This window comes from Actinacidiphila sp. DG2A-62 (assembly GCF_035825295.1).
Lineage (GTDB): Bacteria > Actinomycetota > Actinomycetes > Streptomycetales > Streptomycetaceae > Actinacidiphila.
In genome coordinates, this window is sequence record NZ_JAYMGI010000002.1 from 2337471 (window position 1) to 2394215 (window position 56745).

The window sequence follows — 56745 nt, forward strand, 5'->3', positions numbered from 1 at the left end:
CTCCGTCGGCAGCCTGATGGCCAACCCCGAACTGCCCGCGTACGGCGCGATGAAGCGGGCGCTCAACAGCCTGACCGAGTCGGCCGCGGTGACGTACGGCCCGGAGGGCATCCGCGTCAACGCCATCGCGCCGGGCAACACCGCGACGCGGATGATCCGGGACTGGGAGGCCGACTCGCCCGGCCTGGTCGAGCGGCTGGTCGCGCACACGCCGCTGCGGCGCTCGGCGGACCCGTCGGAGATCGCCGAGGCGGCGGCGTGGCTGCTCAGCGACCGCGCGTCGTTCGTGACCGGCGTGGTCCTGCGGGTGGACGGCGGCGCGCGGGCGTGACGCGCGGGGCGTGACGCGCGGGGCCTGACGCGCGGGCATGCGGGCGGGTACGTACCGCGGGTCCTCGGGGAACCGCCGCGTGCGGCAGGCTCAGCGGCGCAGCAGGTCCTCGACCTCGGCGGTGTAGAACAGCTCGGGGTCGATCGCCATCCCGTCGAACTGGCCGGCGAGTTCGAGGGAGAGCAGGCCGTGCAGACGGGTCCAGAGGCTGAGCGCGCGGTGCAGCGCGGCGGGCGGCGCGGGGTGGCCGCCCGCCCACTGCCGGTGGTCCCGGAGGTGGGCGTCGAAGGCGGTCGCGGCGGGGGCGTCGGGCGCGGGCGGCGGCAGTCGCGCGCAGACGTCCAGCATGACGCCCATGACCTCGACGGCGATCGCGGTGGTGTCCTCCGGCGCGTGGTAGCCGGGGACGGGCGTGCCGAAGAGGAGGAAGTAGCGCTGCGGGTCCTCCAGCGCCCAGCGGCGCATCGTCCGGGCCAGCCGGACCGCGGCGGCCGTCCCGCTGTCGGTTCCGGCGTCGGCTTCCGCGCCGGGCCCGTTGTCCGCCTCCGTGCCGTGGCCGGCCGCCGCGCCCTCCTCGCCCGGCGCCGTGGCCGGACCCGCCGCCGGATGCGCGGCCGCGTGAAAGGCGTCGGCCAGGCTTCGGTACGCGTCCCTGATCAGTGCGGTGATCAGCTCGTCGCGGCCGGCGAAGTAGCGGTAGAGCGCGGGACCGCTCATGCCCATCTGGCGGGCGATCGCGTTGAGGGAGAGCGCCGACGCGCCGGCCTCGGCGACCTGCGCCCAGGCGCGTTCCTTGACCTCGGCGCGCACCTGGGCGCGGTAGCGCTCCCGGGGGCTCGCGGGATCGGTCCCGCTTGCCGTACCTGTCGCGCCCGCCGCGCCGGTCGTGTCCGCCGCCATGCTCGCCCCGCCTCTCCTCGCCACCCCGTGTTCGTACATGCCGCACCGCAACGCTTTAGTTAGAGGCTATCACTAACGCGATTGACACTCGCACACGATCGAAGTTACAACTTCTCACAGAAGCGACGTGCACTAACGGATCAGCGGAGGACGCCATGAACGCGCAACGGAGCACCGAGGCGAGCGCCGGGACGGCCGGCACGGAAGCCGGGACGGAGACCGGGGCAAAGGAGGGGGCGAAGGACGCGGCGAAGGACGGGGCGCAAGCCGCCGCCGCGGGCGTCGAGCGGCTGGTCGAGATCGTGCTGCCGGGCAAGGTCGAGCCCGAGGGACTGTTGGTGCGCGAGGGCGCGGTGCCGGCGGCCGGACCGGGGAAGCTGGTGATCGCGATGGAGGCGACGGGCGTGTCGTTCGCCGAGCAGCAGATGCGCCGCGGAAAGTACTTCGACCAGCCGCCGTTCCCGTTCGTGCCCGGCTACGACCTGGTCGGCACGGTGGCCGCGACCGGCGAGGGGGTCGACCCGGGGCTGGTCGGCCGCCGGGTGGCCGCGCTGGTCAAGACCGGCGGCTGGGCCACGCACGTGGTGGTCGACGCGGCCGACGCGGTGCCGGTGCCCGACGGCGTCGGCGCGGACGAGGCCGAGACGGTGGTGGTCAGCGGCATCACCGCGTGGCAGATGCTGCACCGCAAGGCGCGGGTCCGGGCCGGGCAGACCGTCCTGGTGCACGGCGCGAACGGCAGCGTCGGCTCGGTGCTGGTGCAACTCGCCCTCGCCGCGGGCGTGAAGGTGATCGGCACCGCATCGGCGCGTCACCACGACGGCCTGCGGGCGCGCGGTGTCGTCCCGGTCGACTACCGCACCGAGGACGTGCCCGCGCGGGTCCGCGAGCTGGCGCCCGGCGGCGTCGACGCGGTCTTCGACCACGTCGGCGGGCGTAGCGTCGTCGACTCCTGGGGCCTGCTGGCGCCCGGCGGCACGCTCGTCGCCTACGGCAGCGCGTCCACCCGCGACGACGAGGGCTCCAAGCAGTGGCCGGTGCTCAAGGTGCTCGGCCGGGTGTGGCTGTGGAACGCGCTGCCGAACCGGCGCCGCGCCTTCTTCTACAACGTCTGGGCCGGCCGCTCGCTGTCCAGGTCCCGGTTCCGCGCCCGGCTGCGCGCCGACCTCGGCCGGGTCTTCGCCGCGGTGCGGCGCGGCGAGGTCAGCGCGCCGATCGCCGCGCGGCTGCCGCTCACGGACGCCGCGGGCGCGCTGCGGCTGGCCGAGTCGGGGACCGTCGCGGGGAAGGTGCTGCTGGTGCCGTGAGGCGGTGGCGCGGGCGGGTCGGGCCCGGAGGGCGTCGGGCCGGACCCGGAGGGCGGCGGCTCGGGGCCAGGTCAGCATCGGGTCGGCGCCGGGTCAGCGCCCGGTCAGCCGAAGACCTTCAGCTCGTAGATGCGGGTCGCCGGGTCGGTGGTCTGCGTGGGCGTGGTGACCGTCAGCCGCACGTAGCGGGCGGAGACCCCGGAGAGCGTGTGGCTGGTGACCGACGCGGTGTTGGCGGTGGCCTGCGCCGCGGTGGTCCAGGTGGAGCCGTCGCCGGAGACCTGGACGGTGTAGGCGCGGGTGTTCCAGTCGGTGGACTCGCCGCCGGCGCCCGCGTGGTCGATCTCGACGCCGCTGAGCGCGTGCGGGGCGCCGAGGTCGACGGTCAGCTGCGCGGGCGAGGCCAGCGAGCAGAACTTGTCGCTGTTGCCGCCGGAGACGCTGCCGTTGACGGCCTTGGCCGGGGTCTCGTTGGCATTGCAGGGGGTGGAGCCGGTCGCGCTCTTGCCCTGCGCGAGGTCGGTGGCGCCGCTGTTGCCGTTGTTCATCGCGGCGCTGACGGAGGCGGCCCACTGCCAGGGCGCGGCGGTGCCGCCGGGCTCGGAGTTGAAGTACTCCCAGCCCGCGACGCCGCCGAAGGAGGGGTACTTGGCGGCGAGCGAGGCGAGCGTGCCGTCGAGGGTGGTCGGATCGACGTAGCCGCTGCCGCAGTTGGCCGGATTGGTGAGGGTGCCGGCCACGACCTTGTCGGCCGGGACGACGCCGTGGTTGACGATCGCGTCGTAGCCGCTGGTCGAACTCAGCGAGCCCCAGCCGCAGTAGAACTGCGCGTTGAACCAGGCGATGGAGCTCGCCCGGTCGCGGTAGAGCTGGTCGTAGCTGAAGCCGGAGAGGTTGCCGCCGCCGCTGAGCGCGGTGGCGACGGGCGCGAGGGTGACGAGGAAGCCCGAGCCGAAGTCGGTGTGCAGCTGGTCGATGAGGCGCTCGACGCCGCCCAGTGACATGGACTCCTCGACGTCCAGGTCCAGGCCGTCGAGGTGGTACGTGCTGACGACGTTCTTCAACAGCGGGTAGTACGTGTCGAACTGGGTGTCCAGCCGCTGGAAGCTGCCCTGGGCGGCGCCGCCGACCATGCCCAGCGCGTGCACGCCCTTGGCCCGCATGGCGGCGACGTCCGACCACATCTGGCTGAACTTCGGGTCCCCCGGCGGGTCGTCGTTGAGGTGCACCGAGCCGTCGCCGTTGAGGTGGAACGCGCCGATCAACAGGTCGGTGACGCCCGTGTCGTGATCGGTGAGCCCGAGCGGCGAGACGTAACTCCCATTGGAGTACTGCGTCTGGTAGTACACCACCACCCGCTTGCTGCTCGCCGCCTGCGCGGTCCCACCGCCGCCCAGCAGCACCCCCGCGGCGACCACCACTCCGGCGACCGCCCCGGCCACCACCCGCCGCACGCCCCAGCCCCGCATGCCGGACGTCCTCATCCCCAGAGCACGCCATGCCCTGACGTGCCCACGACAGCCGTACCCACGATGACAATGTTGTCATCGATACGCCTGTTTCCATAGGGGCCCGCAGTGCCCATGGGGCTGCGTGTGCGCTGCTCGGTTTTCGGCGCGCCGGGTGCCGGGTGCCGAGGCCGAGTCCCACGCACCGCCAGTGCCGGTGCCGGTCAGGCGGGGAGGGTGAGGAGGTGTTCGGCGACGTCGGCGTCGCGGGCGGGGGCGTAGGAGTGCTCGGTGGACACCGTGCGGAAGCCGCAGCGGGTGAGGACGCGGAGGGACGCCGCGTTGTCGGCGACGACGCGGGCGTGCAGGGGGCGGTCGGGGGTGGCGGCGAGCAGGGACCGCAGGGCCGCGGTGGCGACGCCCCGGCCCCAGTGGCGGCGGCCGATCCAGTACGTCACCTCGCGCTCCTCCGGCGGTCCGAACACCCCGACGTGGCCCAGGACCTCGCCCTGCGCGTCGACCACGGCGCGCACCGTGACCCGCGGGTCGTGGCGTATGCGCTGCCAGTGCGCGTCGAACGCCGCGCGGTCCGACGGGTCCCGCGCGGTGAACGCGGCCATCCGGACACCCTCCGGCTCCTTCATCTGCGCGTAGATGACCGGCAGGTCGGCGTCGGTCACCTCGCGGAGCGTCACCTCGGGCAGTGGCGCGGCCATGCTTCCTCCCTCGTCGTCGGCGACGGCGCGGGACCGGTCGGGAGCCGCGCGCCTGGTCCGGACGCTACCGCGGGGGTCTGACAACGGGCCCGGACCGCCTCGGTGGAGTCGCCCGGCGCCGGGGGCGGCGCGGGGGCGAGGTCACTCGTCGCGGACCGGGCCGGTGATGTCCCAGCCGGGCGCGGTCATCTCGCGGCGGATGTCCGCGCTCTCCACCTGCTCGCCGCAACTCGCGCAGACGACGCGCGTGTGCAGTTCGTGCTCGCCGGCGGCGTGTCCGTGCGGGTGGTGCCACATCCGCGTGGGGGGTTCGGTGACCACCCAGCGGTCGCCCCACTGGAGCAACTCGCGGATCGCCGGGCCGAGATCGCGGCCCGCGGGGGTGAGGTAGTAGCCGGGGTACCGGGGGTGGTCCGGGCTGGGGCGGCGCTCCAGGACGCCGGCCGCGACGAGGGCCTTCAGACGCGCCGCCAGACGGTCGGTCGGCGCACCGGTGTTGCGCGCGATCTGGCTGAACTGGTGATTGCCGAAGCCGACTTCGCGGATCGCCTGCAACGCCCAGCGGTCGCCCACCAGTTGCAGCGCGGAGGCGAGCGAGCACGGCCGTCCCGGCAGCGTCGTGGGGTCGATCCGCGGGCCGCCCCCGTGCGCGTCCCCGCCCGGGTCCCCCGCCCCGCCCGCACGCGGACCCGCGGCGCCCGCGCCCGCGCCACCCGCCGCGCCCGCAGCCCCCGCCCCCGCGCCGCGCGCCCCGCGCGGGCCGCCCGCATCCACCCCGTCCCTGCCGCCCGTCGCGCCCGTCGCGCCCACCGTGCCGTTCATGCCTCCACCGTCGCACACCCGGAGTTTGATTTCCAAAGTGCGCTGTGCTTTCGTTGAGCCATGCCCAGCGCACTTGGATTTTCAAAGCAGGCCCGCGCGCCGCGGACGACGACCGCGGCGGCCTCGCGAGCGGCCTCACTGGTCGTCGTGCTCGCGGTGTTCATGACCAACCTCGACCTGTGGATCGTGAACGTCGCGCTGCCCGCGATGGGCCGCGACTTCGCCTCCGGGGGGCGCGCGGCGACGCTCGGCGACCTGTCGTGGGTGCTCAACGCCTACGCGATCACGCTCGCCGCGCTGCTGGTGGTGCTCGGCCGGATCGGCGACCGGATCGGCCAGCGGCCGGTGTTCCTCGCGGGCGTGGCCGTGTTCACGCTGGCCTCGCTGGGGTGCGCGCTCGCGCCGTCGCTGTGGGTGCTGGTGGTCGCGCGGGTGGTGCAGGCGGTCGGCGCGGCGGCCCAGCTGCCGACCTCGCTGGCGCTGCTGCTCGCGGCCGTGCCGGCCGAGCGCAGGACCCGGGCGACGCGCGGCTGGGCGGCGGTCGGCGGGTTGGCCGCGGCGGCCGGACCGGTGGTCGGCGGGCTGCTGGTGCAGGCGGACTGGCGCTGGGTGTTCGTGGTGAACCTGCCGATCGGCGCGGCGACGTTCGCCGCCGGTCTCGCCGTGCTGCCCAGGCCCGCCGCGCGGGAGAGCGGCCCGCTGCCGGACGCGTGGGGCGCGGCCTTGGTGACCGCGGCGGTCGCGGCGCTGTCCGGGGCGCTGGTGCAGGCGCCGGACTGGGGCTGGGGCGCGCCGCGCACGCTCGGGCTGCTGGCCGTGGCGGTGGCGTCCGGGGCCTGGTTCTGGCGGCGCTCGGCGCGGCACCACGCGCCGCTGCTGGAGCTGGGGCTGCTCCGGCTGCCGCGGTTCGGCGCGGCGAACGCCGGCACGTTCGTCTACGGCACCGCGTTCGCGATCATGCTGCTGTCGAACGTCCTGTGGTGCCAGGACGTGTGGCACTGGAGCGCCCTGCGGACCGGGTTCGCGCTGGTGCCGGGGCCCGCGCTGGTGCCCGTGGTCACCGTGCTGACCGCGCGGGCCGTGCACCGCTTCGGGCACGGGCCGCTGATCACGGTGGGCGCGGTGCTGTTCGGGGCGGGCATGGCGTGGCGGGCGGTGTTCGTGTCCGTCACCCCGGACTACGTCGGGGACCTGCTGCCCAGCATGGTGCTCGGCGGTACGGGGGTGGGCTTCGCGCTCGGCACGCTGGTGGCGGCCGGTGTCCAGTCGCTGCCGGCCGAACGCGCCGCGACGGGCTCCGCGCTGGTCAACTCGGTCCGCCAGATCTCCTCCACGGTCGGCGTGGCCGTCCTGGTCACCGTCGTCGGGTCCCACGTGGGGGCGGCGTCCCGGTCCGACTTCCGCACCGCCTGGACGCTGGCGGCGGCGCTCAGCCTCGCCACCGCCCTGCTGTCCGCGCTGACGCTGGGCGCCGGCCCGAAGACCCCCGGCGTGGCGCCGGCGCCCGACGCGGTGCGCGCGCCGAGTGCCTAGCCCCCAACCCCTGGCGCGAGACGTCTAGTGGGAGATGTCGCTCAGCGAGGGGACCTTGTCCTTGACGTCCGCCCCCGCGCCGCTGCCCGCCGACTTGACCTTGCCGAGCACCGAGTCGAAGCCGGCCACCGCCGCGCCCGGGTCCTCGCCCTTGCGGAGCTTGGCCGGCAGGTCCTTGAGCGAGTCGATGCCGGCGGTCACCGGGGCCATCAGCTTCGAGAGCGTCGGATCGCCCTTCGCGTCGGCCGAGGCCGCCTTGAGCCTGTTGTACGCGAACGCGCCCGCCAGCCCCGCCTTGACCAGGGTGAACGTGCGGCCGCTCGACCCCTTCTTGAACTTCCCGGCGCGGTACGGCTTGACGATCCACTGGTACGTCGCGCCCGCCGCCAGTCCCGCGTTGGCCACGAACCGGGTCTTGGCCAGCTTCTGCTTCTGCGCGGTGGTCGTCGGGCTCGCGCTCGTGGTGCCGCTGCCGCTCCCGGAGGTGTCCGACGAGGAGCTGCCGCACGCCGGCAGGACCAGCAGCGCCAGGGCCAGCAGGACGGCCGGCAGCAGGCGGCGCCGCGGAATTCGGGACGTCGAGGCGGTTCGGGACGTCGGGGCGGTTCGGGACGTCATGGGCACCTCCGGAGCGGGCCGGCCCGAGGCCGCGGGCCCTGTCGAGGGACGCACTCCCCCGAGGATCACCCGGCCCGGGACGCCGCGCCACCCGGAGCGGCCGGGGGCGTCCGGCCCGTCCCCGCGGCAGACCCGGCACGTCGTACGGCGGAGGGCGTCAGCGCAGGTGGGACGTCATGTTGAGCATCCGCAGCGACGCGTTGCCGTCGGCGTAGTGGGCGACCTCGGAGAGCGAGGCGGGCGCGAGGTCCATCCGGAACAGCGCCTGCGCGGGCGCGCCGAGCGCGAGCCGGGCGAGCGTCTTGAGCGGCGTCACGTGCGAGACCACCAGGACCGTACGCTCCGGCGCCGCGGCCAGCAGCGCGTCCCGCCACGGCACCACCCGCCGCTCGACCTCGGCGATGCTCTCCCCGCCGGGCGGCGCGGCATCCGGCGACCGCAGCCAGGCGGTCAGCTCGTCGGGAAAGCGCTCCCGCACCTCGGCGAAGGTCAGGCCCTCCCAGGCGCCGAAGTCCGTCTCGCGCAGCGCGGGTTCGACCTCGACGGGGACGCCGAGCCGCTCGGCGGCGATCTCGGCGGTGCGACGGCAGCGCGCCAGCGGCGAGCTGACCACCGCCTGCACACCGCCGCGCACGGCCAGCTCCGCGGCGGCCTGCGCGGCCTGCCGCAGACCGCGCTCGGACAGCGGCGGATCGACCGCGGCGCCGCTGCCGGAGAACCGCTTCTGCGCGGTCAGCGCGCTCTCGCCGTGCCGCAGCAGCACCAGCACGGCGGGCCGCGGGAAGGACGCCGGGAGAACGCTCTCCGGAGTCCGCGCCGAGCTCCCGGCGGCTACGCCCCGGCCGCCGCTCCCGCGCCCGGCCGCCGACTCGGGGCTGGGACCGCCCGCCGGACCGGGGCCGGGACCGCCCGCCGGACCGGAGTCGCGACCGTCCGCCGGCCCGCGCCCGTCCGCCGACCCCGGACCCGTACCGCTCACAGCCCCGAGTCGGCGGTCCGGACCAGGATCCTGCGGCAGTTCTCGCAGCGCACCACCGTGTCGGGCGCGGCGGCCCGCATCTCGTTCAGCTCGGTGATGTTCAGCTCCAGCCGGCAGCCCTCGCAGCGCTTCTGGTAGAGCCGGGCCGCGCCGACGCCGCCCTGCTGGGCGCGCAGCTTGTCGTAGAGGGCGAGCAGGTCGCCCGGGACGGTCGCGGCGAGCTCTTCGCGCTCCTTGGCGACGGTGAACCCCTCCGCGTCGATCGCCTGGAGCGCCTCGGTCTTGCGCTGCTCGGCCTCGGCGGTCTTCGCCTCCAGCGACTCGACCCGCCCGGCCAGCTCCGCGGCCCGCTCCTGCGCCGCCTCGCGCCGCTCCATCACCTCCAGGACGATGTCCTCCAGGTCGGACTGGCGCTTGGCGAGCGAGGCGAGTTCGCGCTGGAGGTTTTCCAGGTCCTTCGGCGAGGTGACCACGCCGGAGTCCAGCCGCTGCTGGTCGCGGGCGGCGCGCTGGCGGACCTGGTCGACGTCCTGCTCGGCCTTGGTCTGTTCGCGGGCGGTGTCGCCGTCCTCGGTGCGCGCGGCGACCAACAGGTCGCGCAGCTGGGCGAGATCGGCGTTCAGGCGCTCCAACTCCGCGTGCTCGGGCAGGTTCTTGCGCCGGTGGTCCAGCTGCGCGATGCGCGAGTCGAGGGCCTGGACGTCGAGGAGTCGGATCTGGTCGGCGGGCGCGGCGTTCAGCGGGGGGCTCCTGAGGAAGACGAAGGGGACGAGGAAGCGGAGGGCGGCGCGGAGGACGACGCGGACGCCGCCGGGGACCCGGCGCCGGACCCCGTGGGCGTCGTCGAGGGCGCGTGCAGCGTCCAGGGGTCGGTGACCGCGCGCGAGACATGGGTGCGCAGCGCCCACCCGTGCCGGTCGGAGATCTCGTCGAGCTGGCCGGCCGCCTGCTCGCACCACGGCCACTCGGTGGCCCAGTGCGCGGCGTCGACCAGGGCGAGCGCGCCCGCCTCGCGGGCCTCGGAGGCCGGGTGGTGCCGCAGGTCCGCGGTCAGGAACACATCGGCGCCGGCCGCCCTGACCTGGTCGAAGAGGCTGTCGCCCGAGCCGCCGCAGACGGCGACGGTACGGACCGGGGCGTCCGGGTCGCCGGCCACCCGCAGGCCCGCCGCGGTCGCGGGCAGGCCGTGCGCGGCCCGCGCGGCGAACTGCGCGAGGGTCAGCGGCGCGAGCGGCTCGCAGAGCCGGCCGAGGCCCCGGCGCCCGGCGGGGTCCGCGGGGTCCGGCACCAGCGGCCCGGTGACCCGCAGGTCGACGGCGGCGGCGAGGGCGTCGGAGACCCCGGGGTCGGCGCGGTCGGCGTTGGTGTGCGCGACCAGCAGCGCGACGCCGCCGCGGATCAGGTCGTGCACCACCTGGCCCTTGAAGCCGGCCCGGCCGACCGGCGCGACCGTCGTGGTCCCGCGCAGGTAGAGGGGGTGGTGGGTGACGAGCAGGTCGGCGCCCAGGCGCAGCGCCTCGTCGGCGACCTCCTGCACCGGGTCGACGGCGAACAGCACCCGGGAGACCTCGGCGGACGGGTCCCCGCACACCAGGCCGACCGCGTCCCAGGACTCGGCCAGCTCCGGCGGCCAGAGGGCGTCGAGGGCGGCGATGACGTCGGACACAGTGGGCACGGAAGGAAGGTTACCTGGCCGCGCCCGGCCGCCGTCGGGCCACCGGGAAGCCGGGGCCGGGGCGGGGGACAGCCGGAGCCGGACCGCCGGGAAGCCAGGGCCGGGGCGGAGGGAAGCCGGGGCCGGGGCGGGGGGAAGCGGGGTCCGCGCCCGGCGCGGTCCGGCGGGCGCCCGCCGGCGCGCGGAGCACACCCGCGGGGCGTGCGCAGGCGGTTCCGGACAACCCGCACTCTTACGTGTGAACCGCCCGGCCTCGCGCTGACCGCCCGGAAGGACGAAAAGTACGTTCCTGTGCCGGAGGTGGACGACTCACATGACTGCCAGTGCCGGAATCGCGGACGTGCCCTTCGACCCGTCCCACCCGCGCGATCCGTTCGATCCGTCCGATCCGTTCGGCCCGTCCGCGGCGCCCGACGCGCCCGACGCGCCCAATACGTCCGACCCGTCCGACCGACCCGACGGGTCGGACCGGCCCGGCGGGTTCGGCCCGATCCAGCCCGAGCGGGCCCCGGACCTGCCCGGTGACCTGTCCGAGGACCTGTCCCTGGGACTGTCGCGGGGGCTGTCGCCCGGGCCGTCCCCCTCCCCCCGCGGGCCCTCCCCCGCTGTGCCGCCCGCGCTCCCGCCGGGCTTCGCGCCCGCGGGGGACGCGTCGCGCGGCGCCGGAAAGTCCGGGGACGCCGGGGGTTCCGGGGACGGCGGGGACGGCCGGCGCCGGGTGGTGCGCAGGACCGGCTTCACCATCACCGCGGACGGCTCCTACGCGGCCTGCCTCGCGCTCGCGCACCCCTCGGGCGACGCGTGGTTCGCCGAGCGCTGGACGCTGGCCGGACCGGAGTCGTACGCCGTGCCACTGCCGGGGACGCAGCCCGAGGAGGAGGGGACGCGCGTGATGCCGCTCAGCGACGGCCGGGTGCTGGTCGCGCGCCGCGTCGCCGACCGGTACGACCTCGCGCTGCTCCACCCCAGCGGCAGCGGCACCGCCGAGGTCGCGGTCGGCTCGCTGCCCGGCCCCGAGGTGCGGATGCTCCCGCCGTCGCCCGCCCGGTCCGCGGCGTTCGCGCTCGGCTACGAGGGTGCGGGCGCCTCCGCCCCCGGCGGCGCGGCGGCGGGCGTCGGCGTCCGTACGGTCGTGTGGCGGGTGCACGGCACCGCCGCCGGCGCGCCCGAACGCGTCATGACGATCGACGGCCGCTGCACCGGCGGGGTCTGGCTGGACCGCTCCGGCCGGCTGCTCGCGCTGGACCGCGCGCTCGACGGCCGGGCGAAGGCGGTCGCCGTCGACCTGCACACCGGCACGGTCAGCCCGCTGCTGCAGCTCACCGAGGACAGCGACGACCGGCTGCTGCTGGCCGAGCCGGACAGCGGGCTGCTGGTGCTGCGCAGCGACGCGGCCGGGGAGGCGCGGCTCGGCTGGGGCGTGCTGGGCAGTCGTCGGCCGGTGCGGTTCCCGGACACGCTGTGCGTGCGCGGGACGCAGTTGACGCCGGTGGCCGCGCAGCCGGGGCAGATGCTGTCGCCGGAGTCGACGGTCGTGGCGCTGCGCGCGGAAGTGCCGGGCGGGGCGGAGTCGTTGGGGCTGTGGCGGCCGGGCGAGCGCCGGGTGCACTGGCGGGCGTCGCCGCCCGGGTGGCTGGGCGCGGCGGGGATCTGGCTGCCCGGCGGCGATCTGCGGCTGCCCTACGCGGACCCGGCGGCCCGCGAGTGCGGCATGCTCGCCTACGACGTGCCGCCGCAGCCGCTCCCGGCTCCGGTCGCGCTCCCGGCCGCGCCGGCCCGGCTCCAACTCCCGCGGCGCGCCGAGCGTGTGGTCAAGGAGCCCCGCACGCTCCCCCCGGCCCGCAGGACCCCGGCGGTCCTCCCCCTCCAGCAGGCCCTCCTCCCCGCATGACGCCGCGCTGAGCTCGACCTCCCGTCCCGGCCCGCCCGGGCTGTCCCCTGGCGGGGCAACGCTTGTCGCCCGGCGCGGGCGGGTCTCCCCGAGAGTGCGTCGCCGTTCGGAAAGGGTCATCCGGTCGGGTCGTCGGTGCGGTGCCGGGCGGCCCAGTCCTCGCGGGCGGCGGCGAGTTCCGGTGCGACGGCGTCGGTCAGCCGGTCGGCCAGGGCCCGTAACCGCCGGCCGAGGTCGGTGACGCCCGCCGGGTCCAGGTCGGTGATCCACCAGTCGTCCACGACCTGGACGTTGACCACCGGCAGCTCCGGATCGCCGTCCTCGCCGAACGGCCGGCAGTCGATGGTGACGACGAGCACCCCCGCGTCCGTCGCCGGATCCACGCCCTGGGTCACCGGGACGATCAGACCACCCCGGTTGGCCTGATGCCCGATGGCGGCCAGCTCCAGGTGCAGCCGGTCCGGACGCACACCCGTCCTGCTCGGATCGTCCTCGGCCCACCACGGCAGATAACCGCGCACCACCTCACCACTGGTGGTCGACACCGCCCACGTACGGGCGACCCGCGCGCCCGGCCCGCCTCCGCGCCCGTCGTCCTTGGAGGACTTCACAAGCGCACCCCGCTCTGATCGCCGGTGCAGACGGCCCAGACCAGCTTGCCCGGCCCGTCCCGATCACTCACGCCCCACGCCCCGCCGGTCAGCGCGTCCACCAGCCCCAGCCCGCGCCCCGACTCCTCCTCCGCCCGCGCGTCGCGGACCTCGGGCTTGCCCTCACCGGCGTCGTGCACCTCGATCCGCACCCCGTCCGCCAACCGCTCGAACCGCGTCGCGATCAACCGACCATACGGCGGACGCGCATGCGTGATCGCGTTCGTCACCAACTCCGAGAGGATCAACCCGGCCTCGTCCAGGACGTGCGACAGGCCCCAGGCGACAAGATGCTCAGCGAGCAACCGCCGCGCCCTGCCCACCGAACGAGGAGTGGGGGGCCAGGTCTTCAGTACAGACGGCCGCTCGTAGGCCAGAGCCTGCTTCACCACGACTCACCCGGCAGTTCCAGTGTCGGGGCAGCCTGCGGGCAGACAAGCTTGTGCCCGGCGCAGGAGCGGGCTCCCACGTGTGCGTCGGGTCCTGCCGGACGCGTCCTGCCTCCCAGACCGTGCCTGGCCCGATCGGGGCTCCGCCCGAGTAACACAGCCAAAGCGCAGGCCAGTCGGGCGATACGATTTCTCATGTCAGCGCTCCTTGCACGCGTTGACCATGCCCCGGGGCCGCTAGCACGGTCGCCGGGGTCTTGCTCTCCGGCGACGCTTGAGGCGACAGGGGCTCGGTCCTGGATGCGCCGCTAGCACGACGCATTGCGACTCCTACGCTCCAGCGAATGCCGCCCCGTGCGTAGCGGCCCGTTGTAGGCCAGCTGTAGGCCAGAACGGGACACACCCGGCTTGTTGTAGGCCAGACTGGAAACATGCGCGGTGAGACGGTGGGACAGATGATCAAGCGCCTTCGGCAGGCCAAAGGCTGGAGCCAAGGGAAGCTCGCCGCTGAGACATGCCTGGCGGCCGGTATGGACGTCAACTCGCTGGGCCTGGCAAGATGTCTACCGATGGGAAAAGGGGAAGCGCACGCCGCGCGAGTGGCTTCCTTTCATCGCCGCTGCCCTCGGCGCGCCTTTGGCGGAAATGCAGATCGCGGCCACCGTGGGCGAAAGCGGCCATACTCCCGCCACTATTGCCGACTTCCTGCCGGAAACCGACCCGCTGCGCCCCCTGAGCGTCCGGCTGGGACGCCGGATCGGGGCAACTGACGTCAAGGATCTTGCGGGCCGCGTGCACGCGCTGCGATTGGCCGACGACGTATTGGCCGGCAGGGATCTCATCGGCCCGGCGCTGCGTGAACTACGCTCCGCGGTGAAGCTGTACCGTGAGGCCAGTTACACAGCCGAGGTAGGGCGTTCCATGCTCCTTCAGATCGGCGAGCTGGCCCAGATCTCCGGATGGATCGCCAGCGACGCGGGGCGCCATGACGAGGCTGACCGGATCTACCGGCTCGGAATCAGCGCTGCCGCACAAGCGGAAGATCCGGCCCTGATCGGGAACCTCGCCGGTTCCCTCGCCTACCAGTACAGCAACACGGGCAGAGAGGCGGACGGAGTCCTCTTGGCGCGCGCGGCGTGGGACAGCGTAAGCAGGGAGGCTCCCGCCGCAGTCCAGGCTCTGACGTTGGACCGCCTGGCTTGGGCCCACACCAAGGCACATGAGAACCAAGACGCGATGAGAAACCTGGGACTGGCATCCGAGGCTCTGGCCGATGAGACCAACAGGATTCCCTCGCCCAATTATCTCTACTGGGTGAATCAAGGCGAGCTGCAAGTCATGGAAGCGCGCGTTTACACAGAACTACACAGGCCGTTGCGCGCCGTCCCACAGCTCAAGGATGTCCTGAAACGCTACGACTCGGCGCATGTCCGCGAGACAGCTCTCTATCTCTCCTGGCTCGCTGTCGCTTTGGCGGACGCCAATGAACCCGAGGAGTCGGCTCAGACGGCGGCAAGGGTCATTTCGCTGTCTTCCGACGTGGCAAGTGATCGCACCGCCGAGCGCGTGCGCGTGGTGGTGAACCGCCTGGAGCAGTATCGGGACGTGCCAGAAGTCCGGTACGTTCTCGACAACGTCGCGTAGTCTCTCCCTCCATCGTCCGCATGTGGAATCCACAGAAGCTTGCACGGTTGTGCCGAGCGGTCTGCGCCTGAACTCATCCCCGGCCTTCCCGAACTCGCTGACGGCAGCGAGATCCTCGTGAACCTCGCCGACAAGGTGATCGCCGTCTGGGACGGACAGCTCGCCCGCGGACACGGCGGCACGGGGGAGCCGCTGCCCGCGACGCTGGTGGGGCGGCGCCCCGCGGATTCGGCCACCGGGCGGGTGGGAGGAGGTCAGCGGCCGGCGTCAGAGCGGTCGGCGTCCGTGCGGGGGAGGCGCCAGGCGCGGGCGGCGGTGTGGGCGCGCCAGAGGTCGGCGTAACGGCCGCCGGCCGCGAGGAGTGCCTCGTGGGAGCCGAGGTCCGCGATCCGACCGCCGTCGAGGACGGCGATCCGGTCCGCGGCGGCGATCGTGGACAGCCGGTGCGCGATCACCAGCAGCGTCCTGCCCGCCCCCAGCTCGCGCAGCGCCTCGTGCACCGCCGCCTCGTTCTCCGCGTCCAGCGCGGACGTCGCCTCGTCCAGCAGCACGACCGGCGTGTCCTTCAGCAGCGCCCGCGCGATCGCGACCCGCTGCCGCTCCCCGCCGGACAGCAGCGACCCGCCCTCGCCGACGCGGCTGCCGAGCCCCGCGGGGAGCCGCTCGGCGATGACGTCCACGCGCGCCCTGCGGGCCGCCTCGCGCACCTCCGCGTCGGACGCGCCCGGCCGGCCCAGCCGGATGTTCTCCTCGATCGTGCCGTCCAGCAGCCGGACGTCCTGGAACACCAGCGCCACCGTCGCCATCAGGTCCGCCGTGGCCAGCTCGCGGACGTCGACGCCGCCGACCCGTACCGCGCCCGCCTCCACGTCGGCGAACCGCGCGATCAGCTTGGTGACGGTGGTCTTGCCCGCGCCCGAGGGCCCGACGAGCGCGGTGGTCGAGCCGGCCGGCACCTCCAGGTCGAGTCCGTCGAGCACCGGTCCGGGTGCGCCGGGGTAGCCGAAGCGGACGCCCTCCAGCGTCACCGAGGGCGCGCGGCCGGCGACGGACGCCGGCGCGGCGGGCTCGGGCAGCGGCTCGGTGTCCAGCACCGCGCCGATCCGCGCCACCGCCGCGCGGGTCGCGCGCAGCGCCGCGGCCGCCCCCGCGACGTCGGCCAGCGGCCGGATGACGTGCACGCCGAGCACCAGCAGCGCGACGACCCGGGCGGGGCCGGCCTCGTGGTGGGTGGCGAGCAGCAGACCGACCACCAGGACGGCGGTGAAGGCGAGTTGGACGGCGAGCTGGCCGAGGTTGAGGCCGGGCACGGCGCCCAGCACCTGGCGGCGGGCGGAGCGGTGCTGGCGGTCCAGTGCCCGCGCCAGCTCCCGGTGGCCGCTGTCGGCCCGCCCGCTCGCGCGCAGCACGGGCTGCGCGCCCGCGAACTCCACCAGGCGCGCGCTCGCTTCGGCCGCCGCCCGGTCCGACTCCGCCTCGGTGCGGTCGGTCAGCCGCCCGGACAGCGCGAACACCAGCAGCACCACGGGCACGGCGACCAGTGCGGCCGCCGCGATCCGCCAGTCGTAGCAGAGCAGGAACACCGCGATCGTCGCCGGCGTGAGCACCGCGCCGAGCAGCGCCTGCGCCAGGTGCGCGACCTGCGCGACGGTCTGCACGTCGCGGCCCAGCAGGCGTTCCAGCCGCGCGCCGCGGGCCTCGTCGAACCAGCCCAGCGGCAGGCGCACCACGTGCGCGCCGATCCGCCCGTACAGCTCGCGGCGCCACGCCGAGGACAGCCGCAGCGCGCGCACCTCCTTGTCGTAGTGGGCGAACCAGCCGGCCACGACCGCCGCGGCCAGCGGCAGCAGCCACCATGCCGCGTCGCCGCTGCGGCCTTGGAGCAGCGCGGTCAGCAGCGGGACCAGCAGGCCGAACGCCACGCCCTCGCTGACGGCGTAGACCGCGGTGGAGACCAGGAAGCGGACCAGCAGCGGGCGTCCGGCGTCGCCGACGACGCGCAACAGCGAGGTGGTCATGCGGGGTTGCTCCCGTGCTGGGCGCGCCACATGCGCGCGTACGGTCCGCCGGCGGCCAACAGGTCGTCATGCCGCCCGCGTTCGGTGATCCGGCCGTCGTCGAGCACCAGGATCTGGTCGGCCGCGGCGATGGTGCGCAGCCGGTGGGCGATGACCAACAGGGTGCGGTCGCCGACGAGTTCGGCCAGCCCCTGCTGCACGGCGGCCTCGGACTCGGGGTCGGCGAAGGCCGTCGCCTCGTCCAGCACCACGACCGGCGTGCCGGCCAGCAGCGTCCTGGCGACGGCGACGCGCTGCGCCTCGCCGCCGGACAGCCGCGCGTCCTCGCCCACCACCGAGTCGTAGCCGCGCGGCAGCGCGGTGATCCGGTCGTGGATCGCGGCGGCTTTCGCCGCGGCCCGCACCTGCGCGTCGTCGGCGTCGGGCCGCGACAGCGTGATGTTGTCGCGCACCGAGCGCCGCAGCAGCGTCGCGTCCTGGAAGAGGAAGCCGACGTGCCGGTACAACTCGGCGCGGTCCAGGTCGCGCAGGTCGACGCCGTCCAGCCGGATCGCTCCGGCGGTGACGTCGTGGAAGCGGGCGAGCAGCAGCCCGAGCGTGGACTTGCCCGCGCCCGAGGGGCCGACCAGCGCGGTGACCGTCCCCGGCGCCAACTCCGCGTCCAGGCCGTGCAGCACCTCGCGCGGGCTGTCCTGCGGCGTCGCGCCGGGGTAGCCGAAGCGGACCCCTTCCAGCCGGACGGCCAGCGGCCTGCCGGGGGCGCGGGCCGGCAGCGGGACCGGCCGGGCCGGTGCGGTCTGCGGCGGCTCGCGCAGCAGACCGGCCACGCGCTGTGCGGCCGAGCGGGCGGTGGCGCGCACGCCGCGGGCCGCGTAGACCGGGGTGATCAGCTCGAACAGGCCGAGGCCCAGCAGCGTGAAGGCGACGATGTCGACCGGGTGCGTCCAGCCGAGCGCGACCAGGCCGATGCCGCAGCCGGTGATCAGCAGCAGGATCGTGGGCGGGGCGACGGTCGCCCGGGTGAGGCTGCGCTGCGTGACGAAGACGCGCTGCGCCTCCTCGCTGACGTCCGCGAAGGCGGTCGCGGCCCGCTGGAACCGGCGCGGCGCGCCGCCGTCGCCGAACGCCTTGACGATGTCGATGCCGCGTACCAACTCGATGGAGGCAGCGGACAGTTCGCGTCCGGCGGCGGCGATGCGCCCGACCGGCTCGGCCGACCGCGCCGCCATCCGCGTCCGCACGTTCTGGGCCGCGGCGACCACCGCGAAGGTGAGCAGCGCGAGCCGCCAGTCCGCCAGCAGCAGGTATCCGCAGACGACCGCGGGTCCCGCCACGGCGGCGGCGAGGTCGCCGCGGGCGTGCGCGACGGCGTGGTGCAGCGCGCCCACGTCGTCCTGCACGGTGGTCTTGACCTTCGCCGAGACGCCGCCGGCGAACCAGCTCAGCGGCAGCGCCGCCAGGTGGTCGGCGAGCCGGCGACGCAGGTCCGCGGCCAGGTCGGCGTCCACGAGATGGCTGAGGACGCCGGCGAGCAGGTGGAGCAGCAGGCGCGCGGCCAGCAGCGCCACGGCGGTCCAGGCGATGGCCCACACGTGGTCGTAGCGACCGTCGCCGCCGACGCCGGCGTCGCCGCCCACGCCGGCGTCGCGGCCGTCGCCGCCGTCGAGCAACCGCCGGCCGATCTCGACGACGGCGACCATCGGGGCGACCGACAGCACGGTGGTGAGCGCTTGGAGCACGGCCGCGGCGGTGACCCGGCCGGCCACCGGGGCCTGCAGCTCGGCGAGGTCACGCGCGGGGTCCGGGGTGCGCGGCGTGTGCGGGGCGTCCGGCGCGTGCGGGGCGTCCGGCGCGTCCGGCGCGTCCGGCCGCGTGCCGGCTCGGCTGCCCGGCGCCGGGGGCCGGTCGGTCTGCGCGTCCGGCGCGAGAGGCCGGTCGGTCTGCGCGTCCGGCGACGCGCCGTTCCGCTCAGGCACCGCGCCCGGCCGCCGCGGCCAGCTTGGGCACCACCGCGTCCAGCCCGTACGGCAGGCTCAGCACCGAGGGGAAGGCCACGGCGATGGCGGTCGGCATGTCCAGCGCGAGGTACGAGCCGCGCCGCACCGCCTTCAGCTTCCTGAACAGCGGCTGCGCCTCGAAGCTTTTGCGCTCCGGCTCGGTGGCGAAGGTGAGGATGACCACGTCGGCGTCCAACAGGTCCAGCCGCTCCCGGGAGATGGCGGCGCGGCCGGGCGTCGCCGAGTCCGGCAGCGAGGTGACCTGCGGCGCGAGGGTCATGCCGAGCTGGCTGAAGAACACCGCGCTCGCGTCGGTGGGGCTCTTGATGGTGAACGCCTCGCCGCCGGAGACCGGGCCGAATGTGAAGGTCTTGCCCTGGAGTTCGGGGTGCTGGGCGTGCACCGCGGCGATCTTCGCCTGCACGCGGGCGACCAGCGCTTCGGCTTGGGCGCGCTTGCCGAGGACCTGGCCGGTCCGGGCGGCCATGTCCTGCCAGCTGTCCTGGCCGACTCCCCTGCGGTAGCTGAGCGTCGGCGCGAGGTGGCTCAACGTGGCGTAGTCGTCGGCGAGTTGGTAGTCGTCGGCGGCCAGGATCAGGTCCGGCGCGGCGGCGGCGATCTTCTCGAACGGCAGTCCCTTGGTGCTGTCGACCAGCTCCGGGTCGGTGGTCGGCTTCTGCCAGGGCGCCAACCCGCTGGGGAACACGGCGTTCTTGGTGGCGAGGACGAGGGGGGCGCCGAGCGCGAGCGCGAGGTCGGTGTCGCGCAGGTAGCCGCAGGCCGCGACGCGCTTGGGCGCCGATGTCACCTTGACCGTTCCCTCCTTGCCCGCGACGGTGACCGGGAAGGCGGCGGCGTCCGTGCTCGCGGTGGCTCCCGCGGAGGCGGTGGCGCCGCCCTCGGCGTTCTTCGTACCGTCTTCGGCGCCGCCCTTGCCGTCGTCGTCCGAGGAGCAGCCGGTCAGGGCGAGGGCGGCGCCGGCGGCCCCGAGCAGGAAGCCGCGCCGGCCCAGCCGCGCGCGGTCGAAGGCGACGACGGGCGAGGCGCCGCGGGCGGGAGCGGCGGGGGGAACGGCGGCGGGAGGAACGGAAGGAAGCGGCTGTCTGGTCACGGTGCGGGCCTCTCCGAACAGGGGATCTTGGACGAACAGGGGCGCGGGGGGGTTGGGGCGGGGCTGGGCACGGGCGCTCGGGCGCGCGTGGCAGGGGGCGGGTGCAGCAGGGGACGGGAGCGGGTGCGGCGCGGCGTGGGGGCGGGCCGGATCAGGGCAGGTGAGAGCGGATCAGGGCAGGGCGGGGTGACGTGGACGGGCCCGGCCGTAGTACGGTCAGCCCGTGCAAGTTAGGCAAGGCTAACCGAACCTACGGGGGGTTCGTACAGAGGGTGCGTCCGGCGCATCCCGGCCCGGCGCCCGCGCAGCCCGCCCGGTGGCGAGGGCCAGCGGACGCCGCCACCGCGAGGAGAGGGAGGGACCCATGCGGGCGCTGACCCGAGCACGGCGCGACGCCCGGACGGCGGGCGACTCGGCGCACCGTTTGCGGACGCGCGACGCCCGGACGGCGGGCGACTCGACGCACCATTCGCGGACGCGCGACGCCCGCGCCCGCGCGCTCGTCCGCCGCGCGCTGGCCGAGCGCCGCGGCACCCTCCTGCTCGCCTGCGCGCTGTGCGTGGTCCACCAAGCCGCCGAAGCCGCCGTCCCGTTGGCGATCGGCCTGATCGTCGACCGAGCGGTGAGGACCGGCAGCGGGCACGCCATGGTGTGGTCCGTCGTCGGGCTCGCGCTGCTCTTCCTGGTCCTGTCCGGCTCGATGCGGATCGGCGGACGGCTGGCCAAGGGCGCCGCCGAGGCCGCCGAGCACGACCTGCGGCTCGCCGTCACCGCCCGCGTGCTCGCCCCCGGCGGACTGCCCGGCCGCGCGGGCGCCTCCGGCGAACTGCTGTCCACCGCCACCTCCGACGCCGGCCGCGTGAGCATGATGAACGCGGCGGTGTGGTTCGCCGCCGGCGCGCTGGGCGCGATCGTCGCCGCCGCCGTGATCCTCTTCCTCACCTCCGTCGCCCTCGGCCTGCTCGTCATCGCCGGCCTGGTCCCCGTCGTCCTGGTCAGCCGCGCCGTGGCCGCGCCGCTGATCCGCCGCAGCGGCGCGGAACAGGCCGCCGCCGCCCGCGCCGCGGGCACCGCGGCCGACCTGATGGCCGGGCTGCGGGTGCTGCGCGGCATCGGCGCCGAGCGGGTGGCCGCCGCCCGCTACCGGCGCGCCAGCGACGCCTCGCGCGACGCCGCGGTCCGCGCCGCCCGGCTGAACGCCCTGCGCGCCGCCGCCGTGCTCGCCGTGACCGGCGTCTTCGTCGCGCTGGTCGCGCTGGTCGCCGGCCGCATGGCGCTGCACGGCAGCATCACCGTCGGGCAGTTCGTCACCGCCGTCACCATGACGCAGTTCCTCGTCGGGCCGTTCAACGTGATCACCCACGCCACTGCGATGGCCGCGCGCGCCCGCGCCTCCGCGCGCCGGCTCGCGGACGTCCTGGACGCGCCGCCGCTGGTCGCCGGCGGCGGCCCCGCCCCGGCCCGCGACCGGGAGGCGGCCCCCGCGCTCGACGTCACGGGGCTGCGCATCGGCGGTCTCGGCCCGGTGGACCTGCGGGTGGCGCCCGGCGAACTCGTCGGCCTGGTCCTCGCCGACGAGCCCGCGACCGCCGACCTGTTGGACTACCTCGGCCGCCGCGCCGACCCGCCCGAGGGACGCATCGCGCTGGACGGCGTCCCGCTCACCGCCGTCGAGCCGGCCGCGGTACGCGCCGCGATCCTCGTCGCCGAGCACGACGGCGTGCTCTTCAGCGGCTCCCTGCGGGACAACGTCACCGCCGCCGCCCGCGACGAGGCGGCGGTGGCCGCCGCGATGGACGCCGCCGCGGCCGACGAGGTCGCCGCCTCGCTGCCGGACGGCGCGGACTCGCCGGTCGGCGAGGCGGGCGCGCTGCTCTCCGGCGGTCAGCGCCAACGGGTCGCGCTGGCCCGCGCGTTGGCCGCCGACCCGCCCGTCCTGGTGCTGCACGAGCCGACCACCGCGGTGGACTCCGTCACCGAGGCCCGCATCGCCGAACGCCTCGCCGCGCTGCGGGCCGGCCGCACCACGCTGCTGGTCACCGGCAGCCCCGCGCTGCTCGCGGTCACCGACCGCGTCGTCGTCATCGGCCCCGAGGGCGTCGAGGGCGCCGGCCCCCACCACCGCCTCCTGCACACCCACGACGGCTACCGCGCGGCGATGCTCGCATGAGGGCTCGCATGAGGGCTCGCATGAGGGCTCGTATGAGGGGGCCGCGCGCGGCGCGCCACGCGGACGGCGTCGGTGTGCGCGTCCCCGCACGCCGGCCGGGTGGACGCCGGCGGCCCCCGCCCCGTGCGGAACCGCTGCCCCGCCGAGCGCCGACCGCCGTCCGTACGGCGGAGATCCACCGCGCGGCCCCACGCCGGCGGACGACCACGACCCAGCAGACGAGGAGAGGGCGGCCCCGGATGACCGACCCCATCACCGACGGCGACGCCTCCCGGAACTCCCGACCCCCCGAGGCCCCGCCCTCCGCCGTCGGCCCGAACCCGGCTGTGGACGACGGCAGTTCGGCCGGGGGAAACGAGACGATCGCGAACCCGCCGGCCACCGCGGGCGGTCCACGCGACCCCGCGGTCTCGGCCGCCGACCGCGACGTGGACTCGGCCGCCGAGGACGAGGGCACGGCGCTCGGGAGGACGCGCGAGGGCCGACCGGGCGCGGGCAGCGAATCCGCCGCCGACGCGGGCGTCGGGCTGCCGGGCGTCGGGGTGCCCGGCGTCGGGCTGCCGCTCGCGGGTGGGCGGGAGGCGCGGGCGGCGCTTCGGCGGGCTCTGCGGCCGTACCGGGCGCGGGCGTGGGCCGCCGGGGCGCTGCTGCTGGCCGCCGCGGTGGTCGGGCTGAGCGTCCCGTGGCTCGCCGGCCGCGTCGTGGACCTGGTGCTCGACCGCGGCTCCGCCGCCACGCTCGGCCGGCTCTGCCTCGCGGTCGCCGCGGCCGCGGTCGGCCAGGCGGCGTGCAACGGCGCGGGCACCGCACTGGTCGCGCAGGTCGCGCAGTCGACGCTGGCGGCGATCCGCGCCCAGGTGCTCGGCCGGGCGCTGACCGCGCCGGCCCGGCAGGTGGACGACGCGGGCACCGGCGACCTGGTGGCGCGGGCCACCGGCGACGTCGAGGTGGTCAACGAGGCCGCGAGCGACGTGCTGCCCCCGCTGCTGGAAGCCGCGCTCACCATCGCCCTGACGCTCGTCGCGCTCGGCCTGCTCGACTGGCGGTTCGCCGTCGCCGCCGCGCTGGCCGGACCGCTCCAGGCGCTCGCGGTGCGCTGGTACGCACGGGTCGTCGTCCCGGTCGCCCGCGCGGAGCGCGCCGCCGAGGGCCGCCGCGCCCAACAGCTGCTGGACTCGGTCAGCGGCGCCTCGACCGTACGGGCGCTGGGCGTCGAGGCCGCGCACCAGGAAGCGGTACGGGCCCGGTCGGACGCCGCGCGCCTGCTGGCCGTCCGCCTCTTCGGCCTGCAACGCCGCTTCTACGGCAAGCTCAACGGCGGCGAACTCGTCGGCATGACAGCGGTGTTGGCCACCGGTTACTGGCTGGTCGACGCCGGCGCGGCGAGCGTCGGCGCGGCCTCCGCGGCGGCGCTGTACTTCCACCGGCTGTTCAACCAGTTCAACACCGTGCTGGCCGCCTTCGACCAGGCGCAGACCGCGGGCGCCGCGTTCTCCCGCATGGTTGGCGTGACGCTCCTGGACGAGGGGGACGGCGGGTCCCGCGCAGTCGCGGCGACGGAAGGTGCCGTCCCGGTCGGCGGCGCGCCCGCGACCGGGCGGGACGTCACGCCGCGACTGCCCGCGCCGCGCGGCGGGTTCGCGGCGACCGTCACCCCGAGCCCGTCGCCGGGCGCCGCCCTGGCCGTACAGGTGGAGGGGCTCGGCTACGCGTACCGGCCCGGCCGTCCGGTGCTGCACGGCATCGACCTCGCGGTCGCGCCCGGCGAACGGGTCGCGATCGTCGGGCCGTCCGGCTCGGGAAAGACGACGCTGGCCGAACTCATCGCCGGACGCGTGGCGCCCGACACCGGCACGGTCCGGCTCGGCGGTAGGGACTGCCGCGACCTCGGTCCGCGCGGGGTGCGCGAGCGGTGCGTGCTGCTGTCGCAGGAGACCCACGTGTTCGCCGGCCCGCTGGCGGACGGCCTGCGCCTGGCCAGGCCCGACGCGACGGACGAGGAGGTGCGGCAGGCGCTGGAACATGTGGGCGCGGCCGGCTGGGTGGCCGCGCTGCCCGACGGGCCGGACACGGTCGTGGGCCGCGGCGGACACCGGCTGACCGCGGCCCGCGCCCAGGAACTCGCCCTGGCCCGGCTGGTGCTGGCCGACCCGCCGATCGCGGTCCTGGACGAGGCGACCGCGGACGCCGGCAGCGCCGGTGCGCGCGCCCTGGAACGCGCCGCCGACCGGGCGCTGCGCGGACGCACCGCGGTCCTCGTCGCGCACCGCCTGACCCAGGCGGTCGACGCCGACCGGATCGTGGTGCTGGTCGCGGGACGTGTCGCCGAATCCGGTACGCACACGCAACTCGCCGCGGCGGACGGCCCGTACGCCCGGCTGTGGAACGCCTGGTCGCGGGCCCGCGCGGGCGCCCCCACGCGCCGGTGAGCCGTGGTCCGGGCGGCGAGCCCGGCGACACCCTCGGCGAAAAGACGGATGAGGCGCGGCCGTTGCGACGGCCGCGCCTCATCTGCGCTGACGAAACCGGGCTGTTCGCCCGGCGCGGTTCAGGATTCCTCGGGACGCCGGTGGCGCCCGTGGGGCGCGACGTTTTCGGACTCCTCCGTGGGCGCCGCGGCACCGCGGTGGCGCCCGCCGACCTCTTCCTCCGCGCGCTGCGACATCGAATTCTCGGACATGAGGTGCTCTCCCCGTGGATGTACCGGTGGCAGACGGAAACGGACAACGACGCACCGGCGTACGCCGTATCAACGCGCGCGGGAGTGGGGTCGGCCCGTACCGTGACCAGGCCGCACCGGGCCTCGGTCACACCGGGTGCCCGGATGCGCGACCACGGCGAGTCTAACGAAGCGGCCGTCGGCGTGATCACCCGGTCGGCCCGGCGTGTCGCCGCTGATACGAAGCTGAGACATTTCCCGTAAGCCGCCTCGCCCCTGACTCCCCCCTGGCCGTACGCCACCGGACCGTCCCGCTGCCCTCGGGGCAGGAAGTGACGTGTCGGCATCCGGCACCGACCAACCGCGATGCCTGCCGTACTACGCAGCGCGGCGCCCCCGCTCGGGTTGGATCAGTCCGAGCGGGGGCGCGGCGAGATGCGGCGCGGGCGTACCCGCTAGTGCGTTCGGTGGTTGCGCTGCCAGTCGTCGCGGGCGGCGACCAGCGCGGGACGCACCTGCTGTTCGAGCCGGTCGGCCTGGGCCCGCAGCAGCGCGGCAACCACGCTCACACCCTCGGGGTCGAGGTCCCTGAACCAGAAGTCGTCCACGATCTGCACGTCGACGACCGGCACCCGCGACTGATCCTCCTCGGCGAACGGCCGGCAGTCGACGGTCACCCCGAAGACGACCATCGGCCCCGGCGGGTCACTGGCGAAGGCGACCACCGCCGACTCCCCGCCGAAGTCCCGGCGGTGGTGCACGTCCGCCAGCAGCTTGCCGAGCAACTGCGGCGCGACACCCGTCCTACTCGGGTCCTCCTCCGCCCAGCCAGGCAGATAGCCGCGGACCGCCACATCCCCGTCGCTCGTCGCGATGCACCAGTCACCACCGCCGCCAACCGCCGTTGGCGGTACGGAGATCGCCGTCACCATGGTCTCGGTCATCGGGCCCCACCAGTCCTCACGTTGTGCACGGTCGCCGTGACGACGCCGCTGCGCCGGGCGATCTCTCGATTCACCACGGCCTGCGCCAGCTCCGACATGCCCTGTTCCTCGTCGTCCACCGGCGGCAGCCGGTCGCCGCGACTGGCGGCGATTCGCAACGCGTCCTCCAGCGAGCCGATCAGGCAGGTGATCACGTGCCTCAGCTCACGTTCGGGAGCGTCGGTGTTCTCCAGCGTCGCCTTCGCGTAGCCGACCAACTCCTGACCCATCCCGAGTTGCACGGCCTCCAAGTTGTCGGCCATTCGCGAGATCAGCGACGCCCGACCGCTGTCGTCCACCAGGTACGCCGGCTTGCCGTCCTCGCCGGTCCACGGCAGCAACCTGGCGTTCACCGCGCGACCTTCCCGACGCCCACCCGCTCCGCGCCGGCGTCCGACGTGCGAGCGTCGCAGTCGACCCTCACCCGCCCCGCACAGCGCCCGTTACGCTCACCCATGTCAGCCTGCCCTTTCAGGTTGTCCACGCCCCCGGGCCGTTCACGCGGTCGCGGGGGTCTGATGCAGTTTCGTCAGGGCGGTACTACGCAAGCCCCGACACAGGTAGCGTTCCTCGTGAGACAGACCCGGTGTAGTGGTGAGGCGTCCGCACGTGTCCGCTGCGCTGCGGACACAGCGGACAACGGAGGACTCATGGCCGAGTCGTTCGGGCAAGCGCTCAAGCGCTTACGCGGCGGTCGATCCCTGCGTGACGTTGCACAATTGGCGAATTGCAGCAAGAGCTACGTCTCCGACCTGGAGAACGGAAGACGGAAGCCCAGCCCGGACATCGTGGCGGCGATCGACCGTGCGCTCAGCGCGAAAGGCGCGCTGGTCGCGCTGGCCGAGTCCGAAGCCGGCCCCTCCCGCTCGAACGGGCTGACGCGCTCCAACGCGGCCTTCAAGAGTCGCTCGTAGCAGGCCCTTTGTCGGGCGTGGGCCTGGACGAGGTGGAATGGGCGGTGGAACGCCACGGCCGGGCAACCCGTTATCGGCCGGAAGCCGAGCTTCTCCCTGAGCTGTTGGCCGACTTCGGCGATCTCCGACTGCTGATGAGCGGGCGGCAGTCCGAACCCGTGCGCCGCAGGCTGGCCGTCGCTGCTGCACGCATGTCCGGCCTGGTGGCCCTGACGCTGCTCAAGCTCGGCGACGAGCGGTCCAGGAGCTGGTGGCGGACCGGCCGGGCCGTAGCCGCCTCCGCGGAGGACCGCGCCACCCTGTCATGGATGTACGCGCAGGAGGCGTACCAGCTCTACTACAGCGGCGATCTCTACGGCGCGGTCGAGTTGGCGTTGCGTGCGCAGCACTGGGCCGACGCACTGCCCTGCGTGGGGCCCGCTCTGGCCGCGCCGCTGGAGGCACGCGCCCACGCGTTGCTCCACGACGCCGACGCGGCCACCGATGCCCTGGCCGGCGGCAGAACCGCGTTGGACAGGCTCCCGGAAGCGGAACGGACGGAATCCGCGTTCGGATACTCGGAGGCGCAGTTCGCCTTTCACTCCGGCAACGCTTGGACCCACCTTGGGGACACCGACCGCGCGAACGAGGAGCTGACCCGCGCGCTCCACCTGTACCCCCGCTCCGACCACATGGACCGGGCCTTGGTCCACCTGGACCAAGCCATGTGCGCTGCCGTCAGCGGTGATCCCGCCTCGGCTGCCGACCAGGCGCTCACCACGGTCGTGAACCTCCCGGAGCAACACCGCACAGCATTGATCATCTATCGGGCGCGGGATGTCGCGGATAAGGTGCCCGAGGCTCGGAAAACGCTGGAGATCAAGGCGCTGCGCGAAGTTCTGGCACTGCCATCGGGGTGAGGAGCAGGTGACGTGATGCGGATCAGCAAGGCGGCAGAGGCGGACATCGGAGAGCTGTCCGTGATGCTCGGCGAGATCGAGGCGTACTACGGCGGCGATGCGGCCCCGGCGGACGCCGAGCAGATCCGCCGCGCGCTGTTCGGCGAGCGGCCTGCGGCAACGGTCCTCCTGGCCCGCGACGGTGACAGCGTGCTCGGCCTCGCGTCGTACTCCTACCTGTGGCCCGCCGCAGGAGCCGACACTTCGCTGTACCTCAAGGAGCTGTACGTCCGCGAGAGCGCCAGGCGTCGCGGCGTCGCCCGGGCCCTCATGGCCGAACTCCGGCACGCCGCTGCCGCTGCCGGCTGCTCCCGCATCGAATGGACCGCCGACAGCGACAACCCGGCCGCCCTCGCCTTCTACAAAGCGCTGGGCGTCGAGCCGAAGGACGGGAAGATCTTCTACCGGTCAGCCCTCTGATCGGCCGAGCACTTCGCGGCCACCACGTCCTCCGCGCCGAGCGCCGAGCGACCCGGCGACCGGCGTCCGGTGTCAGGGCAGGGGCAGCGTCGCGGTGAGGGTGAAGCCCTCGGGGGAGGACGTGGTGCGCAGGGTGCCGCCGGCGGCGGTGAGGCGCTCGGTGAGGCCGCGCAGGCCCGTGCCCACGCGTCCCCGGAGGTCCGTGCCGACGCCCGCCGGGGCGTGCGGCGCGGCCGGGCGGGCCGGCTCCGCGCCGCATCCGTCGTCCGCGACCGACAGCTCCGCGCGGTCCTCGGCGACGCGCAGTTCGACGACCACCCGCCTCGCCCCGCTGTGCCGCACCACGTTCGTCACCCCTTCCCGCAGCACCCAGCCGAACAGCTCCTCCCCGCCGCCGGCAGCGGCCGTCCCGACGCGCGCACCACGAGATCGATGTCGGACGCGGCGAGCGCCGACCGCGCCCGCGCCAACTCCGTGGCCAGGCTGCCCTCGCGGTAGCCGGTGACCGCCTCACGGATCTCGGTGAGCGCCTGGCGGCCGACCGTCTCGATGTCGGCGACCTGCGCGAGCGCCGCGTCCACGTCACGCGGCGCGATCCGCTGCGCCGCCTCGGACTTCACCACGATTACCGACAGCGTGTGCCCGAGCAGATCGTGCAGGTCGCGGGAGAACCGCAGCCGCTCCCGCGCCACCGCGGCCCGCGCCAGCTCCTGCCGCGTCTCCTTCAGCCGGGCCACCGCGTGGAACAGGGTGATGATCACCGAGACGACCAGGCCGGACAGGAACGTCCCGTACGCCAGCCCGGCCGTGCTCCAGAACCCCTCGTGGTGCAGGCCCGCGATCAGGCCGGCCGTCGCGCTCAGCGGCACCAGCATCAGCCCGAGGGTGCGCCTGCCGCGCGAGACGCTGCCCACGCAGAGCGAGACCAGCACGAACAGCAGTGTGAAGTCGCCGCCGTAGCCGATCGCCAGGGCGAGCGCGGTCGCCGCGAGCGCGCCCAGCAGCCGCGCCGGCACCGGGCCCGAGCGCAGCCGCTCACCGAACGCCGCGCGGACCGTGGCGACGTACAGCACGCAGAACAGCGCGAGTCCGGTCGCCGCGAGCCAGGCCGGCGCAGCGTCGCCCTGCCCGATGTCGGTGGCCGGGCCGATCGCCATCAGCAGCCACGGCAGCAGCGCGCCGCCGTCCGGGGCCTTGAGCCGTTCGATCTCCTGCTCGAAGTCGACCGGTTCGCGCCACCGCCACCACGTCCCGCGGCGCGTCTCCTCCGCCGCGGGGGCCGATGCCGGCGCCCCGGCCGCGCTCCCGGCCCCGCCCCCGGCCGCGCTCCCGCCCATCGCCGCGGCCGCGCCCGCGAACTCCGCCGTTCCGCCCGCGACACCCCCCGTCCCGTCCGCGAACTCCGCCGTCCCGCCCGCGCCGTCCTTGTCGCCCCTCACACCGGCCCCCGTTCCGTACGTCTGCGCATCGCCACCGTACCGGGAGCACCCTTGCCCGACCCGGCGCGCGGACGCGCACCGGCGTACGAGCGCCCACGCCGGCGGCGGGCCCGTACGGCGTACGAACGGCGGCCGGCCGGCTACCTCCGGGGGCGCGGCAGCAGGCCGATCAGGCAACTGCCCGCCGCGAGGAAGATCCCGCCGAGCAGGAACGCCAGCGAGTAGCCGGAGGTGAGCGCGGACAGCGGCGCCGCGCCGCCGTGGGCGCGGGAGGCGGTCCTGCTGACCGCGGACGTCGCCAGGATCGTCAGGCCGAGCGCGCCGCCCAGCTGCCGCGAGGTGTTGAGCAGCCCGGAGACCAGGCCCTGCTCGCCCATCGGCACCCCGGACGTGGCCGCCGCCGCGATCGGCGTCATCAGCAGCCCCGCGCCGAACATGGTCACCGCGCCGGGTCCGGCGATCGCGCCGAGGTAGCCGCCGTCCACCGTCAGCCGGCTCTGCCAGAACAGCCCGGCCGCCCCGATCAGCCCGCCGGCCGCGCCGATCAGCCGCGCGTCCACCCGCGCCATCAGCCGCGGCGCCAGCTTGGACCCGGCGATGATCGCGACGGTGTGCGGCAGGAAGCCCAGGCCCGCCCTCACCGGGCTGTAGTGCAGCACGTTCTGCATGTACAGGGAGAGGAAGTACCAGGTGGCGAAGGTCGCCGCGCCGCTGGCCAGGAGCACCGCGTTCGCCGCGGACACCGACCGTACGGCCAGCAGCCGCAGCGGCATCAGCGGCGTCGCGCTGCGCGCCTCCACCGCGGTGAACACCGCGAGCAGCACCGCGCCGGCGACCAGCGGCAGCACCGAGTGCGCCGAGGACCAGCCGTGCGACTCGCTCTCCGCGATGCCGTACGCGAGCGCCGCGACACCGCCGGTGACCAGGACCGCGCCCGGCACGTCCAGCCGGCGCGCGCCGCCGACGCGGCTCTCGGTCAGGTAGTAGACGGCGGCGGCGAGCACGACCGCGCCGACCGGCACGTTGACCAGCAGCACCCAGCGCCAGGACGCGTAGTCGGTGAGCAGCCCGCCGACCAGGCCGCCGGCCGCGCCGCCGCCCGCGCCGACCGCGGTCCAGGTGCCGATCGCCCGGGTCCGCGCGGGCCCTTCGGGGAAGGAGGTGGTGAGGATCGCGAGGGTGGTCGGCGCGAGCACCGCGGAGCCCAGGCCCTGCACCGCGCGGGCGGTGATCAGCATCCACGGGCTCTGCGCGAGCCCGCCGGCCAGGCTGGCCGCGGTGAACAGGCCGAGCCCGGTGAGGAAGACGGCCTTGCGGCCGAAGAGGTCCGCGGCCCGCCCGCCCAGCAGCAGGAAGCCGGCGAAGGTGAGCGCGTAGGCGTTGACCACCCACTGCTGGCCGGTCTCGCCCATGCCGAGGCTGGAACGTATGGACGGCAGCGCGACGTTGACCACCGACACGTCCAGCACCACGAGGAACTGCCCGGCGCACACCGCGAGCAGCACCGCCCAGGCCGGCGGCGCGGGCCGCCCGCCGGCCCGTCGCCCGGTGGGTGTGCGCTGTCCCAGGAGTTCGCTCATGCCCCCATGCTGCCGGGGCGGGCGCCCGCGGGACATCCGGAATATTGCCGGACCCGGCCGGTCCGCGGTCCTACGACCGGCGGCGGAGCGGACGCAGGTCAGCGCCTGGGGAACGCCTAGGGTGGGCGCATGACCGACGTGCTCGCGGCGTTCGAGGCCGCCAAGGGGTTCATGCCGCGCGACGAGGGCCTGGCGTTGTACGCGGCGGCGCGCGAGGCGGCCGGGCTCGGGCTGCCGCTGCTGGAGGTCGGCACGTACTGCGGGCGCTCCACGATCCTGCTGGCCGACGCGGCGCGCGCGGCCGGCACGGTCGCGGTCACCGTGGACCACCACCGCGGCAGCGAGGAGCAGCAGCCCGGCTGGGAGTACCACGACGCGTCGCTGGTCGATCCGGTCACCGGGCGGATGGACACCCTGCCGACGTTCCGCAGGACGCTGCACGCGGCCGGTCTCGAGGAGCACGTGATCGCGGTCGTGGGCCGCTCGCCGCAGGTGGCGCGGGTGTGGCGGCAGCCGCTCGGCCTGGTCTTCGTCGACGGCGGCCACACCGACGAGCACGCGCGCGCGGACTACGAGGGCTGGGCGCCGCTGCTCGCCGAGGGCGGCCTGCTGGTGGTGCACGACGTGTTCCCCGACCCGGCGGACGGCGGCCAGGCCCCCTACCGCCTCTACCGGCGCGCGCTGGACCGCGGGGCCTTCCGCGAGGAGTCGGCCACCGGTTCGCTGCGGGTGCTGCGCCGGCTGCCGGGCACGCCGGTGCTCTGAGGCGGGCGGCGCCGGCGCCGCCCGCCCGTCGCGGAACGTCACCGTCCGTGCGGGCGGCGCGTGCGGCGGGGGCCCGCACCGGGACGAACCGGACGCGGACCGTGCGATCCGGCGCACCCGGCCTATAGAGTCGCGGGCGTGTTCAGCAACGAGTCACGCGGGGGCGGCCGGTGCGGTCCCGTCTTCCTCGCCCGTACGGCGATGGCGGCGGTGGCGGTGGCGGTCTGTCTCGCGGGCTGTTCGGCCGCCGGCGGCGACGGCTCGCACTCCGCCGCGGCGGCGGGCGCGGACTCCGCGGACCGGGCCGGCGGCGGCGCGGACGCGGGCGCGGACGGCACGACAGGCGGCTCGACAGGCGGCTCGACGGGCGGCCCCGGCACGGACCCGTCCGGCGCCGCGACCGGCTCGACGTCCCCGGCAGGCTCCCCCGGGTCCGCCACCGCGCGGACGCCCCCGGCGACCGGCGGCGCGTCTGCAAAAACGCTTCCGCTGTCCGGCAAGGTCGTCGTTCTCGACCCCGGCCACAACCCGGACAACGCCAAGCACGTCGCCGAGATCAACAAGCTCGTGGACATCGGCACCGCCCGCAAGGAGTGCGACACCACCGGCACCGAGACCGACGCCGGCTACCCCGAGGCCCGGTACACCCTCGACGTCTCCCGCCGGGTGCGGGCGCTGCTGCGGGCGCGCGGCGCCACCGTGGTGCTCACGCACGACGGCGACCGCCCGTACGGGCCCTGCGTGACCGAGCGGGCCGAGATCGGCAACCGGGCGCACGCCGACGCGGCGCTGTCCATCCACGCCGACGGCGCCCCCGCGGCCGACCGCGGCTTCCACGTGATCGCGCCCAAGTCGCTGCACGAGGGCGCCGCGGACACCCGGAAGATCGCCGCGCCCTCGCTGCTGCTCGCCACCACGCTGCGGTCGCACTTCGCCGCGGCGACCAAGGAGCCCTTCGCCGACTACCTCGGCGGCGGCACCGGACTGACCGTGCGCGGCGACCTCGGCGGCCTCAACCTGTCGACCGTGCCGAAGGTCTTCATCGAGTGCGGGAACATGCGCAATGCCCGCGACGCCGCGTCGTTGACGGATCCGGCCTGGCGGCAGGACGCTGCTGAGGGGATCGCCGACGGCCTCACCGCCTTCCTCGAAGGGAAGAGGTGACCCGGCCTCGAAGGGAAGAGGTGACCGGGGCGACCGAGGTGACAGGGGTGTAGCGGTCCGGTATGGATCGTGCACCATTGCCCGCACTCCGCCCCCACCGCAAGATCACGCCCGTACCATGGGGCACCGCCCAGAACCACCCGATGCCGGTACGGCGTCCGAGCGAACGAACCGAACTGACAAAGGACAGGACCTGACGTGAACATCCGCTCCCTGACCCGAGGAGACGGCGCGGTGATCGGAGCAGCGGTGCTGCTCCTGATCGCTTCGTTCCTGCCGTTCTTCGGTGGCAAGAATCCTTTCACCGGCCAGGAGCAGTCGCGGAACCTGTGGCACTCGGACTACTTCCCGATCCTGCCGTCGGTGACGCTCGCCGCCCTCATCGCCGCGGCAGCGCTGATCGCCGCCAAGTCCGGGCAGTTCACCGGCCGCCAGCTGCTCGGTCTGTCGCTGGAGCAGTGGACCGTCGCGCTCTCGATCTTCGTCGGCTGGACCGCGGTGTGGTCGACGCTGTTCGTCAACCCCGACGGCGTGGACAAGAAGGTGGGCAACTGGCTGACGCTGATCTTCGGGCTGGTCATCGCCGTGGTCGCGCCGCTGTCCAGCCGGCTGCCGGCGCTCCAGGCGCCGCTGGTCGGCGCTCCGCGGCCGGCCGCGCCGCAGCCGTACGGCGTGGGCGGCCAGCAGCCGTACGGCGCGCCGCAGCAGGCCGGCTACGGCTACCCCGGTGGCGCGCAGTCCGTCGACCCGGCGTACGCGGGGGGCGCCGCGCCGTACGGTGCCGCGCCGCAGCAGGCCGCCGCTCCGGCCCAGGCGCCGGCCGCGGACTTCAGCGCGTTCTGGTTCGCGGTGCCGGTGCCGCGTCCGCTCTACGCCGAGGACGGCAGCGGCGGTCAGATCGCCGAACTGACCCCGGGCACCTGGTACCTGGCCGTCGACCAGCGCGGCCAGTCGCTCATCGCCCAGACCCAGGACGGCCGCCGCGGCGTCCTCCAGGACAGCAGCGGCATCCAGCGCGGCTGAGGCCCCTCGCTCGACGGCGGTGGTCCGCCCCGCAACCGCGGGGCGGACCACCGCCGTCGGCGTACCCGGCACGCATGCCGCGGAGTTTCAACCACCGCGGCCGGGCAAGGCGATGGGCATGGCCAGACGGTATAGCGGAAACCCCGCAGCGGCGGTCATCATGATCGCCGCGGACATCGCTGCTCTGATCCTCATCCTGTGGATCGTGTTCTTCGTATTCGACGCGAACCGGGCGAACGACCTGGTCAACTGGGTGCACCACGCGGCGGACTGGCTCGCCGGATGGTCCAGGGACCTGTTCACACCGGACAACGCCAAGTGGCGGACCGTGCTCAACTACGGCCTGCCCGCGGTGATCTACCTGATCGTCGCCCACCTGGTGGCGGGCCGGGTCAACCGCGCCTGATCCCCGCGCGGACGCACGTCGCCGCCACGCACACCGCTGCAAGTCCCGCCCCGCGGCCGTACGTCCCGCCGCGGCACACCGCTCAGCAGCAGTCCGGCGCCAGTCCCGCCGGCAGCCGCCGGGCTCCGAAGACCGCGGTGGTCGCCTCGTCCCCCCGAGCGCGGCCACCGCGAGCAGCAGCGCCGCCGCGGTCCACGAGGTCCGCTCCACCGGCCAGACGGCCTGGTCCTCGAAGACGTACCCGGTCCAGTACAGGCCGTCCTCCGCGCGCAGGTGCTGCATGTCGGCCAGCACCCGCACCGCGCGCTCGCTCTCCCCCACCGCCCACAGCGCTAGGGCGAGTTCGGCGCTCTCGCCGCCGGTCACCCACGGGTTGGGCAGCACGCAGCGCACGCCCAGGCCGGGCACCACGAAGCGGTCCCAGCCCTCCTCGATGCGGCGCAGCGCCCGCGGCCCGCGCAGGCTGCCGCTGAGCACCGGGTAGTACCAGTCCATCGAGTAGCGGGACTTGTCCAGGAAGCGCTCCGGGTGCTCGGCCACCGCGTGGCCCAGCGCACCGGTCGCCAACTCCCAGTCGGGCTGCGGCTGTTCACGCAGCTCGGCGAGCGCCAGGGCGCAGCGCAGCGCCTGGTGCACCGAGGCGGAGCCGGTGAGCAGCGCGTCGGCGACCGGGCGACCGCCGGCCTCCCGCTTCCAGCCGATCTGGCCGCCGGGCTGCTGCAGCGCGAGCACGAACTCCACCGCGGCGTGCACCACCGGCCACATCCGGTCGGTGAACGCCTCGTCGCCGGTGGCCAGATAGTGGTGCCAGACGCCCACCGCCACGTAGGCGCAGAAGTTGGTCTCCCGGTCCAGGTCGGTGGGCCGCTGCGGGTCGCCGTCCTGGTATCCGGCGTACCAGGAGCCGTCGGGGTTCTGGTGCCGGGCCAGCCAGGCGTACGCGGCCTCGGCGCGCGCGTGCTCGCCCGCCGCGTCCAGCGCCATCGCGGACTCGACGTGGTCCCACGGGTCGAGGTGGTGGCCGCGGAACCACGGGATCGCGCCGTCCTCGCGCTGGACGCCCGCGACGGCCGCGACGGTGGCGGCGGCCTGCTCGGCGGTGAGCACGCCGGGCAGCGCCAGGCGCTCGGTGCGGCCCCGGCCCCTGCTGGACGGCGTCACCTGGCGGGACCCGCGGCGGCGTCGGTGTCAGCGTCGGTGCGGGTGTCGGCGGCTGCGTCGGCGGCTCCTGCGGCTCCCGCGGCCTCGTCCGTCGACCCGGTTCCGGCCCCGGTCCGCGGCAGGTGCGGCTTGGTGGCGTACGCGACGAAGCTCTTGCCGATCAGCGGGTTGAGCGCCTGCTCGGCGATGCGGGTGGCCAGCGGGCGCTTCATGATGTCCCACACCAGCAGCTTGTGGTACAGCTTCACCGGCAGCGCCTTGTCGTTGTCCACGCCGACCGCGCACTTGATCCACCAGTACGGCGCGTGCAGGCCGTGCGCGTGGTGCGTGCCGTACGGCACCAGGCCGGCCTCGCGGATGCGCTCCAGCAGCTCGTCGGCCCGGTAGATGCGGATGTGGCCGCCCTCGACCTCGTGGTAGGCGTCGGACAGCGCCCAGCAGACCTTCTCCGGGCCGTAGCGCGGCACGGTCACCGCGATCCGGCCGCCGGGGCGCAGCACCCGGACCATCTCGGCGAGCACGCCCTTGTCATCCGGGATGTGCTCCATCACCTCGGAGATGATGACGACGTCGAAGCTCTCGTCGGGGAACGGCAGACGGAGCGCGTCGCCCTCCATCGCGACCGCGGACGCGCCCTGCGGCGCCTCGCCGGCCTCCTTCATCGCCGCGAACCACTTGGCGACCTCGCGGATCTCGTCGCCGTCGCGGTCCAGCGCCACGACGCGGGCGCCGCGCCGGTAGCACTCGAAGGCGTGCCGGCCGCCGCCGCAGCCCAGGTCGAGCACCCGGTCGCCGGCGGCGAGCGGGAAGCGGGCGAAGTCGACGGTCAGCATCAGCGGTTGCTCCCCACGCTTCCGGCGGCGCCGGTGGTATCGACGGCACCGGTGGCATCAACGGTATCGGCAGACCCGGCGGTCCCGGCAGTGCGCGCGGTCCCGGCGGCAGGCGCGGTCTCGGCGGGACGTGCGGTCCCGGCGGCAGGTGCGGTCCCGGCAGGACGCGCGGTCCCGGCGGCAGGCGCGGCGGTCCCCGCAGTACGCGCGGTCCCGGCGGTCCCCCCGGTGCGCGCGGTCCCGGTGCCGGTCCCGGCCGCCGCGCCCGCCGCGCCGCGCGCCGGCCGCTGCTCGGCGATCGCCTCGCGGTACAGCTCCGCGGTGGACTGGGCGGCCCGCGCCCACGTGAAGCGGGCCAGCACCCGCTCGCGCCCGGCCGCGGCGATGCGCCGGCGCAGCTGCGGGTCGGACAGCACCCGTTCCAGCGCCTGGCACAGCGCGCCCGCGTCGCCCGGCGGCACGGCCAGGCACGTCTGCCCGTCGGGCCCGGCCACCTCGGGGATCGCGCCGCCGGTGGTGGCGACCAGCGCGGTGCCGGTGGCCATCGCCTCCGCGGCGGGCAGCGAGAAGCCCTCGTAGAGCGAGGGCACGCAGGCCACCTCGGCGCTGCGGATCAGGTCCACCAGCTCCTGGTCGGAGATGCCCTTGACGAAGTCGACCGCGTCCGCCAGGCCGAACGCGGTGATCGCGTCGGCCACCGGGCCCTTCCGCGGCCGGGACCCGACCACGACCAGATGCGCGTCCGGCCGCTGCGCGCGCAGCTTGGCGAGCGCCTCGACCAGGAAGACCAGGCCCTTGAGGGGCACGTCGGCGCTGGAGGTGGTGACGATCCGGCCGGGCACCTCGGGCACCGCGGGGTCGGGCGAGAACAGCCGGGCGTCGGCGCCGATCGGCACCGCGCGGATGCGCTCCGGCCGCACCCCCAGGTCCTCGACGATCTCCTGGCGGGAGGAGCCGGAGACGGTCAGCACCGACGGCAGCCGCCGCGCGACCCGTTTCTGCATCCGCGTGAAGCCGTACCAGCGGCGTACCGACAGCCGGCGCTTCCAGTCCGCCGCCGCCTCCAGCTCCAGCCGACGGTCCACGGTGATGGGGTGGTGGATCGTGGTGACCAGCGGCAGCGGCAGGCCCAACAGCCCGTAGCCGAGGGTCTGGTTGTCGTGGACCACGTCGAAGTCGGCGCGCCGGGCGGCCAGATGGCGGCGGGCCCGCAGGCTGAAGGTGAGCGGCTCGGGGAAGCCGCCGGTCCACATGGTGGCGACCTCCAGCGCGTCGATCCAGTCGCGGTACTCCCCCGGCTTCGGGGTGCGGAAGGGGTCGGGCTGGCGGTACAGGTCGAGGCTCGGCAGCTCGGTGAGCGTCACGCCCTCGCCGACCGCGTCCAGCACGGGGTAGGGCTGCGCGCCGATCACCTCGACCTGGTGGCCGAGCGCGGCCAGTTCGCGCGACAGGTGCCGGACGTACACGCCCTGGCCGCCGCAGAAGGGGTTGCCCTTGTAGCTGAGCAGCGCGATCCGTAGCGGCCTGGCCTGTGCGGTCACGCCGGCCCCTTCTGCCTGCGATTGAGCCGGAGCGTCACCCGGTCGCGCTAATCTAGAACAAGTTTCAGATCGATGGTACAGAACGCCGCCGCGACCGGCGCGCCGGGCAGCCCCGGGCAGCCCCGGGCAGCCCCGGGCAGTCCCGGGCACCGGCACGAGCGGCGGCCGGCACCGGCGACGGGCGGCGCCGACGGCGAAGGGCGGGCGGCAGGCGATGGAGCACACGGCCACGGGACCGGCACCGCATCCCGGCGCCCGGCCGTCCCCGCTGCCGCTGACCGAGCGGCAGGAGGCCAGGCGGCGCAGCATCCTGGACGCGACCACCCGGCTGGCCTGCCGCGGCGGCTTCGACGCGGTCCAGATGCGCGAGGTCGCCGAGACCTCGGGGGTCGCGCTCGGCACGCTCTACCGCTACTTCCCGTCCAAGATCCACCTGCTGGTGGCGACGATGGAGGACCAGCTCGGCCAGCTGCACACGGCGCTGCGGCAGCGCCCGCCGGCCGCCACCGCGCCCTCCGAGCGGGTCGCGGACACGCTGCTGCGCGCCTTCCGCGCCCTCCAGCGCGAGCCGCAGCTCGCCGACGCCATGGTCCGCGCGCTCATCTTCGCCGACCGCTCGGTCAGCGCCGAGGTGGCCACGGTCTCCCGGCTGACCACGACGATCATCCTGGACGCGATGGGCACGGACGCGGCCGCGGGCGATACGGGCCCGGGCGGCACGGACGCGGGCTCCGGCACCGACACCGACACCGGCTCCGGCACCGACACCGGCTCCGGCTCCGGCTCCGGCGGTACGGACGCGGACGGTACGGACGTGGACCCCGCGCTGCTGTCCGCCGTCCGGGTGATCGAGCACACCTGGCACGCCGCGCTCGTCGCCTGGCTCTCCGGCCGCTCCCCGGTCGACCAGGTCACCGAGGACATCCGTACCGCGACCCGCCTGCTGGACTGAGGCAGCCGGGACCGGGCGGGGGCGGGGGCCGAGGGACCGGGCGGACCGACCGGGCGGACCGGTTCACGGCCCGGCGGGGACCGGGCGGGGGGGCCGGACCGAGCAGGCGGTCGTGCCACGCGCCAGGAGTCCGTCCGGAATTCACCCGAACAGGTGAGCGTACGTCCCCCGCACCCGCGCGCCGGGAGGCTCCCGCGCCACACCGCTGCTTCCGGTCGCGGGTGTTCCACGCCCCTGACACCCGTTTGGCCGGGTATGAATGGGATCGCGCCGACCGGGGGAACGCGCACGTCCGCGGGCTGCCATGGGGGGCGGCCCCACCGCGGGCGTCGGGCACGACGGGGACGACGCGAGGGAGAACACACGTGATACGGGTACAGGTGGCGCACGACACCCATCTGCTGCGGTCGGCGCTGGCGGCGCTGCTGCGCAGGGAAGCCGACTTCGAGGTGACGGACGCCGGCTGGGAGCAGGCCGCCGAGGCGAGAGCGTTACCGCCGCACGTACGGGTGGTCGACGCGGACTGTCCGGGCTGGCGGGAACGCTCCGGCACGCCGGCCGCCACCGGCGGCCAGGGATCACCGAGCGCGCTGGTCGTGCTGACCGGCGCGGGCAAGCCGGGCAATCTGCGCCGCGCCTACGAAGCGCACGCGCTCGGCTTCGTCAACAAGGACCGTTCGCCCGACCGGCTGCCGGCCGCGGTCCGCAGGGCCGCCCAGGGGAAACGGTTCGTCGACGAGTCGCTCGCGGTGGGGTTCCTCCAGGCCGCCCACATGCCGCTGACCAGGCGTGAGTTGAGCGTGCTGTCACTGAGCGCCGAGGGCGCGTCCGTCACCGAGATCGCCCGCAGCCTCCATCTGTGCGACGGGACGGTGCGCAACTACCTGGCCGCGATCACCCGCAAGACCGGCGCCCGCAACCGGGTCGACGCCATACGGATCTCCCGCGTGGCCGGCTGGGTCTGACGCCCGCGCGGGCCGCGGCCCCGACCCGGGTCGCGGGTCCAGTCCGGGGTCCGGCTCCGGTCCGGGTTCCCTCCCGCGCGCGGGCACGTGGCCGGTTCCGGGCCCCTGCGCGCTCCAGGCGCCCACCAGATCGCGGTAGAGCGCCGAGCGCGCGGGCAGGTCGTCGTGGGTGCCGCACACCGCGTGCGTGCCGTCCAGGACCAGCACCCGGTCGGCCCGGCGCGCCGAGCTGATCCGGTGCGCGATCACCACGAGGGTCCCGCCGGGGCGCGCCGCGAAGGCCGCCTCGGCGACGGCCTCGGCGGCCGGGTCCAGATGGCAGGTCGCCTCGTCCAGCAGCACCAGTCCCGCGGGCGCGAGGTAGGTGCGGGCCAGCGCCAGCAGCTGGCGCTGGCCCGCGGAGAGCGCGCCCGGGTCGACCTCGGCGTCCAGCCCGCCGAGCGCCGCCACCAGCGGCCCGGCCCCGACCGCCTCGGCCGCCGCGAGCACCTCGGCGTCCGCGGGCGGTCGGTCGCGCAGGTAGCGCAGGTTCTCGCCGACCGGGCCGCGGAAGACGTACGCCTCCTGCGGCACCAGCACCGCGGGCCCGGCGGTGCGCACCGACCCCGCGCCCGGCCGCAGCGTCCCGGCCGCCAGACCGGCCAGCGTCGACTTGCCGATGCCGCTCGGCCCGACCACCGCCAGGTGCTCGCCGACCGGCACGCGCAGGTCCAGCTCCCGCAGCACCGGCTGGGCGCCCGGCCCGTAGGCGAAGGTGACGCCGCGCAGGTCGAGCGCGACGCCCGGCGGCGCGGTGCCGGCCGCCGGGGCTCCGGCGGGGGGCACGGGGGGCGCGGCCGGGCCGGGACCGTCCGGCGCCGGGGCGTCCGCGGCCGGGCCGCCGATGCGGTCGAGGACGACGCCCAGGCGGCTGCCGGTGACGCTGAGGGTGTGCACGAGGTTCTGCAGCGCGGGCTGCACGGACTGGGTCAGGTAGGCGAGCGCGCCGACCAGTGCGCCGGGGCTGAGCCGGTGCGTGGAGAGCAGCCAGGGCGCGGCCACCAGCAGGACCACGACCGGGAGTTGGCCGCCGACCGCGAGCGCCGCGGCCCGGGCCGCGCCCCAACGCGCCAGCGTCCGCGCGGTGTCCGCGCCGAGGCGGATCCGCTCCTGCGCGCGGCCGGCCGCGGTCTGCTCGGCGCCGCACGCGGTGATGTCCCGCAACCCGGCGGTGAGCGCGCCCAGTTCGGCGGCCAGCGCTTCGTCGGCGGCGAGCGCGCGGTGCTGGCGGCGGGCCAGCGGGCCGAGCGCGGCGGCGAACAGCGCGATGCCCGCGGCCAGCGGCACCGAGACGTACAGCAGCAGGACCGGCGCGAGCGCGCCCATGCCGGCGAGCGCGGCGGCCGAGGTGAAGACGAACGAGCGCAGCACCAGGACGAGTCCGCCGAAGGCGTCGCGCGCGATCTCCACCTGGTGGGTCAGCCGCGACACCGCGGACGGCGGGTCGCCCTCGCCGCGCAGGCCGCGCCGCACCACCCGGCGCACCAGCAGGTCGCGCAGCGGCTCGACCACGTCGGCCAGCGCGCGGAAGACCCCGGCGGTGCCGTACGCGCCCACGGGCACGGCCGCGGCGGCCAGCGCGAGCCACCACGCGCCGACGCCCTGCCGGCCGCGCAGGAACCCGTCGTCCAGCGCCTTGGCCAGCGCGTAGCCGCCGAGGAACGTCTGCCCCGCCTCCAGCACCGACCACGCCGCGAGCACGCCGAGCGCCGCCCGCCGCCCCCGCAGGTACCGCCACACCTCACCCACCCGCCGGCCCCCCTTCCGCGCCGCGCCGCCGCGACCCGGCCGGTCCCGCGGGTTCGGCGGGCGACGGCTCGGCGGCCGGGGCGCGTTGCGCGCGGTCGGCGGTGGAGTGCCCCGCGGTCGGCGTGCGTTGCGCGCGGTCGGGAGGCAACCGCTCGTCCGCCGGGCCGGGTTCGGGCGGGGCGAAGAGGGCGCGGTAGGCGGGATCGGGCCACAGGGCGGCGTGCGGGGCGGTCACGCGGACACGGCCCGCGTCGAGCCAGACGACGAGGTCGGCGCGGGCCGCGGTGGCGGCGCGGTGGGTGGTGAGCAGCCGGGTGCGGTGCGCGTGCCCGGTGAACAGGGCGCGGGCGACGTGCAGTTCGGTGACCGTGTCCAGGCTCGACGTGGCGTCGTCCAGCACCAGCAGCCGGCCGGGCCGGGCGAACGCGCGGGCCAGGCCCAGGCGTTGCACCTCACCGCCGGACAGCGGAGCGGCGGCCCGCGGGGTGTCGTAGCCGTCGGGCAGCAGCCGCACGAAGGCGTCCGCGCCGGCCGCGCGGGCCGCCGCGGTGACCGCCTCGCGCGGCGCGGGCCGGGGTCCGAAGCCGATCGCGTCGCCGACCGTGTCGCCGAGCAGCACCGGCCGTTCGAAGGCGTAGCAGACGGCGTCGCGCAGCGCCGCGCGGCTGAGCGACGGCAGCGGGCGGCCGTCCAGGAGCACGGTGCCGGCGTCCGGGTCGGCGAGCCGCCCGGCCAGCGCGGCGAGCACGGACTTGCCCGCGCCCGTCCTGCCGACCACGGCCACGGCCGTGCCGCCGGGGATCGTGAGACTGACGCGGTCGAGCACCGGCGTGCCGTCGCGGACCACCGTGACGTCGCGCAGCTCCAGCGTGCCGGGACCGCCGGCCGGCAGCGGTCCGGCGCCGTGCGCGGGCGCGGGGACGGCCAGCACCGACGCCACCCGGCGGGCCGCGGCGCGGCCCCTGACCAGTCCGCCGAGCTGGCCGACGACCATGCCGACGCCCGCGGCGAGCAGCGCGTAACGGGACGCCGCGAGCAGGTCGCCGACGCTGATCGCGCCCTGCGCGAGCCGCAGCCCGCCGACCGCGAGCACGGTGATCTGCAGCAGCGGCACGAGCACCGCGGCCTGTGCGGTGGCCCGGCCCTGCACCCGCCACATCCGCCGCCCCTGGACGCCGAGTCGGGCCAGCGGGCGCAGGACGCGCGCCTCCTCGCGGTCCCAGCTGCGGGCCGCGGCGATGGTGCGGGCGCCGCCGATCGCGTCGACCAGGCGGGCGGCGATCCGGCCCTGGGCGTCCTGGTAGCGGGTGATGCTGTCGGACGAGGCGCGGGCGAACGTCCGTACCAGCAGCACGAGCGGCGGCGCGCCGGCCAGGAACGCGACCGCGAGCCAGGGGTCGATCAGCCCGAGCGCGACGACCCCGCCGAGCGGGCCCGCGACGGTCGCGGGCAGCGCGACCGCGGCGGCGGGGGCGGCGGCCGCGTCGGCGGCGTTGCCGACCAGCCGGGTGACCAGGTCGCCGGCCCCTCGGCTCCCCGCGCGAGCACGGGCGGCCCCACGTCGAGCACGTGCCGCACCGCCCGCCGCCGCAGCCCCGCGGTGAGGTCCGCGGTCGTCGTGGCCGCGAGCACGTCCGACGCGGCGGCGATCAGGGTTTGCCCGGCGACGGCCGCGGTGCACAGGGCGATCCAGCCGCCGGCCGGACGCCCGCGCAGCACCGCGTCCAGGGTGTGCCCGAGCACGAACGGCACCGCGAGCGCGAGCCCCACACCCCCCAGCGCGAGCACCCCCAACACCGCCAGCCCACCCCCCCGCTCCCCCGCGACCGCGACGAGCAGTCGATCCCCGTCCCGCGCGTCCCGCGCGCCGTTCGCGTCCGGGTGCCTCACCGTCGACCGCCTCGCTTCGCCTCGTCGTCGTGTCCCGGCCTCACGTCATGTCCTCCCGCGCCCGCGCCGCCCGCGCATCCCCCACGCGCCATGCCGTCCCACGCCCGCCCCCGCCCGCGCATCCCCCACGCGGCCCCGCGCGTACCGCCGAAGCCGCCGCAGTCGCCGCTGCCGTCGCCGAGCGGCTCGGCCAGGCGCGCACGCGGCGACCGCGGGCGCGGGCGCCGGACGCACCGCGCCGCCGTGCGCGGGAGGCGCACGGCGGCGGGCGCGTCCCCGCCCGGACGGGATCGGGGCGGGGACGCCGGCGGCCCGGGTCGGGCCGCCGGGCCCGGCCGTCAGGGGCGGGGACGCCGACCGTCGGAGCGGCGTCCCCGGCAGCGGCCTCGGCGGCCGGTGACCTCAGCGGCCAAGCGGCCAAGCCGCCAAGCCGCCAGACGGCCTCAGAGGCAGACGAGGAAGCTCACCGAGCTGATGCAGCCGATCAGGCTCAGCGAGCTCGCGCCGCCCTCGCCGCCGTGGCCCTCGTCCGTCTTGAGGTCCTGCAGGTCCAGAAGTGCCATGACATGTCCTTTCATCGGAAACGGGTTGGTGCACGGCTCCGGTCTCACGCGACCGGAACCGGATCTGTGGGCCGCCCCGCGGACCCCGCGGCCGGCGGCGCGGGCGGCGGGGAGGAAGGGCAGCCGGGCCCCGGCCCGCCCGCCGGCCGCGGCCAGCGCGAGCAGGCACCCGGCGGTGCCGGTGCCGAGGTCCATGGACAGCCGCATCATCTGGTTGCCGGGGAAGGCCAGCCCGCCGGCGTACTCCATGCCGTACCAGCCGAGCGCGTCGACCTGCGCGGCGAGCGCGCCGCGCGGCACGCCGGGCGCGGTCGTCCTGGCCAGGTGCAGCACCATCCCGGCGCGGCCGGCGAACAGCCCCGGCTGGGCGTACAGCCGGGAGGTGGCCGCCCGTACGACGGCCGCGCGCGCCTCCTCGAAGGGCGCGGTCGCCGGGCCGGGCGGCACCAGGCCGAGGTAGTCGTCGAGGACCAGGCCGATGCCCGCGCTGCCGTCGCCGAGGTACGGCATGGTGCGCCAGCCCTCGTCCACCTCCAGCGCCCCGGCGGCGGTGCGCACGCAGGCGTCGAGGTCGGTGCGCAGCGCGCGGGCGGCGTGGTCGAGCAGGGCGGGCGCGCCGGTGCGTTCGTACAGGCGCAGGAAGAGCAGCGCGGGACCGGTGGCGCCGCGCATCAGGCCGGCCCTGCGGCGCGGGGCGCTCCCGGCGGGCGCGGCGCGGTCGGCCCCGGATCCGTCGCCCCCGGACCCGTCGGCCCCGGAGCGGCCCGCGGCCTCGGCGGCCTCCGCCGCGGCCTGGAGGCGTCCGGCGACGATGCCGGCCGCCTCCAGGGCGCGTTCGCCGAGGTCGGCCTCGCCGGTGCCGCGGGCCAGGTGGTCCAGGACCAGCCCGATCCCGGCCAGCCCGCCGGTCAGGTCGGAGGCCAGCCGCTGCCACTGCTCGGCGAGCAGCGTGCGGACCAGGCCGAGCGCGCGGTCGGTGTGCCCGAGCAGGTCCAGGACGAGGGCGACGCCGGCGATCCCGTCGTAGAGGCCGAGCGGGGTGCCGTTGGCCAGGTGCTCGGTGCGGTCGAGCAGCCAGCGCTCGCCCTCCTCGTGGCGCGGCAGCCCGGCCTGCTCGAAGGCGTAGAGGACGCCGGCCGCGCCGTGCGCGAGGCCGAGGCCGCCGCCTTCGGAGAACTGCGTGATGTCGCCGGGGTACAGCCGGTCCGCGCGGCCGGGCGCGGCGGAGGCGAGGATCGCCCGCGCCATCGCGTCGCGCGCGGCCGGCCAGTCCGCGGGGTCGGCGGGCAGCCCGCGGAACCCTGCGCCGGCTCCTGTCCCGCCCCCGCCGCCCGGCGTACCGGCGCGCGCCCGCGCGGGCGGCACGCGGGACGTACCACTGGGCGCCGCGGACGTACCACCTGCCGGACCGGACGTACCACCGAACCCGCCCGACGTGCTCCCGGGCGCGCCGGGCCCTCCCCCGGCCGCCGCGGCCGTGCCCTCACCCGTACGGCCCAACGCCCGGCGGACATTCGGCGCGGTCAGGTCGCGCGGCGCCGCGTCGCGGGTGATCTCGCGCACCGCCTCCGCGAGGAAGTCCTCCGGGACCGGGAACTGCGCCGCGATCACCTCGGCCAGGTGCGCCGCCTTCCCTCGGTCGATCGCCAGCAGCGTCGTGACCGGCAGGAACAGCGCGAGCCGCAGGCAGGCCAGGGCGTAGCGGTCGACGTCCGGGCCGCGGCGGTCGCGCGGGGCGACGAAGCCGGGGTGCGCGACCGACTGGCGGGCGTCGGCCTCGACCGGGGCCGCCGCCTCGAAGTCGAGCAGCGAGACGGTCTGCTCGTCGGGCGCGACCATGATGTTGAACATGTGCAGGTCGTTGAAGACGATGCCGCGCGAGTGCACCGCGGCCACCGCCTTCTCCACGCCCTCGTGGACGCGCAGCGCCCAGCGGGTGTACGCGGCGACGGCCGCCGGATCGGGCTCGGGGGTCAGCAGCGGGTGGCGGCGGGCGAAGAAGGAGTTGAGCGGCTTGCCCGGCACGAAGTCCATCACCAGGAAGCGGTGGTCGCCGACCGTGAACCAGTCCCTGACCTCGGGCGCGACGCCGAGCCCGGCCAGCCGCCGCAGCGCGTCGCGCTCGCGTTCCAGCCGGGCCACCGCGTCGGCGCCGTCGGCGGCGAGCCCGGCCAGCGGTCTGGCCTCCTTGAGCACGATCGGCGCGCCGGTCCTGGTGTCCTGGCCGGCGTACACGCCGCCGCCGTTGGAGAAGTGCAGGGCGCGCTCGATGCGGTAGGGCAGGTCGCCGACGGTGGTGGCGTTGCGGGCGTCCAGGTGCGGCCGCAGGAATCCGGGCAGCGTCACCCACGGCGGAACGCGGAACGCCGGGGACCGGTCGTCGGGAACCAGCCGTCCGGCGCCGTCCTCGACGGCCGGTACGAGGGTGCCGTGCGGCCCGACGCAGTAGCGCTTGGCGAACGCGCCGTAGCGCACGTACAGCGGTCCTTCACGCCATCTCAGGTCGGTGAGGATGTACGGACCCGGCTCCCCCTCCAGGAGGTCGCCGAGTTCCTCCAGGATGACGCGCAGCCGGTCCTCGTCGGCCGGGTAGACGGTGACGAATTTCCCGCTGGTGTCGCGCCCGGCGTATTTCGAGTTGCGCAGGTGCAGCAATTGCGGGCCGGGCACGAATTTGAAGGGGATATGGCGCGGGACGCAGTAGTCCCAGACTTTCGCGGCGACGGCGTCGGCATTGTCCAGGCCCGCCGAGACATGGATCTTCCAGCCCTGGGCGGGGTAGGCGTCCGGGCCGCGCGGCGGGTCGAGGTGCAGCCAGTCGCCGCTGCGGACACGCCGCCAACCAGGCGGTACGTCGCGTGCGGCGGTGGTGAAGCGCGGTCCGTGGCCGGACTCGGCGGCGCCTCCCGAGCGCTCCGCCGAGCCGGCCGCCGCGTCCGCGGACGGCCGGTCGAGACTTTCGTAGAAATAGCGGTCGGCCAGACAGAAAGCCTCGTACCGGTTGTCCATCGATCCCCCCTCGGACGGCGACGGGGAAAACGTTCGCAGGTTGCCGGCGGGCCGAGAAGTCACGGATGTCACCTCGTGGCCGTGCGAAACGCATACCCCGGCCGGGCGCACCGCGCGCCCCGCGGCCCGCGTGCCGCGGACGGCGGCGACTGCGTCTTGCGGGCCGACCCGTGATAACCAGTGGTCCCGTGCAACCTCCGCCGCCCGCAAGGAAGTTGACTGTGGGCATACGAACCGACCGGGACGGCATTATGGGGCAATAATGCCCCTCTGCAACATTGTCTCCGAATTTTCCAGAAACGATCTGGACCCCGCGAGAGCGGAACGGCAGACTCAGAACCAGCATCAAGAAGGGACACCATGCCGCTCAGAAGCACCGCAACCGCACGCCAGGAGCGCCTCGGTGCGGAGCTACGGAAAATGCGGGAGGCGGCGGGCATCACCGCCCGTGACACCGCGCGGCTGCTCGGCACCGACCCGGCCAAGGTGAGCCACATCGAGGCGGGCAGGCTCGGCGTGAGCGAGGAGCGGTTACGCCGACTGGCCGCGTTCTACGAGTGCGGTGACACCGCGCTCATCGACGCGCTCGTCGCGATGGCCAACGGGCAGGGCCGCAAAGGCTGGTGGGAGGCGTACCGCGGAATGGTGCCCGCGGCGCTGCTGGACATCGCCGAGCTGGAGCACCACGCGGTGCGGCTGCGCACGATCCAGATCACGCACATCCCGGGCGTGTTCCAGACGGAGGACTACACCCGCACGGTCTTCGGCTACGCGATCCCGCCGCTGCCGGAGAACGAACTGGAGGCACGGGTGGCGCACCGCCTGGAGCGCTCCGGCGTGCTCTACCGCGAGTCGGCCCCGCCGTACGAGGCGCTGATCCACGAGGCGGCGCTGCGGATGCGGTTCGGCGGCGGCAAGGTCGCCAAGGCACAGCTCGAACACCTCCAGGAGCTGAGCCACTTGCCGCACATAAGCGTGCGCGTCATCCCGTTCGCGGCGGACGGCCACATCGGTTCCGGCCACGCCATGCTCTACGCCGCCGGGCCGGTGGTCGAACTGGACACCGTCGAGATCGACTCGGCGCACGGGGTCACCTTCCTGCACGCCGCCCGCCAACTGGCCAACTACCGCACGCTGTTCGACACCCTCTCGGCGGTCGCCCTCGATCGGAACCAGTCCCGCGAATTCATCCACAGCACCTCCCGCGAACTCTGACCCGGAAGGCCACCGATGACCGCGCCCCTGGCATGGCAGAAGTCCACGTATTCGCAGGATCAGGGCGACTGCGTCGAACTCGCCGAACACAGGGGCGCGGTTCTGCTGCGGGAGAGCGACAACCCGACGGTGGTGCTGACCACCACCCGGCAGGAGCTGGCGCACTTCCTCCAGGTCATCAAGATCGGGGCGACCGCCACACGGGCGCCCCGTCCCTGAGAGGGACGGGTGCCCAGCGGCTAGGGTGAGGTCCTCTCCCGTACGGAAAGGGCCGCCACCGCATGTCCACCTGGATCATCGTCGCCGTCGTCTTCGTCGCGAGCATCGGCGTCGGCATCCTGCTCAGCGGTCGCAACCGGCGTTGAGCGGTTGTCGCGCGGTTGCCGCTTGGCTCTCCGCGGCGGCCGGTCCCGTACGGACTCCCGGGGGAGGCGGCGGGGTCAGGAGGCGGTGGCGAGGTCGATGACCTGCCGGGTCAGGTCGCGGTAGCGGGCCAGCGCGAGCCGCAGTTGCTCGGTGTCTGCGCCGGAACCCGCGCCCGGGCCGTCCCAGCCGCGGCGCAGCTCCTCGCGCCGCCGCGCCAGCAGGCGCGCGGCCTCGTCCAGTACGGCGTCGGCCTCGCGCACGGCGCCCCGCGGGTCGTCCACGAAGCCCCCGACGGCGCGCTCCATGCGTCGGCTCAGCCCTTCGGCCCCGGAGCCGCCGCCAGAGGTGGAGCCGCCGCCAGAGGTGGAGCCGTCACCGGAGCTGTCGCCGGACCCGGTGGCAGTGGCGGGCTCGGAGGCTGCTGCCGGTACGGACATGTCGTTCCCGCGATGCAGATTCACCGTGTTCAACTCCCTAGGCGTCTGTGCGTGGCGTCACGGTACGGGTGGGGTCACGAGTGGGAGCGGTCGCTCAGCGCGGCGTCCTTGCCCGCGCCGCTCACGCCCGCGGACACGGGCCGGCCTTCTCTGCTTCTGCGTCGGCGTCGCGGGACGAGGCGCGGGACGGCCCCGGGGACGGCTCCCGGGACGGCGTAGCGCCCGACGGTCCGCCGTCGCGCAGGAGTTCGTCGAACAGTTCGCGCGCGGCCACCAGAGCCCGGCGCAGTTCCTCGGTCGCGCCGCCGTCGGTGTCCGCGGCGGGGGCGGAGGCGCCGGAGCCGGAGCCGGGGGCGCGGTCGGAGCCGGCAACCGGGTCCGTGGCGGACGCGGTGGACGCGGCGGACGCGGCGGAGGTGTCACCGGTACGGGTGACCAGGTCGTGGGCCCTCCGGTAGCCCTGGAGCTGGTGCGGGTAGTGCACCGAGAGGGCGTCGGTGTGCTCGGGCGAGTCGGGAGCGGGGAAGCCGCGCTGGGCGGCGAGCTGTCCGATCAGCCGGTCGGCGTCGGCCACCGCGTCCGCGGGCCGGTCCACGAACCGCGCCTGCACCGCGTCCCAGCCGGCTTGCAGCCGCTGCCGGTCCTCGGCCGGGACCGGCCGCACCTCCAGCCTGCCGTACCGCTTGACGCGCTCGGCCAGCTCCCGGCGGGTCGCCTTCTCGTCACCGTCGTGGTGCGCGAGCGCCCGCTCGTACTCGGGGCCGAACCGGTGCTTGAGCCGCATCCCGCCGGGCCCGAATCCGGCCGGCCCGGTGCCGGCCCCGCCGTTCTTGAAGGTCACGGCCGCGATGACGGCGGCCACGACGACCACCACCACGACGACGGCGACCACCGCTGCTGTGGACATGGGGTGCCTCCCCTTCCTCCGCGCGTTCCGCTTCCCCCGCTCGCCTTGCCGCCGCCCGGCACGGCAAACTCCCGCGCGGCGTACGGGAATCGGGCGCGTACGAGATCGCGCGGCGTGGGGATCGCGCGGCGTACGGGTTCGCGCCCACGGAGTCCCGCGGCCTAGCGGGATCGCGCGCGTGCGGATCAGGCCGTGGTCGAGTCGGCGCGGACCGCGCCGGTCCGGCGGCGCTGCGGGCGGTCGGTGTCGCCGCCGCACAGCTCGGTGCTCAACTTGTTGACCAGCGCGGCCAGTTCGGAGTGCCGTGCGAGGTCGACGTCGCCGAGCAGCCCGGCCAGCACCTCGCGCCGGGCCTCGATCAGCCGACCGGCCAGCGCGTGCCCGGTCTCGGTGAGCACCAGCGGGTTGCCCTCGCGGCGGGCGTAGCCGCGGCGCTCCGCCTCGACGGCCGCTGCCTCGATGACGTCCGCGGGCACCGTGGTGCGCTCGGCGAGCTCGACCGGATCGGCCTCGCCGACCCGGGAGAGCTTCAACAGCAGCCAGCTGGTGGCCGGCTGGACGTCCGCCGCGGCCGGCCGGGTGATCCGGGTGTAGAGGTCGCGGCGCGCCTCCCGGCTGCCCAGCAGCGACAGGCAGCGCGCGATCTCGTCCAGCGAGGAGCGGTCCACCGGGTTCGCGCCGTACGTCTCGCTGGCGTCCGGCACCGTCACCGAGCCGCGCAGCGGCTGCTCCTTGAGGAACCACGCGGTGACGAACGCGACCGCCGCGACCGGCACCGCCCACAGGAACACCGTGGTGATCGACGACGAATAGGCGTGCAGGACCGGGTCCTTGACGGCCGCGGGCAGCCGGGAGACGGCCTTGGGGTCGGCCTGCAGCTGCGAGGGGTCGAAGCCGGGCGGCAGCGGCAGCCCGCGCAGCGCCGAACCCAGCTTCTCGGTCAGCTGGTTGGCGAAGATCGTGCCGAACACCGAGACACCGAAGGACGCGCCGATGGACCGGAAGAAGGTGGCGCCCGAGGTGGCCGCGCCCAGGTCCTCGTCAGCCGGCGGCGTTCTGCACCGCCAGCACCAGCACCTGCATGACCAGGCCGAGGCCCAGGCCGAACACCAGGAAGTAGAGGCTCATCAGCCAGGTCGGGGTGGACGGGTCGAGCTGGTGCAGCAGCACCAGGCCGCCCGCGGTCACCGCGGTGCCGAGGATCGGGAAGACCTTGTAGCGGCCGGTGCGGCTGACGATCTGGCCGGAGCCGGTGGACGACACCAGCATGCCGACGACCATCGGGATCATGTGCACGCCGGACATGGTCGGCGAGTAGCCGTGCACCACCTGCAGGAAGGTCGGCAGGTACGTCATCGCGCCGAACATCGCGAAGCCGATGACGAACGAGATCACCGAGCACAGCACGAAGGTGCGGCCGCGGAACAGCCGCGGCGGCAGGACCGGTTCCTGCGCCCGCCGTTCGATCACCACGAACGCGGCGATCAGCAGCACGCCGGCGACCGCCAGCGCGATGATGCCGGGCGAGGACCACGCCCAGGTGGTGCCGCCGAGCGAGGTGACCAGCACCAGGCACGTCGCGGCGGCGGCGACCGTCACCATGCCGAGGTAGTCGATCCGGTGCGCGGTCCTGCGCACCGGGATGTGCAGCACCGCCGCGATCACCGCGAGCGCGATCACGCCGATCGGCAGGTTGATGTAGAACACCCAGCGCCAGGAGAGCTGTTCGGTGAACACCCCGCCCAGCAACGGCCCGAGCACGCTGCTGGCGCCGAACACCGCGCCGAACACGCCCTGGTAGCGGCCCCGGTCGCGCGGCGGCACGATGTCCCCGACGATCGCCATCGACAGCGCGATCAACCCGCCGCCGCCCAGGCCCTGCAACGCCCGGAAGGCGATCAACTCGCCCATGTTCTGGGCGATTCCGCACAGCGCGGACCCCACCAGGAAGATCACGATGACGGTCTGGAAGAGCCGCTTCCTGCCGTACATGTCGCCGAGCTTGCCCCACAGCGGGGTGGCCGCGGTGGAGGCCAGCAGGTAGGCGGTGACCACCCACGACAGGTGCTCGATGCCGCCCAGCTCGCTGACGATGGTGGGCAGGGCGGTGGCCACGATGGTCTGGTCGAGCGCCGCCAGCAGCAGGCCGAGCGCGAGCGCGCCGATCGCGATGCGCACCGTGCGCTTGTCCTGTTGCGCGCCCGGCTCGGTGGCGGCCGGTCCCGCGGCGGTGCCGGTGTCCTGGGCCATGGAACGCACCTCCCGTCTGGTCCGGTGGGCGGTCGATGCCGGAGCGAACCGGCGTGATGTCGACAATCGCCCCTTCATATTCCCATCATTTGTCCGGTTATCGCCTGTCCTGCGTCCCGACCCTTGAGGGGAGCGGCTGCGCGGTGGCAAGAGGTGTCGGCATAATCACCTCGATCTGATGAAGGTGCGAACGCGCGCACGACGGGGGACGCGGACGCACGAGGGACGGGGACGACGGCGGGGAGGGACCCGATGGCGCCGGAACAGCCCGAGGAGCAGGAGCGGCCCGATACGCCGAACGGGTCCGCGCGGCCCCCCGCGGCGGCGTCCGCGGCGGAGACGGCGCCCGAGGCAGCGGCCCCCGCGGCGGAGACGGCGCCCGAGGCAGCGGCCCCCGCGGCGCTGCCGCCGACGCGGATCGTCCCCGGCAAACGGCCGTACGACCCCTTCGAGCCCTACCAGCCGTACGAGCCCTACGGCAGCGCGGAGGACGGCGGCGAGGTCCGCGCGGCCGAGCGCTCCGCCGCACGCGCCGCCGACCTGGCCGCGACCGAGGGATTCCACCCGCTGCGCATCCGCCCCTACGTCGGCGAGCCCGACGAGCCGGAGGCGGCGCCGACGAGCGTGCGGTCCCTGCTGACGCCGGCGGGCGCGGCGGCGGACGGGCAGGACGGCCCGGCCACCGCGGACCTCGGCCTGTTCGCGGAGCAGTACGCGGGCCGCGAGTACCCGCAGGGCCCGGCGGACGGCTCCCACGGCCGGTACGGCGCGGGCGACGGCTACGACCGCGACGGCTACGACCGCGACGACCGCGAGTACGACGGCGACGGGTACGACAGCCACGGATACGCGGACGGGCAGGACCCGGACGGCTGGACCGCGGCCCAGCGGGCCGCGGCCGCCGCGCACGGCCGGCACCGGCGGCGCAGACGCCGCATCGTGGTCGCCGCGGCGGCCGTCGCCGCGTCCGCGCTGGCCGCGGGCGCCGTGGCGGTCACCGGGCAGGTCATGGGCGACGAGCAGGACAGCACCGGCTACGCCCTGCCCGACACCGCCTCCGACACCCCCGAGGTGACGCTGCCGGCCGACGCCGAGCCCGCCACGGCGACCACCGCGGCGCCCGTCACCGAGCGCGCCGTCCGCGCGCCGCGCACCGCCTCCCCGTCGCCCTCCGCGTCGACGGCGCCGGCCACCACCCCGCCGGCCTCCCCGACCCCCACCGGGTCGGCGACGGCCTCCGCGGGCCCGACGACCGCCACGCCCACCGCCACCGGCTCGTCCGCCCCGCCCTCCTCGCCGTCGACGTCCACCTCGCCCGGCGACGGCGCGCAGCCGGCCGCCGGCGGCGTCCTCCGGCTCGGCGACAGCGGCCCCGCCGTGGCCGACCTGCAGCGCCGCCTCACCCAGGTGTGGGTCTACGACGGCCCGATCGACGGGGTCTTCGACGAGCGGGTACGGCAGGCGGTGGCGACGTTCCAGGTCTGGTACTGGGTGAGCGACGCGCCGGACGGCAGCCACGACGGCGTGTACGGCCCCCACACGCGGGCGGTACTGGAACGGCAGACGTCGGGGCGCCACTAGGGCGTGTCCCCTCGGATCACCGCGCCGACCGGATGAACCGGATGAACCGGATGAGGACGGCGGCGAGGTGGAGTGCGGCGAGGCAGGGCGGGGCAGAAGCTGGCGCTCCGCACGCCTTCGGCCGAGGTCCGCGCCGGCAGCGATGTCCCATCGGCGTCGGGGGCATCGACCGGAATCTCTCCGACCGCGCAGGCAACCCGGTCGGTGTGCACGCCAGTTGAGGTGGTGGAGGGGCCGAGGGGGCGGCCCGCACCGCCCGGGTCGCCGGGCGCGGTGCGGAGCAGGGCCCGCCGTGTCTTCTGCCATCCGGAGAAAGGCCCTGCGCCATGCGCTTCACGAAACCCGCGGTGTCCGTCGCGGCGGCGGTCATCGCCTCGCTCGGACTGACGGCCTACCACCAGCAGAGCCACCCGGACGCGTCCTCCGACGCCGGGTCCCGGCTCGCCGCCCAGGACGCCGCCGGCACGACGTCGGGCCCGGCCCGTGCCGCTTCCGCCGCGCTCGCGGAGAAGTCCGCCACCACCGCCCGGCCCGGCGTCCTGCCGCGGCTTCCGGGGCTCGGCCCCAAGACGCTGGCCGCCGTGCCGGCCGACGCCCGCCAGGTGGTGCTCGTCACCGGGACGGGCCGCGACTCCTCCACCTCGAAGGTGGTGCTCTACCAGCGCGTCGACGGCGGCTGGCGGCCCGGCGCGGTGTGGGCCGCGCACAACGCGGACAAGGGATGGACCGACCACCACGAAGCAGGCGACCTGCGCAGCCCGATCGGGGTCTTCGGCCTGTCCGACGCCGGCGGCCTGCTGGCAGACCCCGGCAGTCGACTGCCGTACGACCGGTCCGGGGCGTTCACCGTGAACGGCACCGGCTTCGACGGTGAATCGCTGGCCGGTTCCTTCGACTACGTCATAGCGATCAACTACAACCGGCAGCCCGGCACTTCGCCCCTGGACGGGACCCGGCCGCTCGGCGGCGCCCGCGGCGGAGGCATCTGGCTGCACGTCGACCACGGTGGCCCCACCCACGGGTGCGTCAGCATCTCCCGGACGCACATGAAGCAGCTTCTGCGCGCCCTCGATCCCGCGTCCCACCCCGTCGTCGTCATGGGCGACGCCGCTTCCCTCGCCCGCTGACGGCCCACGTACCAGGAGCACCCATGTCGTCACGCCGCATTCTGCTCGTGTGCGCCCTCGTCGGCTCGGCGGTCCTCACCGCCTGCGGGACCCACGCGTCGTCGGCCGGCCCCGCGTCCTCGCCCGCCACCGCGTCCCAGGCCGGGTCGCACGCCGTCTCCTTCCACCTGACCACGGGCGCGACCGACGGCGACCGCCATGCCTTCGTCGGCACCGCGGGCGACGTCCACGTCTCCGGCGGAAGGCTCACCTCGGTCAGCCTCACCACCGCGGCCGGACGGCCCGTCACCGGCTCGGCGAGCGCCGACCGCTCCCGCTGGACCCCGGCGTCGCCGCTGGCCTACGACACCTCCTACCGCCTCGTGGTCCACGCCGCCGACGCGGCGGGGCGGGTGAGAACACGCGACCTGTCGTTCACCACCATGAGCAAGGCCGAGCGCCTGATCGGCACCTTCACCCCCGAGGACGGGTCGGTGGTCGGAGTGGGCATGCCCGTGTCGCTCACCTTCAACATGCCCGTCACCGACAAGAGGGCCGTCGAGGCCGCGGTGAAGGTCACCGACGACAGCGGCCAGCAGGTGGTGGGGCACTGGTTCGGCGACCAACGGCTCGACCTGCGCCCCCAGGAGTACTGGAAAGCCCACACACGCGTGACGCTGACCTTGCGACTCGCCGGCGTCAAGGGCGCCGCGGGCGGCTGGGGCGTCCAGGACAAGCAGATCTCCTTCACCGTCGGTCGACGGCAGGTCTCCACGGTCGACGTCACCACCGACACCATGCGCGTGGTGCGCGACGGCAAGCTGCTGCGCACCATCCCCATCACCTCCGGCGCCCCGGGCCGCACCACCTACAACGGGCAGATGGTGATCTCGCAGAAACTGATCTCCACCGAAATGGACGGCGCCACGGTCGGATACGCCGGGCAGTACGACATTCCCGACGTGCCGCACGCCATGCGCCTGTCGTCCTCCGGCACCTTCATCCACGGCAACTACTGGGCGCCGGACTCCGTCTTCGGCCACTCCGACGTCAGTCACGGCTGTGTCGGGCTCAACGACGTGCGCGGTGGCGGCGACCCCGACCAGCCTGCCGCCTGGTTCTACGACAACTCGCTCGTGGGCGACGTCGTCGTGGTCGAGCACTCCCACGACCACACGATCGCACCGGACAACGGTCTCAACGGCTGGAACATGGACTGGACCCAGTGGAAGAAGGGGTCGGCCCTCGGCTGAGCCGGCGGGGACCGGTCGATCGCGCCGGGGGCAGCCGAGAGCCGGGCGGCCGGGGGCTTTGGTTGACTAGGAGCGTGCCCCGAACTCCCGCGACGCCGCCCGAACCGTTCGGCCTCGACCACTTCCAGCTGGTGCTGCTCCGGCGCATGGCCGACCACCAGCCCGACCTCGTCGACGACGCGCTGCGGGCGCTCGGCGCGACGCACACCGACCTGCGGGACGCCCACAAGCGGTGGCAGGCGCGGGTGCACTCGCGGACCTTCCCCGGCGGGGAGCGACGCTATCGGGTGGCTCTCGGAGCGCCGGAGTCCGTGGCCGAGCGCACCATCGGGGATCTGCGGTGCAGGGTGCTGCGGTGGCCGCTGCGGCTGTGGCCGGAGCTGCGGTTCGAGGTCGTCTCGGCGGCGAGCGGCGGGGCGGTCTGGAACGAGTGGCTCG

Annotated in this window: 46 protein-coding genes and 4 pseudogenes (2 of these 50 running past the window's edge); 22 read left to right on the plus strand and 28 right to left on the minus strand. The window is 75.3% G+C overall.

All coding sequences use genetic code 11. The annotated features are described in order from the left end of the window. A pseudogene (locus VSR01_RS10215) lies at window positions 1-331 on the plus strand (SDR family NAD(P)-dependent oxidoreductase) (it extends 421 nt beyond the left edge of the window). 90 nt (window positions 332-421) lie between these two features. Here VSR01_RS10215 and VSR01_RS10220 read toward each other — a convergent pair. Beyond that, window positions 422-1231, minus strand: coding sequence for a TetR/AcrR family transcriptional regulator (locus VSR01_RS10220; protein WP_326448938.1), 810 nt, complete (start codon window positions 1229-1231; stop codon window positions 422-424). Window positions 1232-1386: 155 nt separating this feature from the next. On the opposite strand from VSR01_RS10220, the gene VSR01_RS10225 reads away from it, so the two are divergent. Continuing rightward, window positions 1387-2538, plus strand: a complete 1152-nt coding sequence (locus VSR01_RS10225) for a medium chain dehydrogenase/reductase family protein (RefSeq protein WP_326448939.1) — start codon at window positions 1387-1389, stop codon at window positions 2536-2538. A 104-nt stretch (window positions 2539-2642) separates the two neighbouring features. Here VSR01_RS10225 and VSR01_RS10230 read toward each other — a convergent pair whose 3' ends face one another. The 3 genes from VSR01_RS10230 to VSR01_RS10240 form a co-directional block, all read right to left on the minus strand. Next, window positions 2643-4007 (minus strand): discoidin domain-containing protein, encoded by a 1365-nt coding sequence (locus VSR01_RS10230; RefSeq protein ID WP_326448940.1) that lies wholly within the window; start codon window positions 4005-4007, stop codon window positions 2643-2645. A 203-nt stretch (window positions 4008-4210) separates the two neighbouring features. Beyond that, a complete protein-coding gene (locus VSR01_RS10235; protein ID WP_326448941.1) occupies window positions 4211-4702 on the minus strand; it encodes a GNAT family N-acetyltransferase in 492 nt (163 codons plus the stop codon). 141 nt (window positions 4703-4843) lie between these two features. Beyond that, window positions 4844-5524 carry a winged helix-turn-helix transcriptional regulator gene (locus tag VSR01_RS10240; RefSeq protein ID WP_326448942.1) on the minus strand — a complete coding sequence of 227 codons (681 nt, stop codon included), beginning with the start codon at window positions 5522-5524 and terminating at the stop codon, window positions 4844-4846. A 60-nt stretch (window positions 5525-5584) separates the two neighbouring features. Here VSR01_RS10240 and VSR01_RS10245 point away from each other — a divergent pair, with 60 nt between their 5' ends. Next, window positions 5585-7057, plus strand: a complete 1473-nt coding sequence (locus VSR01_RS10245; protein ID WP_326448943.1) for an MFS transporter — start codon at window positions 5585-5587, stop codon at window positions 7055-7057. A 24-nt stretch (window positions 7058-7081) separates the two neighbouring features. On the opposite strand, the gene VSR01_RS10250 is transcribed toward VSR01_RS10245, so the two are convergent. From VSR01_RS10250 to VSR01_RS10265, 4 genes are all read right to left on the minus strand, one after another. Continuing rightward, window positions 7082-7675 (minus strand): hypothetical protein, encoded by a 594-nt coding sequence (locus VSR01_RS10250; RefSeq protein WP_326448944.1) that lies wholly within the window; start codon window positions 7673-7675, stop codon window positions 7082-7084. 157 nt (window positions 7676-7832) lie between these two features. Beyond that, window positions 7833-8444 carry a histidine phosphatase family protein gene (locus tag VSR01_RS10255; RefSeq protein ID WP_442785432.1) on the minus strand — a complete coding sequence of 204 codons (612 nt, stop codon included), beginning with the start codon at window positions 8442-8444 and terminating at the stop codon, window positions 7833-7835. Between the two features lie 206 nt (window positions 8445-8650). Then, window positions 8651-9394 carry a zinc ribbon domain-containing protein gene (locus tag VSR01_RS10260; protein ID WP_326453585.1) on the minus strand — a complete coding sequence of 248 codons (744 nt, stop codon included), beginning with the start codon at window positions 9392-9394 and terminating at the stop codon, window positions 8651-8653. Continuing rightward, on the minus strand, window positions 9391-10329 hold the full coding sequence (locus tag VSR01_RS10265; protein ID WP_326448945.1) for a Nif3-like dinuclear metal center hexameric protein: 939 nt from the start codon (window positions 10327-10329) through the stop codon (window positions 9391-9393). Before VSR01_RS10265 ends, VSR01_RS10260 begins: the two co-directional genes overlap by 4 nt. Window positions 10330-10642: 313 nt before the next feature. Between VSR01_RS10265 and VSR01_RS10270 the strand changes: the two genes are divergently transcribed. After that, on the plus strand, window positions 10643-12220 hold the full coding sequence (locus VSR01_RS10270; protein WP_326448946.1) for a hypothetical protein: 1578 nt from the start codon (window positions 10643-10645) through the stop codon (window positions 12218-12220). A gap of 116 nt (window positions 12221-12336) precedes the next feature. Here the strand turns inward: VSR01_RS10270 and VSR01_RS10275 are convergent, their stop codons facing one another. After that, window positions 12337-12831, minus strand: coding sequence for a DUF6907 domain-containing protein (locus tag VSR01_RS10275; protein WP_326448947.1), 495 nt, complete (start codon window positions 12829-12831; stop codon window positions 12337-12339). Then, on the minus strand, window positions 12828-13259 hold the full coding sequence (locus VSR01_RS10280) for an ATP-binding protein (protein WP_326448948.1): 432 nt from the start codon (window positions 13257-13259) through the stop codon (window positions 12828-12830). The genes VSR01_RS10275 and VSR01_RS10280 overlap by 4 nt, the downstream gene beginning before the upstream one ends. 645 nt (window positions 13260-13904) lie before the next feature. Here VSR01_RS10280 and VSR01_RS10285 point away from each other — a divergent pair. Then, the gene (locus tag VSR01_RS10285; protein WP_326448949.1) at window positions 13905-14903 is read left to right on the plus strand and encodes a hypothetical protein; all 999 of its coding nucleotides are present in this window, start codon (window positions 13905-13907) and stop codon (window positions 14901-14903) included. 254 nt (window positions 14904-15157) lie between these two features. Here VSR01_RS10285 and VSR01_RS10290 read toward each other — a convergent pair whose 3' ends face one another. From VSR01_RS10290 to VSR01_RS10300, 3 genes are read right to left on the minus strand one after another with little or no spacing between them, the layout of a single operon-like run. Beyond that, window positions 15158-16921 (minus strand): ABC transporter ATP-binding protein, encoded by a 1764-nt coding sequence (locus VSR01_RS10290; protein ID WP_326448950.1) that lies wholly within the window; start codon window positions 16919-16921, stop codon window positions 15158-15160. Then, complete coding sequence (locus VSR01_RS10295; RefSeq protein WP_326448951.1) at window positions 16918-18897, minus strand: ABC transporter ATP-binding protein; 1980 nt, start codon at window positions 18895-18897, stop codon at window positions 16918-16920. Before VSR01_RS10295 ends, VSR01_RS10290 begins: the two co-directional genes overlap by 4 nt. Next, entirely contained in the window at window positions 18890-20029 is a 1140-nt protein-coding gene (locus VSR01_RS10300) for an iron-siderophore ABC transporter substrate-binding protein (RefSeq protein WP_326448952.1), read from the minus strand. Before VSR01_RS10300 ends, VSR01_RS10295 begins: the two co-directional genes overlap by 8 nt. A 364-nt stretch (window positions 20030-20393) precedes the next feature. On the opposite strand from VSR01_RS10300, the gene VSR01_RS10305 reads away from it, so the two are divergent. Both VSR01_RS10305 and VSR01_RS10310 read left to right on the plus strand, forming a co-directional pair. Beyond that, on the plus strand, window positions 20394-22199 hold the full coding sequence (locus tag VSR01_RS10305; protein WP_326448953.1) for an ABC transporter ATP-binding protein: 1806 nt from the start codon (window positions 20394-20396) through the stop codon (window positions 22197-22199). 239 nt (window positions 22200-22438) lie between these two features. Next, on the plus strand, window positions 22439-24628 hold the full coding sequence (locus VSR01_RS10310) for an ABC transporter ATP-binding protein (protein ID WP_326448954.1): 2190 nt from the start codon (window positions 22439-22441) through the stop codon (window positions 24626-24628). A gap of 685 nt (window positions 24629-25313) precedes the next feature. Here the strand turns inward: VSR01_RS10310 and VSR01_RS10315 are convergent. Together VSR01_RS10315 and VSR01_RS10320 are read right to left on the minus strand one after the other, a co-directional pair. After that, the gene (locus VSR01_RS10315; RefSeq protein ID WP_326448955.1) at window positions 25314-25802 is read right to left on the minus strand and encodes a DUF6907 domain-containing protein; all 489 of its coding nucleotides are present in this window, start codon (window positions 25800-25802) and stop codon (window positions 25314-25316) included. Continuing rightward, window positions 25799-26194, minus strand: coding sequence for a hypothetical protein (locus VSR01_RS10320; RefSeq protein ID WP_326448956.1), 396 nt, complete (start codon window positions 26192-26194; stop codon window positions 25799-25801). Before VSR01_RS10320 ends, VSR01_RS10315 begins: the two co-directional genes overlap by 4 nt. A 297-nt stretch (window positions 26195-26491) precedes the next feature. Here VSR01_RS10320 and VSR01_RS10325 point away from each other — a divergent pair, with 297 nt between their 5' ends. The 3 genes from VSR01_RS10325 to VSR01_RS10335 are packed head-to-tail and all read left to right on the plus strand — an operon-like array spanning window position 26492 to window position 28113. After that, a complete protein-coding gene (locus VSR01_RS10325) occupies window positions 26492-26755 on the plus strand; it encodes a helix-turn-helix domain-containing protein (protein ID WP_326448957.1) in 264 nt (87 codons plus the stop codon). A 17-nt stretch (window positions 26756-26772) separates the two neighbouring features. After that, window positions 26773-27654: an XRE family transcriptional regulator gene (locus VSR01_RS10330; RefSeq protein WP_326448958.1), complete on the plus strand. Its 882-nt coding sequence runs from the start codon at window positions 26773-26775 to the stop codon at window positions 27652-27654. A gap of 15 nt (window positions 27655-27669) precedes the next feature. Next, window positions 27670-28113 carry a GNAT family N-acetyltransferase gene (locus tag VSR01_RS10335; protein ID WP_326448959.1) on the plus strand — a complete coding sequence of 148 codons (444 nt, stop codon included), beginning with the start codon at window positions 27670-27672 and terminating at the stop codon, window positions 28111-28113. Window positions 28114-28185: 72 nt separating this feature from the next. Here the strand turns inward: VSR01_RS10335 and VSR01_RS10340 are convergent, their stop codons facing one another. From VSR01_RS10340 to VSR01_RS10350, 3 genes are all read right to left on the minus strand, one after another. Further along, on the minus strand, window positions 28186-28482 hold the full coding sequence (locus VSR01_RS10340) for a sensor histidine kinase (RefSeq protein WP_326448960.1): 297 nt from the start codon (window positions 28480-28482) through the stop codon (window positions 28186-28188). Further along, window positions 28464-29552, minus strand: a complete 1089-nt coding sequence (locus VSR01_RS10345; RefSeq protein WP_326448961.1) for a sensor histidine kinase — start codon at window positions 29550-29552, stop codon at window positions 28464-28466. The genes VSR01_RS10340 and VSR01_RS10345 overlap by 19 nt, the downstream gene beginning before the upstream one ends. Window positions 29553-29692: 140 nt before the next feature. Further along, a complete protein-coding gene (locus tag VSR01_RS10350; RefSeq protein ID WP_326448962.1) occupies window positions 29693-31132 on the minus strand; it encodes an MFS transporter in 1440 nt (479 codons plus the stop codon). A gap of 129 nt (window positions 31133-31261) precedes the next feature. On the opposite strand from VSR01_RS10350, the gene VSR01_RS10355 reads away from it, so the two are divergent. The 4 genes from VSR01_RS10355 (at window position 31262) to VSR01_RS10370 (ending at window position 34490) form a co-directional block, all read left to right on the plus strand. Further along, window positions 31262-31897 carry a class I SAM-dependent methyltransferase gene (locus VSR01_RS10355; RefSeq protein ID WP_326448963.1) on the plus strand — a complete coding sequence of 212 codons (636 nt, stop codon included), beginning with the start codon at window positions 31262-31264 and terminating at the stop codon, window positions 31895-31897. A gap of 138 nt (window positions 31898-32035) precedes the next feature. Then, a complete protein-coding gene (locus VSR01_RS10360) occupies window positions 32036-33061 on the plus strand; it encodes an N-acetylmuramoyl-L-alanine amidase (protein WP_326448964.1) in 1026 nt (341 codons plus the stop codon). Between the two features lie 198 nt (window positions 33062-33259). Next, window positions 33260-34084: a hypothetical protein gene (locus VSR01_RS10365; protein ID WP_326448965.1), complete on the plus strand. Its 825-nt coding sequence runs from the start codon at window positions 33260-33262 to the stop codon at window positions 34082-34084. A gap of 112 nt (window positions 34085-34196) precedes the next feature. After that, a complete protein-coding gene (locus tag VSR01_RS10370; RefSeq protein WP_442785662.1) occupies window positions 34197-34490 on the plus strand; it encodes a hypothetical protein in 294 nt (97 codons plus the stop codon). 82 nt (window positions 34491-34572) lie between these two features. On the opposite strand, the pseudogene VSR01_RS10375 reads toward VSR01_RS10370, so the two are convergent. The 3 genes and pseudogenes from VSR01_RS10375 to VSR01_RS10385 all read right to left on the minus strand — a co-directional run bounded on the left by VSR01_RS10375 (window position 34573) and on the right by VSR01_RS10385 (window position 38025). Further along, a pseudogene (locus VSR01_RS10375) lies at window positions 34573-35651 on the minus strand (prenyltransferase). Next, a complete protein-coding gene (locus VSR01_RS10380) occupies window positions 35648-36484 on the minus strand; it encodes a class I SAM-dependent methyltransferase (protein WP_326448967.1) in 837 nt (278 codons plus the stop codon). Before VSR01_RS10380 ends, VSR01_RS10375 begins: the two are co-directional and overlap by 4 nt. Then, window positions 36484-38025, minus strand: coding sequence for a glycosyltransferase family 4 protein (locus tag VSR01_RS10385; protein WP_326448968.1), 1542 nt, complete (start codon window positions 38023-38025; stop codon window positions 36484-36486). Before VSR01_RS10385 ends, VSR01_RS10380 begins: the two co-directional genes overlap by 1 nt. Before the next feature lie 214 nt (window positions 38026-38239). Between VSR01_RS10385 and VSR01_RS10390 the strand changes: the two genes are divergently transcribed. Then, entirely contained in the window at window positions 38240-38977 is a 738-nt protein-coding gene (locus tag VSR01_RS10390) for a TetR family transcriptional regulator (protein ID WP_326448969.1), read from the plus strand. Between the two features lie 596 nt (window positions 38978-39573). Next, window positions 39574-39858: pseudogene (locus VSR01_RS10395) on the plus strand (LuxR C-terminal-related transcriptional regulator); the annotation flags it as partial. On the opposite strand, the gene VSR01_RS10400 reads toward VSR01_RS10395, so the two are convergent. The 4 genes from VSR01_RS10400 to lanKC all read right to left on the minus strand — a co-directional run bounded on the left by VSR01_RS10400 (window position 39784) and on the right by lanKC (window position 47192). Further along, entirely contained in the window at window positions 39784-41730 is a 1947-nt protein-coding gene (locus VSR01_RS10400) for an ABC transporter ATP-binding protein (RefSeq protein ID WP_326448970.1), read from the minus strand. The pseudogene VSR01_RS10395 and the gene VSR01_RS10400 overlap by 75 nt on opposite strands. After that, the gene (locus tag VSR01_RS10405) at window positions 41723-43246 is read right to left on the minus strand and encodes an ATP-binding cassette domain-containing protein (protein ID WP_326453586.1); all 1524 of its coding nucleotides are present in this window, start codon (window positions 43244-43246) and stop codon (window positions 41723-41725) included. Before VSR01_RS10405 ends, VSR01_RS10400 begins: the two co-directional genes overlap by 8 nt. Next, complete coding sequence (locus tag VSR01_RS10410; protein WP_326454011.1) at window positions 43132-43620, minus strand: hypothetical protein; 489 nt, start codon at window positions 43618-43620, stop codon at window positions 43132-43134. The genes VSR01_RS10405 and VSR01_RS10410 overlap by 115 nt, the downstream gene beginning before the upstream one ends. Before the next feature lie 443 nt (window positions 43621-44063). Next, on the minus strand, window positions 44064-47192 hold the full coding sequence (gene lanKC / locus VSR01_RS10415) for a class III lanthionine synthetase LanKC (protein WP_326448971.1): 3129 nt from the start codon (window positions 47190-47192) through the stop codon (window positions 44064-44066). Window positions 47193-47552: 360 nt separating this feature from the next. On the opposite strand from lanKC, the gene VSR01_RS10420 reads away from it, so the two are divergent. Beyond that, complete coding sequence (locus tag VSR01_RS10420; protein ID WP_326448972.1) at window positions 47553-48407, plus strand: helix-turn-helix domain-containing protein; 855 nt, start codon at window positions 47553-47555, stop codon at window positions 48405-48407. Window positions 48408-48422: 15 nt separating this feature from the next. After that, the gene (locus VSR01_RS10425; RefSeq protein WP_326448973.1) at window positions 48423-48626 is read left to right on the plus strand and encodes a DUF397 domain-containing protein; all 204 of its coding nucleotides are present in this window, start codon (window positions 48423-48425) and stop codon (window positions 48624-48626) included. 221 nt (window positions 48627-48847) lie between these two features. Here the strand turns inward: VSR01_RS10425 and VSR01_RS10430 are convergent, their stop codons facing one another. The 3 genes and pseudogenes from VSR01_RS10430 to VSR01_RS10440 all read right to left on the minus strand — a co-directional run bounded on the left by VSR01_RS10430 (window position 48848) and on the right by VSR01_RS10440 (window position 52367). Then, window positions 48848-49234, minus strand: a complete 387-nt coding sequence (locus VSR01_RS10430; protein WP_326448974.1) for a hypothetical protein — start codon at window positions 49232-49234, stop codon at window positions 48848-48850. 97 nt (window positions 49235-49331) lie between these two features. Next, window positions 49332-50117, minus strand: coding sequence for a hypothetical protein (locus VSR01_RS10435; RefSeq protein WP_326448975.1), 786 nt, complete (start codon window positions 50115-50117; stop codon window positions 49332-49334). Between the two features lie 185 nt (window positions 50118-50302). Then, window positions 50303-52367 (minus strand): annotated as a pseudogene (locus VSR01_RS10440) (DHA2 family efflux MFS transporter permease subunit). 252 nt (window positions 52368-52619) lie between these two features. Between VSR01_RS10440 and VSR01_RS10445 the strand changes: the two are divergent. The 4 genes from VSR01_RS10445 to VSR01_RS10460 form a co-directional block, all read left to right on the plus strand. After that, the gene (locus tag VSR01_RS10445; protein ID WP_326448976.1) at window positions 52620-53948 is read left to right on the plus strand and encodes a peptidoglycan-binding domain-containing protein; all 1329 of its coding nucleotides are present in this window, start codon (window positions 52620-52622) and stop codon (window positions 53946-53948) included. Window positions 53949-54274: 326 nt separating this feature from the next. Next, window positions 54275-55075 carry a L,D-transpeptidase family protein gene (locus VSR01_RS10450; RefSeq protein ID WP_326448977.1) on the plus strand — a complete coding sequence of 267 codons (801 nt, stop codon included), beginning with the start codon at window positions 54275-54277 and terminating at the stop codon, window positions 55073-55075. Window positions 55076-55098: 23 nt separating this feature from the next. After that, entirely contained in the window at window positions 55099-56307 is a 1209-nt protein-coding gene (locus tag VSR01_RS10455; protein ID WP_326448978.1) for a L,D-transpeptidase, read from the plus strand. Window positions 56308-56453: 146 nt separating this feature from the next. Then, on the plus strand, window positions 56454-56745 hold the 5' portion of the coding sequence (locus tag VSR01_RS10460; RefSeq protein WP_326453587.1) for a hypothetical protein. The gene runs 218 nt beyond the window's last position; the window shows 292 of its 510 coding nt (coding positions 1-292); its start codon is at window positions 56454-56456; its stop codon lies beyond the right edge, outside the window.

What these genes read in the sequence shown, in the direction of transcription:
- VSR01_RS10305 (WP_326448953.1), top strand. Translation starts at nt 20,394, where the DNA reads ATGCGGGCGCTGACCCGAGCACGGCGCGACGCCCGGACGGCGGGCGAC.
- VSR01_RS10355 (WP_326448963.1), top strand. Translation starts at nt 31,262, where the DNA reads ATGACCGACGTGCTCGCGGCGTTCGAGGCCGCCAAGGGGTTCATGCCG.
- VSR01_RS10315 (WP_326448955.1), bottom strand. Translation starts at nt 25,802, where the DNA reads ATGACCGAGACCATGGTGACGGCGATCTCCGTACCGCCAACGGCGGTT.
- VSR01_RS10445 (WP_326448976.1), top strand. Translation starts at nt 52,620, where the DNA reads ATGGCGCCGGAACAGCCCGAGGAGCAGGAGCGGCCCGATACGCCGAAC.
- VSR01_RS10230 (WP_326448940.1), bottom strand. Translation starts at nt 4,007, where the DNA reads ATGCGGGGCTGGGGCGTGCGGCGGGTGGTGGCCGGGGCGGTCGCCGGA.
- VSR01_RS10335 (WP_326448959.1), top strand. Translation starts at nt 27,670, where the DNA reads ATGCGGATCAGCAAGGCGGCAGAGGCGGACATCGGAGAGCTGTCCGTG.
- VSR01_RS10220 (WP_326448938.1), bottom strand. Translation starts at nt 1,231, where the DNA reads ATGGCGGCGGACACGACCGGCGCGGCGGGCGCGACAGGTACGGCAAGC.
- VSR01_RS10450 (WP_326448977.1), top strand. Translation starts at nt 54,275, where the DNA reads ATGCGCTTCACGAAACCCGCGGTGTCCGTCGCGGCGGCGGTCATCGCC.
- VSR01_RS10245 (WP_326448943.1), top strand. Translation starts at nt 5,585, where the DNA reads ATGCCCAGCGCACTTGGATTTTCAAAGCAGGCCCGCGCGCCGCGGACG.
- VSR01_RS10270 (WP_326448946.1), top strand. Translation starts at nt 10,643, where the DNA reads ATGACTGCCAGTGCCGGAATCGCGGACGTGCCCTTCGACCCGTCCCAC.
- VSR01_RS10310 (WP_326448954.1), top strand. Translation starts at nt 22,439, where the DNA reads ATGACCGACCCCATCACCGACGGCGACGCCTCCCGGAACTCCCGACCC.
- VSR01_RS10325 (WP_326448957.1), top strand. Translation starts at nt 26,492, where the DNA reads ATGGCCGAGTCGTTCGGGCAAGCGCTCAAGCGCTTACGCGGCGGTCGA.
- VSR01_RS10435 (WP_326448975.1), bottom strand. Translation starts at nt 50,117, where the DNA reads ATGTCCACAGCAGCGGTGGTCGCCGTCGTCGTGGTGGTGGTCGTCGTG.
- VSR01_RS10240 (WP_326448942.1), bottom strand. Translation starts at nt 5,524, where the DNA reads ATGAACGGCACGGTGGGCGCGACGGGCGCGACGGGCGGCAGGGACGGG.
- VSR01_RS10370 (WP_442785662.1), top strand. Translation starts at nt 34,197, where the DNA reads ATGGGCATGGCCAGACGGTATAGCGGAAACCCCGCAGCGGCGGTCATC.
- VSR01_RS10425 (WP_326448973.1), top strand. Translation starts at nt 48,423, where the DNA reads ATGACCGCGCCCCTGGCATGGCAGAAGTCCACGTATTCGCAGGATCAG.
- VSR01_RS10285 (WP_326448949.1), top strand. Translation starts at nt 13,905, where the DNA reads ATGCAGATCGCGGCCACCGTGGGCGAAAGCGGCCATACTCCCGCCACT.
- VSR01_RS10390 (WP_326448969.1), top strand. Translation starts at nt 38,240, where the DNA reads ATGGAGCACACGGCCACGGGACCGGCACCGCATCCCGGCGCCCGGCCG.
- VSR01_RS10290 (WP_326448950.1), bottom strand. Translation starts at nt 16,921, where the DNA reads ATGACCACCTCGCTGTTGCGCGTCGTCGGCGACGCCGGACGCCCGCTG.
- VSR01_RS10225 (WP_326448939.1), top strand. Translation starts at nt 1,387, where the DNA reads ATGAACGCGCAACGGAGCACCGAGGCGAGCGCCGGGACGGCCGGCACG.
- VSR01_RS10235 (WP_326448941.1), bottom strand. Translation starts at nt 4,702, where the DNA reads ATGGCCGCGCCACTGCCCGAGGTGACGCTCCGCGAGGTGACCGACGCC.
- VSR01_RS10250 (WP_326448944.1), bottom strand. Translation starts at nt 7,675, where the DNA reads ATGACGTCCCGAACCGCCCCGACGTCCCGAACCGCCTCGACGTCCCGA.
- VSR01_RS10420 (WP_326448972.1), top strand. Translation starts at nt 47,553, where the DNA reads ATGCCGCTCAGAAGCACCGCAACCGCACGCCAGGAGCGCCTCGGTGCG.
- VSR01_RS10455 (WP_326448978.1), top strand. Translation starts at nt 55,099, where the DNA reads ATGTCGTCACGCCGCATTCTGCTCGTGTGCGCCCTCGTCGGCTCGGCG.
- lanKC (WP_326448971.1), bottom strand. Translation starts at nt 47,192, where the DNA reads ATGGACAACCGGTACGAGGCTTTCTGTCTGGCCGACCGCTATTTCTAC.
- VSR01_RS10380 (WP_326448967.1), bottom strand. Translation starts at nt 36,484, where the DNA reads ATGCTGACCGTCGACTTCGCCCGCTTCCCGCTCGCCGCCGGCGACCGG.
- VSR01_RS10350 (WP_326448962.1), bottom strand. Translation starts at nt 31,132, where the DNA reads ATGAGCGAACTCCTGGGACAGCGCACACCCACCGGGCGACGGGCCGGC.